50 protein-coding genes, 1 tRNA gene and 2 pseudogenes are annotated in these 55667 nt (G+C 41.3%); 23 read left to right on the forward strand and 30 right to left on the reverse strand.

All coding sequences use genetic code 11. The annotated features are described in order from the left end of the window. The 3 genes from nadC to HWQ40_RS13980 all read left to right on the forward strand — a co-directional run. On the forward strand, positions 1-832 hold an 832-nt coding region (nadC, locus tag HWQ40_RS13970), incomplete at its 5' end, for a carboxylating nicotinate-nucleotide diphosphorylase (protein ID WP_292778668.1). 207 nt (positions 833-1039) lie between these two features. Further along, positions 1040-1216, forward strand: a complete 177-nt coding sequence (locus HWQ40_RS13975; RefSeq protein WP_292778670.1) for a hypothetical protein — start codon at positions 1040-1042, stop codon at positions 1214-1216. Beyond that, positions 1197-2015, forward strand: a complete 819-nt coding sequence (locus HWQ40_RS13980; RefSeq protein WP_292778672.1) for a hypothetical protein — start codon at positions 1197-1199, stop codon at positions 2013-2015. Before HWQ40_RS13975 ends, HWQ40_RS13980 begins: the two co-directional genes overlap by 20 nt. A gap of 36 nt (positions 2016-2051) precedes the next feature. On the opposite strand, the gene HWQ40_RS13985 is transcribed toward HWQ40_RS13980, so the two are convergent. Further along, positions 2052-2555 (reverse strand): GNAT family N-acetyltransferase, encoded by a 504-nt coding sequence (locus tag HWQ40_RS13985; protein ID WP_292778673.1) that lies wholly within the window; start codon positions 2553-2555, stop codon positions 2052-2054. An 802-nt stretch (positions 2556-3357) separates the two neighbouring features. On the opposite strand from HWQ40_RS13985, the gene HWQ40_RS13990 reads away from it, so the two are divergent. Further along, positions 3358-4302, forward strand: a complete 945-nt coding sequence (locus HWQ40_RS13990) for a hypothetical protein (RefSeq protein WP_292778675.1) — start codon at positions 3358-3360, stop codon at positions 4300-4302. Between the two features lie 143 nt (positions 4303-4445). Here the strand turns inward: HWQ40_RS13990 and HWQ40_RS13995 are convergent, their stop codons facing one another. Further along, positions 4446-6116: an ABC transporter ATP-binding protein gene (locus tag HWQ40_RS13995; protein WP_292778677.1), complete on the reverse strand. Its 1671-nt coding sequence runs from the start codon at positions 6114-6116 to the stop codon at positions 4446-4448. 225 nt (positions 6117-6341) lie between these two features. Here HWQ40_RS13995 and HWQ40_RS14000 point away from each other — a divergent pair, with 225 nt between their 5' ends. Next, positions 6342-6665 carry a hypothetical protein gene (locus HWQ40_RS14000; RefSeq protein ID WP_334984017.1) on the forward strand — a complete coding sequence of 108 codons (324 nt, stop codon included), beginning with the start codon at positions 6342-6344 and terminating at the stop codon, positions 6663-6665. Positions 6666-6679: 14 nt separating this feature from the next. Here the strand turns inward: HWQ40_RS14000 and HWQ40_RS14005 are convergent, their stop codons facing one another. Further along, positions 6680-7462, reverse strand: a complete 783-nt coding sequence (locus tag HWQ40_RS14005) for an RNA methyltransferase (protein ID WP_292778679.1) — start codon at positions 7460-7462, stop codon at positions 6680-6682. Positions 7463-7548: 86 nt separating this feature from the next. After that, positions 7549-7630: transfer RNA gene (locus HWQ40_RS14010), tRNA-Leu, on the reverse strand. A gap of 407 nt (positions 7631-8037) precedes the next feature. Here HWQ40_RS14010 and murA point away from each other — a divergent pair. Continuing rightward, positions 8038-9405, forward strand: a complete 1368-nt coding sequence (murA, locus tag HWQ40_RS14015) for a UDP-N-acetylglucosamine 1-carboxyvinyltransferase (RefSeq protein WP_292778746.1) — start codon at positions 8038-8040, stop codon at positions 9403-9405. Between the two features lie 460 nt (positions 9406-9865). Then, a complete protein-coding gene (locus HWQ40_RS14020; RefSeq protein WP_292778681.1) occupies positions 9866-10351 on the forward strand; it encodes a hypothetical protein in 486 nt (161 codons plus the stop codon). Between the two features lie 20 nt (positions 10352-10371). Here the strand turns inward: HWQ40_RS14020 and HWQ40_RS14025 are convergent, their stop codons facing one another. Further along, a complete protein-coding gene (locus tag HWQ40_RS14025; protein ID WP_292778682.1) occupies positions 10372-10992 on the reverse strand; it encodes a hypothetical protein in 621 nt (206 codons plus the stop codon). A gap of 252 nt (positions 10993-11244) precedes the next feature. Between HWQ40_RS14025 and HWQ40_RS14030 the strand changes: the two genes are divergently transcribed. Continuing rightward, positions 11245-11964: a rhomboid family intramembrane serine protease gene (locus HWQ40_RS14030; protein WP_292778684.1), complete on the forward strand. Its 720-nt coding sequence runs from the start codon at positions 11245-11247 to the stop codon at positions 11962-11964. 126 nt (positions 11965-12090) lie between these two features. After that, positions 12091-12762: a rhomboid family intramembrane serine protease gene (locus tag HWQ40_RS14035; protein ID WP_292778686.1), complete on the forward strand. Its 672-nt coding sequence runs from the start codon at positions 12091-12093 to the stop codon at positions 12760-12762. 162 nt (positions 12763-12924) lie between these two features. Here HWQ40_RS14035 and HWQ40_RS14040 read toward each other — a convergent pair whose 3' ends face one another. The 5 genes from HWQ40_RS14040 to HWQ40_RS14060 all read right to left on the reverse strand — a co-directional run bounded on the left by HWQ40_RS14040 (position 12925) and on the right by HWQ40_RS14060 (position 20106). Continuing rightward, on the reverse strand, positions 12925-15099 hold the full coding sequence (locus HWQ40_RS14040; protein ID WP_292778688.1) for a polysaccharide biosynthesis tyrosine autokinase: 2175 nt from the start codon (positions 15097-15099) through the stop codon (positions 12925-12927). A gap of 226 nt (positions 15100-15325) precedes the next feature. Then, entirely contained in the window at positions 15326-16678 is a 1353-nt protein-coding gene (locus HWQ40_RS14045) for a polysaccharide biosynthesis/export family protein (protein ID WP_292778689.1), read from the reverse strand. Between the two features lie 232 nt (positions 16679-16910). Beyond that, positions 16911-17633, reverse strand: a complete 723-nt coding sequence (locus tag HWQ40_RS14050; RefSeq protein WP_292778691.1) for a cyanoexosortase B system-associated protein — start codon at positions 17631-17633, stop codon at positions 16911-16913. A gap of 202 nt (positions 17634-17835) precedes the next feature. Next, a complete protein-coding gene (gene crtB / locus HWQ40_RS14055; protein ID WP_292778693.1) occupies positions 17836-18729 on the reverse strand; it encodes a cyanoexosortase B in 894 nt (297 codons plus the stop codon). 183 nt (positions 18730-18912) lie between these two features. Further along, entirely contained in the window at positions 18913-20106 is a 1194-nt protein-coding gene (locus tag HWQ40_RS14060) for a DegT/DnrJ/EryC1/StrS aminotransferase family protein (protein WP_292778695.1), read from the reverse strand. A 740-nt stretch (positions 20107-20846) separates the two neighbouring features. Here HWQ40_RS14060 and HWQ40_RS14065 point away from each other — a divergent pair. Both HWQ40_RS14065 and HWQ40_RS14070 read left to right on the forward strand, forming a co-directional pair. Further along, positions 20847-22400 (forward strand): GAF domain-containing sensor histidine kinase, encoded by a 1554-nt coding sequence (locus HWQ40_RS14065; RefSeq protein WP_292778748.1) that lies wholly within the window; start codon positions 20847-20849, stop codon positions 22398-22400. Between the two features lie 459 nt (positions 22401-22859). Then, positions 22860-24278 carry an IctB family putative bicarbonate transporter gene (locus tag HWQ40_RS14070; RefSeq protein WP_292778697.1) on the forward strand — a complete coding sequence of 473 codons (1419 nt, stop codon included), beginning with the start codon at positions 22860-22862 and terminating at the stop codon, positions 24276-24278. Between the two features lie 62 nt (positions 24279-24340). Here HWQ40_RS14070 and HWQ40_RS14075 read toward each other — a convergent pair whose 3' ends face one another. Both HWQ40_RS14075 and smpB read right to left on the reverse strand, forming a co-directional pair. Further along, the gene (locus HWQ40_RS14075) at positions 24341-24628 is read right to left on the reverse strand and encodes a WGxxGxxG family protein (protein ID WP_292778699.1); all 288 of its coding nucleotides are present in this window, start codon (positions 24626-24628) and stop codon (positions 24341-24343) included. A gap of 190 nt (positions 24629-24818) precedes the next feature. After that, positions 24819-25286 carry an SsrA-binding protein SmpB gene (gene smpB / locus HWQ40_RS14080; RefSeq protein ID WP_094349892.1) on the reverse strand — a complete coding sequence of 156 codons (468 nt, stop codon included), beginning with the start codon at positions 25284-25286 and terminating at the stop codon, positions 24819-24821. A gap of 790 nt (positions 25287-26076) precedes the next feature. Between smpB and HWQ40_RS14085 the strand changes: the two genes are divergently transcribed. Continuing rightward, positions 26077-26760 (forward strand): response regulator transcription factor, encoded by a 684-nt coding sequence (locus HWQ40_RS14085; RefSeq protein ID WP_292778701.1) that lies wholly within the window; start codon positions 26077-26079, stop codon positions 26758-26760. 70 nt (positions 26761-26830) lie between these two features. Here HWQ40_RS14085 and HWQ40_RS14090 read toward each other — a convergent pair whose 3' ends face one another. The 4 genes from HWQ40_RS14090 to murC all read right to left on the reverse strand — a co-directional run bounded on the left by HWQ40_RS14090 (position 26831) and on the right by murC (position 30640). Next, complete coding sequence (locus tag HWQ40_RS14090; RefSeq protein ID WP_292778703.1) at positions 26831-27310, reverse strand: low molecular weight protein-tyrosine-phosphatase; 480 nt, start codon at positions 27308-27310, stop codon at positions 26831-26833. Positions 27311-27393: 83 nt separating this feature from the next. Next, entirely contained in the window at positions 27394-27741 is a 348-nt protein-coding gene (locus tag HWQ40_RS14095; RefSeq protein WP_099100025.1) for a YbaB/EbfC family nucleoid-associated protein, read from the reverse strand. Positions 27742-28053: 312 nt separating this feature from the next. Then, entirely contained in the window at positions 28054-29052 is a 999-nt protein-coding gene (gene murB / locus HWQ40_RS14100) for a UDP-N-acetylmuramate dehydrogenase (protein WP_292778705.1), read from the reverse strand. 124 nt (positions 29053-29176) lie between these two features. After that, positions 29177-30640: a UDP-N-acetylmuramate--L-alanine ligase gene (gene murC / locus HWQ40_RS14105; RefSeq protein WP_292778707.1), complete on the reverse strand. Its 1464-nt coding sequence runs from the start codon at positions 30638-30640 to the stop codon at positions 29177-29179. 403 nt (positions 30641-31043) lie between these two features. On the opposite strand from murC, the gene nadD reads away from it, so the two are divergent. Then, positions 31044-31670 (forward strand): nicotinate (nicotinamide) nucleotide adenylyltransferase, encoded by a 627-nt coding sequence (nadD, locus tag HWQ40_RS14110; protein WP_292778708.1) that lies wholly within the window; start codon positions 31044-31046, stop codon positions 31668-31670. A gap of 116 nt (positions 31671-31786) precedes the next feature. Beyond that, positions 31787-32800 (forward strand): type I glyceraldehyde-3-phosphate dehydrogenase, encoded by a 1014-nt coding sequence (locus tag HWQ40_RS14115; protein WP_292778710.1) that lies wholly within the window; start codon positions 31787-31789, stop codon positions 32798-32800. A 103-nt stretch (positions 32801-32903) separates the two neighbouring features. Here the strand turns inward: HWQ40_RS14115 and thiL are convergent, their stop codons facing one another. Beyond that, positions 32904-33926 (reverse strand): thiamine-phosphate kinase, encoded by a 1023-nt coding sequence (gene thiL, locus HWQ40_RS14120; RefSeq protein ID WP_292778712.1) that lies wholly within the window; start codon positions 33924-33926, stop codon positions 32904-32906. 89 nt (positions 33927-34015) lie between these two features. On the opposite strand from thiL, the gene HWQ40_RS14125 reads away from it, so the two are divergent. Then, positions 34016-34588 carry a Uma2 family endonuclease gene (locus HWQ40_RS14125; protein ID WP_292778714.1) on the forward strand — a complete coding sequence of 191 codons (573 nt, stop codon included), beginning with the start codon at positions 34016-34018 and terminating at the stop codon, positions 34586-34588. 329 nt (positions 34589-34917) lie between these two features. On the opposite strand, the gene HWQ40_RS14130 is transcribed toward HWQ40_RS14125, so the two are convergent. Further along, positions 34918-35871, reverse strand: a complete 954-nt coding sequence (locus HWQ40_RS14130; protein ID WP_292778716.1) for a LysR family transcriptional regulator — start codon at positions 35869-35871, stop codon at positions 34918-34920. A 104-nt stretch (positions 35872-35975) separates the two neighbouring features. Here HWQ40_RS14130 and HWQ40_RS14135 point away from each other — a divergent pair, with 104 nt between their 5' ends. Next, positions 35976-36869 carry an aspartoacylase gene (locus tag HWQ40_RS14135; RefSeq protein ID WP_292778750.1) on the forward strand — a complete coding sequence of 298 codons (894 nt, stop codon included), beginning with the start codon at positions 35976-35978 and terminating at the stop codon, positions 36867-36869. A 120-nt stretch (positions 36870-36989) separates the two neighbouring features. After that, positions 36990-37832 (forward strand): hypothetical protein, encoded by an 843-nt coding sequence (locus HWQ40_RS14140; RefSeq protein ID WP_292778718.1) that lies wholly within the window; start codon positions 36990-36992, stop codon positions 37830-37832. Between the two features lie 305 nt (positions 37833-38137). Here the strand turns inward: HWQ40_RS14140 and HWQ40_RS14145 are convergent, their stop codons facing one another. Next, entirely contained in the window at positions 38138-39244 is a 1107-nt protein-coding gene (locus HWQ40_RS14145; RefSeq protein WP_292778720.1) for a peptidylprolyl isomerase, read from the reverse strand. 202 nt (positions 39245-39446) lie between these two features. Here HWQ40_RS14145 and efp point away from each other — a divergent pair, with 202 nt between their 5' ends. From efp to HWQ40_RS14160, 3 genes are all read left to right on the forward strand, one after another. Continuing rightward, on the forward strand, positions 39447-40004 hold the full coding sequence (gene efp, locus HWQ40_RS14150; protein WP_094349903.1) for an elongation factor P: 558 nt from the start codon (positions 39447-39449) through the stop codon (positions 40002-40004). A gap of 109 nt (positions 40005-40113) precedes the next feature. Further along, positions 40114-40671: an acetyl-CoA carboxylase biotin carboxyl carrier protein gene (gene accB / locus HWQ40_RS14155; protein ID WP_292778722.1), complete on the forward strand. Its 558-nt coding sequence runs from the start codon at positions 40114-40116 to the stop codon at positions 40669-40671. Positions 40672-40733: 62 nt separating this feature from the next. Further along, on the forward strand, positions 40734-41081 hold the full coding sequence (locus HWQ40_RS14160) for a metalloregulator ArsR/SmtB family transcription factor (RefSeq protein ID WP_094349905.1): 348 nt from the start codon (positions 40734-40736) through the stop codon (positions 41079-41081). 96 nt (positions 41082-41177) lie between these two features. Here HWQ40_RS14160 and HWQ40_RS14165 read toward each other — a convergent pair whose 3' ends face one another. Together HWQ40_RS14165 and HWQ40_RS14170 are read right to left on the reverse strand one after the other, a co-directional pair. Next, positions 41178-41789, reverse strand: a complete 612-nt coding sequence (locus HWQ40_RS14165; protein WP_292778724.1) for a GerMN domain-containing protein — start codon at positions 41787-41789, stop codon at positions 41178-41180. Between the two features lie 313 nt (positions 41790-42102). Continuing rightward, positions 42103-43947 (reverse strand): proline--tRNA ligase, encoded by a 1845-nt coding sequence (locus HWQ40_RS14170; protein ID WP_292778726.1) that lies wholly within the window; start codon positions 43945-43947, stop codon positions 42103-42105. Between the two features lie 572 nt (positions 43948-44519). Here HWQ40_RS14170 and HWQ40_RS14175 point away from each other — a divergent pair. The 3 genes and pseudogenes from HWQ40_RS14175 to HWQ40_RS14185 all read left to right on the forward strand — a co-directional run bounded on the left by HWQ40_RS14175 (position 44520) and on the right by HWQ40_RS14185 (position 48205). Next, positions 44520-45088, forward strand: a pseudogene (locus HWQ40_RS14175) (Uma2 family endonuclease). A 278-nt stretch (positions 45089-45366) separates the two neighbouring features. Beyond that, the gene (locus HWQ40_RS14180; RefSeq protein ID WP_292778728.1) at positions 45367-46749 is read left to right on the forward strand and encodes a 1-acyl-sn-glycerol-3-phosphate acyltransferase; all 1383 of its coding nucleotides are present in this window, start codon (positions 45367-45369) and stop codon (positions 46747-46749) included. A gap of 526 nt (positions 46750-47275) precedes the next feature. After that, complete coding sequence (locus HWQ40_RS14185) at positions 47276-48205, forward strand: XDD3 family exosortase-dependent surface protein (RefSeq protein WP_292778730.1); 930 nt, start codon at positions 47276-47278, stop codon at positions 48203-48205. 339 nt (positions 48206-48544) lie between these two features. Here the strand turns inward: HWQ40_RS14185 and HWQ40_RS14190 are convergent. The 9 genes and pseudogenes from HWQ40_RS14190 to cysE all read right to left on the reverse strand — a co-directional run bounded on the left by HWQ40_RS14190 (position 48545) and on the right by cysE (position 54877). Continuing rightward, positions 48545-49120 (reverse strand): annotated as a pseudogene (locus tag HWQ40_RS14190) (Uma2 family endonuclease). A gap of 51 nt (positions 49121-49171) precedes the next feature. Further along, a complete protein-coding gene (locus HWQ40_RS14195) occupies positions 49172-50368 on the reverse strand; it encodes a PD-(D/E)XK nuclease family protein (protein WP_292778732.1) in 1197 nt (398 codons plus the stop codon). A 246-nt stretch (positions 50369-50614) separates the two neighbouring features. Beyond that, positions 50615-51163 (reverse strand): (2Fe-2S) ferredoxin domain-containing protein, encoded by a 549-nt coding sequence (locus HWQ40_RS14200; protein WP_292778734.1) that lies wholly within the window; start codon positions 51161-51163, stop codon positions 50615-50617. A gap of 158 nt (positions 51164-51321) precedes the next feature. Then, complete coding sequence (gene nifT, locus HWQ40_RS14205; RefSeq protein ID WP_114083693.1) at positions 51322-51525, reverse strand: putative nitrogen fixation protein NifT; 204 nt, start codon at positions 51523-51525, stop codon at positions 51322-51324. Beyond that, on the reverse strand, positions 51500-51787 hold the full coding sequence (locus HWQ40_RS14210) for a nitrogen fixation protein NifZ (RefSeq protein ID WP_094349913.1): 288 nt from the start codon (positions 51785-51787) through the stop codon (positions 51500-51502). Before HWQ40_RS14210 ends, nifT begins: the two co-directional genes overlap by 26 nt. Then, positions 51774-52907, reverse strand: a complete 1134-nt coding sequence (gene nifV, locus HWQ40_RS14215) for a homocitrate synthase (protein WP_292778736.1) — start codon at positions 52905-52907, stop codon at positions 51774-51776. Before nifV ends, HWQ40_RS14210 begins: the two co-directional genes overlap by 14 nt. A gap of 371 nt (positions 52908-53278) precedes the next feature. After that, positions 53279-53476 (reverse strand): DUF2949 domain-containing protein, encoded by a 198-nt coding sequence (locus HWQ40_RS14220; protein ID WP_292778738.1) that lies wholly within the window; start codon positions 53474-53476, stop codon positions 53279-53281. Between the two features lie 306 nt (positions 53477-53782). Next, entirely contained in the window at positions 53783-54052 is a 270-nt protein-coding gene (locus HWQ40_RS14225) for an Asr1405/Asl0597 family protein (protein WP_292778740.1), read from the reverse strand. A 75-nt stretch (positions 54053-54127) separates the two neighbouring features. After that, positions 54128-54877 carry a serine O-acetyltransferase gene (cysE, locus tag HWQ40_RS14230; protein WP_292778742.1) on the reverse strand — a complete coding sequence of 250 codons (750 nt, stop codon included), beginning with the start codon at positions 54875-54877 and terminating at the stop codon, positions 54128-54130. Positions 54878-55667: the final 790 nt, after the last annotated feature.

The raw sequence follows: 55667 nt of genomic DNA on the forward strand, positions 1-55667 counted from the left end.
TTTAGATCCTCTGTTGCGTGCCTGGTTGTTGGAGGATATTGGTAGGGGCGATCGCACTACAAATACGCTTTTAGTAGAAGATGTGACGCTAGGCTCTGCTAAATGGATCGCTAAAGGCTCAGGGATAATTGCTGGCTTACCAGTTGCAGCTAGGGTGTTTCAGATTTTGAATGAGAAGGTCAGCTTTGTGGCGGTTGCGGCTGAAGGTGCATGGTGTGAGCCGGGACAGGTAGTAGCTGAAATTCATGGTTCGCTGGATGCCCTGCTAATGGGGGAACGGGTGGCGCTCAATTTGGCTATGCGGTTGAGTGGGATTGCTACGTTGACTAATATTTATGTAGAGAAAATTGCTGATTTACCTACTCAGTTAGTGGATACGCGCAAAACTACACCAGGGCTGAGACTGTTGGAAAAGTACGCGACTGCTTTGGGTGGGGCAATTAATCACCGCATGGGGTTGGATGATGCGGTGATGATTAAGGATAATCACATTGCGGCGGCTGGGGGAATTGGAGAAGCTGTTAGGCGTATTCGTTCTCAGATTCCTTATCCCTTGACTATAGAGGTTGAGACGGAAAGTTTAGAGCAGGTGAAGGAAGCTTTGCAGCACAAGGCTGACATTATTATGTTGGACAATATGCCTTTGGATATGATGGCTCAGGCGGTACAGTTAATTCGCCAGCAGGATAGCCGGGTGAAAATTGAAGCTTCGGGGAATGTGACTTTGGAAACGATTCGCGCTGTGGCAAAAACGGGTGTTGACTATATTTCTAGCAGTGCGCCGATTACTCAATCGAAATGGTTGGATTTGAGTATGAGGATTGTACTTTAAAGATTATGAGGTGAATTACCCTATTGCAAAGTCGGTGTAATGTCGCATTTCTGGAGGAGCTTTATTTATGTTGGGTATCACTTTACTTTACCTTATCTAGTGATGATATAGATTGCTCTCGTCTCAACGATGAATTAAAATTTATACAACTGAGTTAAGTAGAGACACTACAATTCAATCGCATTTTGAATAAAGGAAAATAATTATATGTCTAGTAGTAGCTCTAGTGAAAAGATTGCATCACAGATTGCACTATCATCATCGAAAATGGCTTTGACGGCTTTTGAGCGTCACATAGAGGAAAAGCTGAATGAGAAGACAGAAAAGCAGGAAACTGCGAACTCGAAGCCCAAGGTTAACATCAATGGAACCAAATCCTTCTAAAATCCTGCGGTTGTTTGCTGAATTGCAAGATCGTTTATACGACGGTGAGACTGTAAAGAAGGCAATTAGTCAAATATGCAGACATACAAAAGACCAAAGTATTATTAAAACTTGTCAAGCTATTGCTGAAATTCTAGAGATAGAGTTTGATAGTAATTTTGATACGGTTAACACTGATTCGCATTTCCAAGCAGTTCACAGATTGCAAAAACATCAAAACTGGGTAATAGAGAAATACCAAGAAATCCAAAAGTGTGTCAATGATTATAACTCGAAGTGGTCAGACCCTTTGCTGAAAATTATAGATACCCAATTAGCACGACTTTCACAGCTAATAATACTTCTGGATAGAGAGCCTGATATTTCTGACAAGAAAGGCAATGTAATACGTCCCAATGATTTAGTTGTGTACCTGTGTAAGGATGAGAATGATAGAGATTACGAACACTATGGGGTTGTTAGAGCAACCCCAAATGGTTACAGGGTTGCACACTTTTTCACAGGTGAGACGGTGAGGCCAGAAGGTAAAATTGTCAGGGTGGGAATCGGATATGTTCATTTAGCTTGCTACACACCAGACTGGCTGTTTAAAGAACGCCCTGAAAAAGAACATCCTGAAAAAGCTTCAGACATTCAAATTGAGGCGCGTATTCAAAAGTCGAGAGAAAAAATCCTCAGTGCAAAAGATCCTCTCTGGAATTTACTGAGTTACAACTGCGAACATTGGGCTAGAGAAATGGTGTACGATGAAGCTATAGCTACTCAGTATGAAGAGATGAGAACTAGGAAACAACTCTAAAAATTAGCCGTAGCAGACAAAAAATGTGCGATCGCCTTAAACAACAGGTTTACTAATTCGCAGTCCCATGATCACTAAGTCCCGTTCAACACTGTCAAGTTCGGCAATGTTAGGCAAATGTCCCCAGCGTTCAAAACCAAACGTTTCAAAGAGTTTTAAGCTGGGCTGATTGTGGGCAAAAATGAAGCATACTAGGCTCTTTAAACCCAAAGTAGGACTTTCGCTAATTGCTTGTGCTAAGAGTTGCCGTCCCAAGCCACACCGATGAAAGCTAGGGGCGATGTAAATACTAATTTCCGCAGTCTTACTATATGCGGGTCGCCCATAAAAGGATTGGAAACTAAGCCATCCAGCAATTACTCCGTCGACTTCGATTACCCAAAGTGGGCGTTGTGAAGGCGATCGCCCCTTAAACCAAGCAAGGCGACTTTCCACAGATACTGGTTCTAAGTCAGCAGTTGCCATGCGGCTAGGAATTGCAGTATTGTAAATTGCCACAATTGCAGGCAAGTCAGTTTCAGTCGCATGGCGAATAGTCATTGATACCGTCTCGGAAAAAATCTTCAGAAAATATTCAAAAATAATACAGTGTTAACAATAGCAATTCTACGGTTTCTAACGTAATTGTCACAGATACTTTGTCGGTAGAGATATTGTACCTTACATAAGATGATCGCTAACCCTACTAGCAAGTATGTGATGTGCCACTATAAAAGACACCACGGTTGCTATAACTAGAGGAAAATTACAAGGCACTACCTACTGTATTTGGTGTAATAGAGAAACTTTATAACTCCTTACTTTTAAAGTATAAGTTTTTATTCCTAACGCATCATTCAGTATTCATCCTAGAGAAATAGATAGTTTGATGTGTCAGAAAAAATTAAGTTTTTCCTCAGAATATTTATCTACTAGTCTGTCAAGAACTAATTGACGGATAATTTTCCTGTAGAGACGGCGATTTATCGCGTCTTTCTAACCGTCAAAATGAATTTGACAGACTACTACCACTTTTGTCAAATTGAGATAATTGAATTTTTAATTCAGTGAATATAAATATTGTAGCAACGTTTTTACTGTAAGCTTATATCGTCTAATAAAAATCAAATGCTTTAGCAGCAATACTTACAGGTAATTTAATTATATTTGTAGATATATATAATTTAGGATTATATCTAACACTAGATTGCATTTTGCAGTCATATTTACAATAACTTATTTTAAATTTGTATTAATTAGTACAAGTTATATATATAGCTAAAGACAGAGGTTTATATCATATATTAGTCCTTAAAATTAATATAAGTATCAACTCTATGGATGAAGATTAAGTAAAATTATTATGTTTATTAATTGTTTGAAAAATAATTATAAATTTACTGGTAATCCAGATAGTAATATTTTAAATGTTGTTGATATAGCACTTTTTATAGATCAGATAAAAAGTAATATTTGGCTTTTTGGTATTCCATCTTGGCTTTTCGGAATAACTGATAGAAGCGTAGCCGCATTTGCCGATGGTTATTTATCTCCTATAGAAATATTTCAGCTATTTACAGCCTCTTTCTTTTTTCTAAGTTGGCTATATCTAAAGCCGGAAGAAAGCTTTAATAGCAATGATTTCGACGCCAGGCAATATCAAGAATATCTTGATCGTACTCAAGCTAACAAGCTTCAATTAAAAAAGCTACACATGATTAGCCAGGAGTATATTTTACCTTTTCCCTATATTTGCCAAATATATCATCTATTAAACTTAAAACATTTGGAAACAGTTCATAAGTTTAGTCTAAATAATCTTAAAATTCTTAGTATTAGCAAATTTCAAACTACAAACGTCGGTGGTAAAATTACATTTCAAACTATATTAGATTCGCCAGCGAATCCTCTAAGAATTTGGCGACAACCGACTGTAGAGGTGGATTTAATATTACATACACCCTACACTGTGGAACTGAGTATTCCAGTCTACAATAAGAAAAGGATAATTGTTATATTTCATGCTTTCCCTTTGAATGACTCAGAACATCAGTTGTTTATAGATATTTATAGTGACCTAGAGTGGCCAAAGCCATTATTACAAATAATATTGCATTTTGCTTCTTGTTTGACACTCTTTGAAGATTTGCCGTATCTAAGAGCTTTAGCTGAGAAAAACATAGAGCGTTTATTCAATTTAAGTAAGACTTCAAATCACGAGAGTGCGTTGCTGTTTAAAAGGTTCGTTGAGCTATATGGTTCGAGTGGAGAAACAACTAAATTACTTGAGGGAAGGGAAGATAGTTAGGAGTTAGGAGTTTAAAACTTCTAACTTATGATTTTATTTAGGGACTTGCAAAAAATAAATTATCCCAAATTATTTGTAGATTTGTAAGGGCGCAAAGCCTTCCGCCCCTACGATGGAGTGTTTTTTAACTGAAAGTCTTTTAGTTAAGCGCGTGCTAGTAAGGGAGCAGCAGCTAGTAAGGTTTTGGTATAAGGGTGCTGAGGATTGGCAAAAATCTTTTTTGTAAGACCAAGTTCGACAATTTTACCGCTATTCATTACAGCAATACGATCGCACAAAAATCGAGCTAACCAAAGATCGTGAGTGATGAATAGATAAGTTAACTCAAACTCTTCCTTTAATTGCAACATCAAATCTAGCACTTGCGACTGAACACTGGCGTCTAACATACTCACTGGTTCATCGCAGATTAAGAGTTTAGGGTGAGTAATCAAAGCACGAGCGATCGCTACTCGTTGCTGTTGTCCACCAGACAAATCCGATGGATAACGCTCATAATACACTTCTGGCGGTGTTAACCCAACTTTATTTAGCATCCACAAAACCTGTTCTTTTGCCTTGGCAGGATTGGCTAAATTGTGGATAAATAAAGGATCTGCAATACTTTGTCCCACTGTCATAGCTGGATTGAGACAAGCATGAGGATCTTGAAAGACCATTTGTATTTGTCGCCGCGAGGAACGAATTTCTTGACGCGATAGTTTAGTTAAATCCTGTCCTAAGAACTCAACTTTGCCACTAGTAGGACGAATTAGTTGCAATATTGTTCGTGATAGTGTGCTTTTACCACAACCAGATTCCCCGACTAAGCCAAGAATTTCTCCTGAATAAATGTCCAGGTTGATCCCATCTACTGCTTTAATTGTCTGCGCTTGGGTGTTAAGCAGTCGTTCGATAAAGTTAGGTTCGATGGTGTAGTGTTGCTTAAGTTCTGTAACGCTCAAAATTGGAGATTGCTGATTCATAATCGGTAATTGCTTTTCTCCGTCATTGGCAATTATCAATTCTCCACTATCAGTTACTGCTTGAATGTGTAAAGCTGCTTTTAAAAGCGATCGCGTGTATTCATGTTGAGGTTGCTTAAATACGGTTTCTGTAGCACCCATTTCGACCATCTTACCGTTGTACATGACGCCAATGCGATCACAATACTCAGCCACCATTGCTAAATCGTGAGATATCAACAACAATCCCATGTTTTCTTCACCGCACAGGCGAGTTAATTCTTGCAATATCTGTGCGGAAACGGTGACATCTAAACTGGTGGTGGGTTCATCAGCAACAATTAACTTGGGGTTGAGAAGTAAAGCTAAAGCGATCGCTACTCGTTGTCGCATTCCACCGCTAAACTCATGGGGATACTGATTCCAGCGACTAGCGGGAATATTCACCTTTGCCAACGTAGCAAGTGCTTTTTCTTTAGCTTCCCGCGTTGATAATTGTGGTGAGTGCGCCTGAAGGGTTTCGATGCAATGCTTACCAATTGTCATCAACGGATCGAGGCGTGTCATGGGATCTTGAAAAATTAAGGCGATCGCCTCTCCCCGAAATTTCCGCAGGTGGTTAGGTGTCAAGTCAAACACCGACTGTCCTTGAAATATCACCCGTCCCTCAATACGGCTAGAGGTTGGTAGTAAACGCATTACTGCCCGTCCGATAGTTGATTTACCACAACCTGACTCTCCCACTAATCCCATTCTTTCACCTGGTTTCAAGGTGAAAGATACATCATCAACTGCCCAGCTTGCTTCTTCTCCACTCCGCCCAGGATAGGCAACTCGCAGATTTTCGATACAGAATAAGGCTTCACTCATAGTTAGTTATCAGCCCTGAGCTACCAGCTTTTATAATTTCAAATTTAGGATAGTCTATCAAATTAAGTATTAGACCTGTTTTATAAAACTTACCTAAACCTAGCCAAACTTAATTTAGTGTACCCGTAGCCATCGTGAAAAATCTCCAATCCTAGCAATTGGAGACAGCTATCGATATTCTTGATAACCACTGCTAAAGTTGATACAGCACACAACTATGATGTTATGAGTGCAAAATTTAAATCTGTAGGAACTAGAATCAAAATTAAGTCAGTAAATCAGGATTTTCAAGTTAATATTATGGAGCAAAATCAGCCAGAACAGCGGCGTGCTGCCGATCAAGTGTTTCAAGAATCCCTCGAACAGTTGGAGGATATCTTACAAGAAAGTTCGACTGAGGAAGAAGAGATCCCCCAACTGCATACTAGTACTTTCACTGAAGTCGAACTCGATCAAGACTTGATAGATATTGATTTAGCGGCTCTTGAGGACGCAGTTGCTGATATTGAACAATATCTTGAAGAAATAACAAAAACCCAATTGGGGTAAAAAGTTAAAATTTATTACTGACAAATTAGTTGCCGTTGAGCTTCGTACAACATTAAAGCGGCTGCGATTGCCACATTCAAAGATTCCACCCCAGGACTCAAAGGAATTCTGACTTGCTGATCTGCGATCGCTGCTAAATCTGCTGACAATCCAGCCCCTTCATTTCCCAGTAAAATCATACTGGGTTTTCGCCAGTCCACTTCCCAATAAGTTAAAGTCGCATCGGGTAAGGTTGCCACTACCTGCATTCCTGCCTGCTGACTTTGTTGGACTGTCGCTTTTAAATCTTCGGTTATGGCTGTTGCTAGACGAAACCATTGCCCTGCGGAAGCACGTAGAACTTTAGGACTATCTAAATCTACACTATCTCCACTGACCCACAACCCTGATGCTCCAGCGGCGGCGGCGGTGCGAATCATCGTACCCAGGTTGCCGGGATCTTGTACCGTTTCTAAAGCTAGCACTAAACCAGTCAATGGTAGTTGAGTTTGGGGTTTGCTTCGTTTTGCCGTTGCCACCACACCATCCGGTTGGACTGTGGTAGCGAGCGCATCCAAGACTTCTTGACTGACAATTTCGGCGCGATCGCATCGCCTACAAGCTTCTTTCCACAGCGAAGGATGGGCCACTTGCCAATCTGGGGTAGAACACACTGTTTCTAGTGGGTAATTGACCGCACAAGCTTCTTCTAACAGGTGTGTACCTTCTAGTAAAAATAACTGCTGCTTGTGCCTCTCCTTGGTGGAGTGTAGCTTGCGAATTTGTTTGACTAGGGAATTTTGTAAACTGGTCAACATTAAAAAGTTAGGAGTTAGGAATTAAGAGTTAAGAGTTAATTTAGTTTTCTTAAACTCATAACTCTTAATTCCTAACTTAGATAGTATGCGGAACCCGGGACTTGAACCCGGAAGCCTTGCGGCACTAGAACCTGAATCTAGCGCGTCTGCCAATTCCGCCAGTTCCGCTGATATTTATGCTTATCGACAATTTCTTATTATTGCGTTATGTTTTACCTTTGTCAAGTAAAAGCATAATACCTCGTTAAAAGTTTCTAACTGAAAACGAGTTTTTTCGGTACGAGGTCGAATCAAAATATTAACTGAACAGTACAGCAATGATTTTTAGAGAACACTTAAGTTATTTTACTGAGTATTTAATTTTGCTTAAAACTACTACTTCTTCATTCTTTTTTTTAATTTTTTAAAAAGCTCAAAAAGCCTGCTATTGCTTCTTTCTAGCCTAGTTATTCACCCAAAAAACAATTTTTTTATACAAAAACAGTGCTTTAAAACGTGGACATTTTGAATCTTTAATGTAGAATCAAAACCAACTTCAAACATATAAAATACGTATTACTTTTGGAGGTAGGCTTATTAATCCTTCTACCAGCTTACCAGATGCCAAAATTGCTCCAGAAGCAGACTCCTCAGTCTTGCAAATTTGGGGTGGGCATCCTTTGCGGGGTCATGTGAAAATTAGTGGGGCAAAAAATTCAGCACTGGTAATTATGGCTGGAGCCTTGCTGTGTCCGGGCGATTGTCGTATTCGCAATGTCCCTTTGTTAGCGGACGTAGAGCGGATGGGTCAGGTGTTATCAGCTTTAGGTGTACAATTAACACGCAAAGGTGATATTTTAGACATCAATGCTAGCGAGATTAAAACATCAAAAGCTCCCTACGAATTAGTTACCCAGTTGAGAGCGAGTTTTTTCGCCATTGGAGCCATTCTGGCAAGACTGGGAGTAGCACAGATGCCCTTACCAGGCGGTTGTGCGATTGGGGCAAGACCAGTTGACTTGCATGTTCGAGGACTGCAAGCAATGGGAGCGGAAGTACAAATTGAGCATGGCATTTGTAATGCCTACGTCCCTGGCAGCAGCCGGAGATTAAAAGGTGCGAAGATTTACTTAGACATTGCCAGCGTTGGAGCGACGGAAAACTTAATGATGGCCGCTACCCTAGCAGAGGGCGAAACGATCATCGAAAATGCTGCCAGAGAACCGGAAGTAGTCGATCTAGCTAACTTCTGTAACGCGATGGGAGCGAAGATTAAGGGCGCGGGGACTAGTAGGATTATTATCGAAGGAGTCCCCAAGTTGCATTCTGTTGACTACAGCATTATTCCCGATCGCATTGAGGCTGGGACGTTTTTGCTGGCAGCAGCAATTACCCGCTCAGAACTTATTCTCTCGCCAGTGGCTCCAGAACATCTCATCCCAGTAATTGCCAAGCTGCGGGATATTGGAGTGACAATAATTGATGAAAAGCCTGACCACTTACACATTCTGCCAGCGGAAACCCTTAAGGCAACGGATATTGAAACTCAATACCATCCAGGTTTTCCCACAGATATGCAAGCGCCATTCATGGCTTTGCTGGCAGTGGCAGAAGGCGACAGCGTAATTAACGAATCCGTTTTTGAAAATCGCTTGCGTCATGCCTCAGAGTTGAATCGCTTGGGGGCAGATATTCGTGTCAAAGGCAATGCTGCTTTCGTTCGGGGAGTACCAAAATTATCTGGCGCACCAGTATTAGGTACAGACTTACGAGCATCGGCAGCGTTAGTCATCGCCGGACTAGCAGCAGAAGGACAAACCACAATTCAGGGTTTACAGCACCTCGATCGCGGCTACGATCGACTTGATGTGAAGTTGCAGCAATTGGGGGCTAAAATCCTCCGCGTAGGCGAAACATCAACAGATGCAGAAATCGCTCCCAGCATCAGTAGCCTGTCAAGTTGAAATTGATCGGTTGAGACTGATGCGGGGATAAGAAGAATAAGGGAGACAAGGTAAAATTTTCTCCCTTGTCTGCCTTTATCTCTCCTATATATACCTTGCGATTTGCTGAATTATCCTGAGAGATAGAGGCTTTTAAGCTTTGCCCATATCTTTTTTTGATGAATATTCTGGAAAAATCTGTGTTGGCTGTTACAATATTGTTAAGAAAAGTTGCCCCTTGCATTTTGGGAATGCGCAATTGGGTTTTAACTCTCTTGAGAAGACAACGCAAAAACATTTTTTAGACCAGCTGTGGGAGGCTGGTCTTTTTGTATTTAAAGTCCTCATACATTATACTTATCGCTTTGGGTGTAATATTCATACTGTTTTATTAATTATTCTTATTGGTTTGTAATATACTTCTTTTTATCGTACTTTCTTGGATGAGATTGCAAGTTTGCGAGTATTGAATAAACTCAGTGTGCCAGACCCGAAAGCTAAGATAACTCTGAGAAGACATATTTATGTTGGTGTAATAGCGTGTCTCGAAACTTACTTGTCTGATGCGTTTATAAATACGGTGTTGTCGAACAAAGATTATTTAAGTTCCTTTTTTACCTCATTCAAAGACTTCAAAGAGCAAAAACTTGGCATGAACGAACTTCTTGACGTTGCTATTAAAGCAGAAGAAATAGCAAATAAGGCAATGTTAGAAGTCCTTTACCATAACTTACCTAAAGTTAATAAGATGTACGAGTCAACACTTAATATTGTATTTCCAAATTTTTATGAAATTCAAAAAGCTGTATCAATAAGGCACGATTTAGTACATAGGAATGGAAAGACAAAAGAGGGCAAAGAGATTATTATTGATGACATGATGGTTGATGATATTATCTCTAAAGTTGAAAGCTTCATTAGTGAAATCGATCAAAGATTGAACGAAAAAGATAACCTGAATGCTTAATTTATTTACTATTGAGCAAATCAAACCCACCCTCGCAATTTTTTATGTACCTGCGCTAGATACCACATATAATCATCAATTTTGTAATTATCAGCAGCTTTCACTATATACTCCTGAGCTAAATCAAGATTATTTTGAACTTCGTAATATAATCCCAAGTAAAGATGACTATAAAAATTTCCCTTTATCCCTTCTGACTGACCAACAATTAAAACATCATCTGGTGTACAATTTTCTCCATACAAATTATATATGTGCTGCATAATACGTCGAGGGTCATTTTTTACAGTTAGTAAAGAATTACACGCCTCTTCAACACCTAACGAACGAGCTATGCAGAGATATCGCCATACTGTTTCTTCTACATCTTGAGCATTCACTGTCAAATCTATTTCAAATTGTTCAGCGCCCTCAACAAATCTTTCTGCATAATAGTACGATAATCCCCGTTGCCAGAGGTAGGGTTTGATACGGGCATCCAATTGCTCTGCTATATCAAAATCTTGAATAGATTCATTAATCTTGCCCAGTTGAAAGTTAACCATGCCTCGACGAATGTAAGCATTGAAATTTTTCGGCTGATTGCGAATGCTTTCGTTCCACCGTTGGAGTTGATTTTCCAGAGAATTTGAAAAAAACATGAGTAACCAAGCCTATGTGAGAATTAACTAGCATATATCATCCTATGGAACATCTTAGATGAACAAAATCAGCACTATAGTCAAGCTGTTTTCTTCTCTAACTGGAAAATTATGGCATGATGCTTATTGTTTCAAGGTAAGTCTTACAATAAATCTCAAATATGAAACTGAGATCCATCCACGAGGTAGAAGAAACTACTTACAAAATTCCGTATTGTAGAATTGCTGTCTTAAAATCAGGAAAAAACGCTCGTGGTTCCCATTAGAGATAATAATCCGACAAAAATCACGCCTTATGTAACTTATGGGCTGATTGCTGTTAATGTCCTCGCTTTTCTTTATGAAGCAAATCTTCCCCCACAAGCATTAAATGGATTTTTACACCTTGCGGCTGTAGTTCCACGAGAACTCACCTTAAGCTTTGGCGGCATCTCTGTACATCAACCAGTTCCAGAATGGGCAACTTTGATTACTTCCCAATTTCTGCACGGTGGTTTCTTGCACTTAGCTGGTAATATGTTGTTTCTCTGGATTTTTGGTAACAACGTTGAAGATAAGTTAGGTCATGCCAAGTATTTGCTGTTTTACTTATCTTGCGGTGTTTTGGCATCCTTGACTCAGTGGTTCTTCGCTCAAGATTCTAGCATTCCTTCTTTGGGTGCAAGTGGTGCGATCGCAGGTGTCATGGGTGCATACATTCTCCGCTTTCCCAACGCCGAAGTTCTTGGCGTTATACCTTTAGGGTTTTTCTTCCCAACTTTCCGTGTCCCCGCATATTTCTTTTTAGGATTTTGGTTTCTCGAACAAGCCTTCTACGGACTTACCAGCCTCGAAGCACGTACCAATATCGGTATGGAAAGTGGTGGTATTGCCTACTGGGCCCATGCAGGCGGGTTTCTCTTTGGGGCAATTCTCGGCCCACTGTTGGGTTTATTTAGCGATAAATCCCAGGAAGAATCTTGGTACAAGTAATTTTTCATAGTATCTTTGTTACCCCCAATTATCCTGATTGATTTAATAGGTGAAATTGCTTAACCTTCGCAACTGCTAGGCTTACAAGCTATATTGCAGTTAGTCAATAATTTAGGAAAAACACCTGTGTTTCCCCTCTACGATGAAAATCCGACGCGAATCACCCCGTATTTCACCTACGGGTTAATTGGCATGAATATTTTAGTTTTTATTCACGAGGTGAGCCTGTCACATACACAATTGAGTCAGTTTTTAGGTGAGTATGCGGTAGTGCCTCAACAGTTAACCACCAATTTGAATGGAGAGTGGATAACGTTATTTACGTCACAATTCTTACACGGTGGTTGGTGGCACTTAATCTCAAATATGGTCTTTCTCTGGGTTTTTGGCAACAATATTGAAGATCGATTAGGTCATGCCAAATATCTGATTTTTTATTTGGCGTGTGGTGCTTTAGCTGCCTTGTGCCAATGGTTTATTGGGATGAATTCTGAGATTCCTTCCTTGGGGGCAAGTGGTGCAATTTCTGGGGTTTTGGGTGCGTACATTATCCGCTTTCCCCACGCTCAAGTCATGACTTTAATATTTTTGGGGTTTTTCATCACCACAATCAGAGTTCCAGCACTAGTCATAATTGGAATTTTTGTTGTGCAAAATGTGATATCCGGTCTTGCTACCCTACAAACAGCCGCTAATATGACCGTGCAAACTGGTGGAGTTGCATATTGGGCGCATATCGGTGGTTTTGTATTTGGGGTAATCCTTGCTCCCCTATTTGGCTTGTTTCGGCGCGACTAAATACAGCATTTCCTGAAACTTGTAGCAAAAAAATTGCTACCTTTCAATCCTCTGCGCTAACCTTCTCTACGAGACACTGCGCGTAGCTTGCTTCCCCGTAGGGGTACACTAACGCCAACGCAAATGCGATACTCTGCGTTAAAATTTCCACATTTGAAACTATTAGTTTTTGTTGGCACTCGCTGAAACTTCTTCTGACTGTTCTACCTCAGATGTAAATGTTGATGATTTTGCAACTTCTTCAGGTACAGAAACGATGATATCAGCACCATTGATAATTGCTCCCAATAACCCCAGTTCAGATTCAACCAATTGATCGATAGCTTCACCTAGCATGTTCTCTTGTGTATAGTGTGGTCGTGCCACTAGTACGATTCCATCGCTGTAGGGTTGAATTAATAAAGGATCATTGGATATGCTGAGGGGACTAGTATCTAAAATGACTAAATCAAAACGTTCGCGGACATCTTCTATCAGCCGCCGCATTTCGCTAGATTCAAGAATAGCAGCGGATTGCCGCACTGGTCCAGGGCTGGGAAGAATATATAAATTTTCAACATCAGGAACTAAACGAATACATTCACTCAAATTAGCGTAATAACGTAGGGGTTCAATAGTGGCTTCAGGGTCAGGAATTACTTTCAAGGATGCACAACGGGAAGGCGATCGCAAATCTGTTTCGATAATCAAGGTTCTTTTACCAGCACGGGCGGAAGCGACACCCAAATTATAAGCACTTGCCGTTTTACCCTCTAGGCTACTGGTGCTAGTAATCAATACTACCTTTAAGTTTTTACCACCAATCCGGCGCATATTACTACGGAATTTCTCATAAAATTCTAAATAAGGAGAATCTTGGGAAAATACTACCGGTACAGCATCTTGCTCCAAATCATCAACTGGCATTAAAGGCAATTCTCCCAACAGTACCACTTCTCGTTGCTTGAGGCTCTCGCGGATATCCTCCCTGGTTTTGAAAGTGCCTTCCAGCGCTCCCAACAAAAATATCACCCCGCCACCAATCACTACACCTAAGAAACCACCCACAGCAAGGGTAATAGGCACACTCTTCGGAGGTTTGGGATCGAGAGTGACTGCGGGGCGTCTGGCAATGCTGAGGCTGCTAGTAGTTTCTGCCTCTGCGGTTTTCGCATCGGTCAGTTTCGCCTGCATTTGGTCATAGATGGCTTTTTTGAGTCCAACCTCCTGTTCTAAACGCGATCGCTCTAATTGCTTATTGGGTATCAGAGAATACTCTCGCCGGAGTCGCGCTTCTAGTTGGATTTCTTGAGCTAGTTGTTGTTGCAGTGTCTCCCGTTGGGTTTGTAAAGCCACCATTTGGTTTGCCAATTGCTGGCGTGTTGGATCTAAGCTGCTTTGAGTGCGAATACCTGCAACGCTACCCTGAAGCGGAGCCGCCGTTCCATCACCACCTAAAACCTCAGCAGCACGTTGTTGTAGTAATTCCTCAGCAGCTTGTTTCTGACGCATTAACTGCACCATCGTTGGATGTTCCGGCCGCAAATCTTTTCTGAGTACAGCGATTTGCGATTCACTTTGATAAATTTGTGATCGTAAGTTACCAATAATTGGATCGGCACTCAAAGCAGAAGAAACATAAGCTTGTCCGACTGTTAAGCCTAACTTATTTTGTAAACTGCGAGCTTGACCATCAACCCCAGAAATAGTTAATTGAATTTGTCGTTGTAGATTTTGGCTGGCAGTAATGGCGCTTAACAAGCTGCCATTCTCTGCTGCTAATATTGCGGTTCGTTCGACGCGATCGTACTGTTCCAGCTTCTTTTCAGCAATTTGCAATTCCCGTTTAGCTTGTGGTGTGCGATCGTTAATCTTTTGAATAATTGCTTGTAATCTCCCGGTATTGATGTCACTACTCAACTTGATCATTGCTTGCATCAATTCCGTCAAGACCTGTATAGCTCGTTTGGCGTCACTATCTACATATTTCAGTTCAAAGAGAGGAGATTCTAATTCTCCACTTTTAACATTTTTTTTAGGTAGAGAAAGGGCAAGACTTGCACCGAGTTGTTTCGGTTTGACACCGACTTTCTCTGCCACACCTGCAATTATCTGGTTTGATAGTAAAACATCCTCATTCAGTTCCTTTCCTTGCTGTTGGATTTCATTACCAGTTGTAGAGAAAGAAACTGGTGGCCCACTATAACTAAGTGCGCCAGATGCTATATAGCTAGTAGGTGGCTCTGGTTGCATAGCTACCACAGTTGACCCGACGATAACTAAACCAAAACTAGCTAGTCCAATCCACTTATATTTATCAAAAGCAATAAGATAGCGCTTAACAATTGGTGGGGTCATGGTCGCTTCGCTCCAATTCAAAATTTAAAATGCAAAATTCAAAATTTAGGAAGCACCAAACTAAAGATAGTGGCTTTGATACAAGAACGCTATCAACTTCCTACTGTATATATCAGTTGATATCTTTAAGATTTTTCCATTAATGAATTCAAAAATAAGTTAGAGATATGGCTTCCTACACTCCAAACTATTTCCAGATTGTATCCTTCTTTTAAAGTTACTAATTTTATCTACCACCGACGTTGTCAAAAAATCGGAGAAAGGATTGAACATTGAAGAAAGGTTGGGTAATAGTAGTCAGGAAATTAGTAATTCTACCAATGAGGTTTCGACCAACAACAATCACATCATTATCTTGAAGTGCCACATTTTGAGACGCATCACCGCCTAGAGCTTTTTTAGCATCAAGTTTTTGGGTAACAGCTTTGCCTCGTTCTGAATCAAAGCGAACCAGAGCGATATCTCTCAGATTAGCAGTGTCTAGATTTACACCTCCCAAAGCATCTACAAATGTACTGCCATTAGGCAGTGCTTGAATGGAAAGACCACCCGCAGCGTAGTTTAAAACTCGGACTCTAATCTGTGGTGTGGCCAAAGATGAACGTGCTACCAAATTGCGGTCATAACTATCCTCATTACCGACTTCACGACGGGGCACGAGTATGGCATCTCCGTCTTGTAAGCGTAAATTCGGGATTGAACCGCCATTTTGCAGTGCTGCATATAAGTCAATAGTTTGTGAAATCACAGAACCATCGATTAACTTCCGGCGTACTTGTATCTGTCGCAGGTCTGCATTCAACGTTGAACCACCAGATGTTAGCAAAGCATCAGCAACGCGGGGTGTTGGTGAATTAATTGGATAAATTCCTGGTCGAAATATTTCCCCACTAATCGTTATTTGAACTGGTCGCGTTCCTGCTAAGGATACTACCACGATTGGATCTGGGAAAAAGCGACTCAAGCCCAGGCGAATTTTTTCTTGAGCTTCTTCCAAGGTCAAACCTTTTAATGACACCGTTCCCACTTGCGGCACAATGATGTTGCCTTCTGGACTAATTACTGCTTGAAAACTGAGGTCTGGACGCTGCGCTGCTAATGCTAAAACTATTATTGGATCGACTACATAACGATTTAAACCCAAGCGAATTTTTTCTTGAGCTTCTTGCAAAGTTAAACCTTGTAAAGAAACTGTTCCCAATAACGGCACCGCAATATTACCTTCTGGGTTGATTAAAGCTTGAAAGCTCAAATCTGGAAAGCGCTGAACCGAAACGCTAATTCCATCTCCTATACCTAAACGGTATGGCCCAGGAGGACGCTGAAGCACAACACCAATTGCATCTCCTGGTCCCAAGAGGTAGCGGCTGAGTTGCGGGGAAATTTCGTCATTTGCACCTGGAGGTACAACCTCAGTACCTGGCAAAGGTGAGGGGAATTGCTCTGGTGATAGTCCTTGAGATGGAAAAGGCTGGGCAACAACAAGCTGGATAGGTGTTGTTAAGAAAACTCCTACTTGAAGACTGACAAAACACAGGGCGCTGAATCCACGCATATAATAACTGGTATCTATGAACATCGGTGCAGAAAATATTGATATAGAAATTAGTCGCGCCGAGTGGTTATTTTACTCTAAGAATGCCTTCAATGTCTCTTTTATCTACAAGTATTTACTAAAAGAAAGAGAAGAATTTTGCTAAATTTAATTTCTAACTTCATATTGTTAACATCTTTTAAGTGAGTTTTAGCCTGAACACAATTTATAGAGATACTTTTGATGAATCTCTGCACAAGAGAATCTATAACAGACTCTACAAAGGGCCTGCCATTAATCCAGCTTGCACTGTTTCCCCAATAGACTGGGCTAAAGACCAAGATGTTTCTACCTGCCCCAAAGGTTCCATTGGAATCAGAATGCTCACGCCAACCCAAGGAGTGCGTTGCTTGCGCCACTGTGCCACTTGATCTGCCAAGAACCAGTGAAAAGGTGATGGATTTCCGCCGTCTGGCATCGCATACCATTGCAAAACAGCGAAGGTTTGCTGTGGTGTTGAGGCGCGAAAAAACCTAGCTTCTACTTTAGTTTCGACATTAGAAGCCAACTTTGCAGATGGTTTCACAGTAAATTCTGCAGAACGGGATTGAGCTACATCCCACTTTCCCCAGCGTGACCTTCCCCAGCCATTAACGTCTGTCCACTCTACCTCTGGTTGATCCATAGGCCCATTTTGCGGCAACAAAAGCAGGATTGCTTGGGATTCGGAACCTTCTTTTTTAATTACCTGCAATGACCAATTATGTTCGCCAATTTGCTGTTCTGCTTGTTCAATGGTTTGCCAACCAGGAAGGGTTAACCCAGTCTTGCGGATCTGTTTTAATTCGTGGAGGGTAGGAACAGGGGGCGGCTGTTTCCATTGCCAGTGTCCTGTCAGATATCCGGGAACCCCTGCCATTGCTAGCAGCAGTAGCAATAACAGAAGTGCTGCTACCTGAGTCAATTGGTTTTCCTTGAAAAATTTAGAGAAGGAAATCATCAGTAAAATTTGCAATACTTAGGCAAAATTTTACTTTATAAAATCACATTGTGAGTTCAGTAATATTTAGGACTTACGTATAAGTGATGAAAAATTAAGGGAGTTGGAAGAGACGCGATTAATCGCGTCTCTTTTAGGGAAATGAGGGAGATGAGGGGGATAAAGAGAATAACCAATGCCCCATGCCCAATGCCCAATGGTTCTAACTTTCTGCCTCTTGCTCAGTTTCTAGAGATGCTGAAAAATAGGTATTAATCCAATTTAGTAAGGGCACTAGTGACACCAGCATACAAGCAGAGTAAAGATCGCCACCCCAACCTTCATGCAGCCATTTAAAAGCCGCTTCTTGACCCGTACCGTGAAAGAAAGTCAGTAAAGTATTACGAATGATATTGGCACTAATACTAACGATCGCAGCAAGAGATAAAAACGATATAGTTGTCCGCCGTGAAGACAAAGCATCTGTCCAATAAAGCAGCATCAAGCCCACGTAGACAGTAGTAAACAACATTTTCAGCCCTGCACAATAGGGAGCAACTTCTACAATCCGTCCTCCCACGTAAAGATTTATCTCATCTACGGTTACTTCCATACCAAATTGATTCAGTATGAAACCTGCTGTGCCAGCGATGAAGCTTTGCAGAGGCATGGTATAGGGAGCAATGAGATAGGGTAATGCTGTTGGGGTTGCTAAAAATACTAGTAGTAGAGGGAATCCTTGTAATTGCAAACCTGCTATTCCCTTAAACCACAAGCATAATCCTACTAATATAACGGGCAAGGAAAGGTTAACCCACTCTGTAACACCGCTAAGATAAAAAATTGCCCCTAATAACAATAAAACAGCGCCCAAAGGATTAATGGTATCTGGTAAACGTCTCCACTTTTTCCGGTTCATCCAGCCCAGATAAGCCGCAAATGGTAGACCAATAATCCCGTGGCTGAAATATTCGTGTTCTGTACTGATATTTTTGTGCAGCCAACCATCCAACCAGTGTAGCAATATCGGAGCATAAAGCAGCAGCAAAACGCCTAAAATAGCTAGATTTAACAAGCCTGATGCGTTTATATTTTTAACCTGTTGCTGGAGTGCCATGATTTTCAGTATTAGTCATTGGTCATTGGTCATTGTCATTAGTCGCTTGTACTGAGCGTAGTCGTTCGCGCAGCGTCTCGTAGACAAGTGCAGCCTCTCCAAGAGTTGTATTGGTCATTAGTTTTAAACAAAGGACAAATGACAGTCCTAACAATTTAGAGGCAGATTAGGGATGAATTAACTTCAAGCTACTACGCTGCCAAGGTCAGCAGGAGATAGGTTATCTGCCTTATAACTTGTTGAGACTGCATTGGCGATCGCTGCTACAACTTCTTTAACTTGGCTACTACTCAAACCAGGATACATCGGTAATGATAATATTTGCTTTGACAACTTTTCTGCTTGGGGAAAATCTCCCGGTTGATAGCCTAAGTTAGTGAATGCTGGCTGAAGATGACAAGGAATTGGGTAGTGAATACCAGTTTGAATTCCCGCCGCTGTGAGTTTTTCCTGGAGTTGCTGGCGTTCTATTGGGCAAGAATCATCTACTTTAATCACATAAAGATGATAAACGTGTCCTGTATCACTTTGATTTTCTATAGGGATAATCCCGGCACTTGCCAAGGGCGCTAGTTCATTATCATACTGCTGGGCAATAGTCAGGCGATCGCGATTCCACTGGGGCAAATATGGGAGTTTTTTGTGCAAAATTGCTGCTTGTAAAGTATCCAAGCGGCTATTCGTACCTGGTTCAGTATGAAAATACTTTTGCGATGCACCATAATTTCGCAAGCGCACCATCTTCTGGGCTACATCTGAATCTCGTGTCAGCAGCATTCCCCCATCCCCAAATGCTCCCAAATTTTTGCTGGGATAGAAACTAAAAGCTGCTGCTATTCCTATTGAACCAGCGTAATATCCGTCTCTTTGGGCGAGATGTGCTTGGGCGGCATCTTCAAAAATTAGGAGTTTGTAGGTATCGGCAAAGTTTACTAGATCGCGTGGTGATACCATCTGACCATAGAGATGCACAGGGATGATTGCTTTGGTTTGAGGCGTAATTGCCTTTGCTGCTTCTCTTAAATCAATTAAAGCAGTTTGGCGATCGCAATCTACCAAAATGGGCTTGGCGCCAGCACGTAGCACCCCAATTAAGGTGGCGATAAAAGTATTTGCAGGTAAAATCACTTCATCGCCAGTACCAATATTACACGCTTGTAATCCCAGAGCGATCGCATCTGTTCCTGATGCCACACCAACTCCATAAGCTGTACCAGATACTGCGGCAAATGCTGCTTCAAAATCTGAGAGTGCTTGCCCTAAAATAAAATCTCCCTGTTCCAATACAGATTGGATTGCATCTTGCAACTGCGTTTGAATTGGTTCATGTTGTAACTTCAGGTCTACAAAAGGAACTCTAATAGTCATTTTATTCATTACCAGTTGTCCTCAAAAAATGTTTCCTCACATGGAAAAAATAGAAAACCTCGTACAATTTTCAGCGTAAAATTGTAATAAATTTAATCTATTGGATAAAGACTTAGATCAACTATTTAGTCGCTTATGGGTAATTCAAAATCACGCCATCTTAATTTGAGCGCCCAAAGTTGCCATCAGACTTCTCTGAAGCCGCCACTCCAACTTCTCTCAAAATTCAAAAAGTTCAGAAACTGAGCTTTTCAATAATTTGGTAGCTTGCTAATCCGTAGGGATATGGTTGGTCTATTTAGGTCATCCTGCACTAGGATTATCATCTCTGGGTGCTAGCTGTTATCAGTAAAATGTCTATATTTAATTACACTAACATCTATTTTTTTAAGTAAATTTACTTTGAATGTTCCAGTAAAAATTTTCCCTTATATACATAAACAATGACAGCCCCTTTGTATTGTATCCTTAGCATTAGCTTACCCTGGCTGAATCCAAATCTAACGCAGTCTGATTGTAAAATCTCAAGCAATAAAGACTACATCAGTGCTAAATAAAGAACATTCAGCACCAGTAACTAGTAACTACCAGACAGCACATCTTGGCTTAATGGAAGGGAGAAAAAATTTTTGCCCTAAATTTGTTTGTCAGAGGCAAAATTAGGGAATGCTTAAAAATAGCAATTGATAACCTAGAAATAGGACTTGGATCAATTACACGATCAAGAAATTATTAAGGTAGCAGTGGCAATGATAGAGCCTGAAAACAAATTATTTGCCCTAAAGGATGGTTGGGATTCTCATGAATCAAGAGAACAGCAACGCCTCAAAGCTTTGTCCGATTTAGGTTTGCGGCAACCAGAAACAATTCCGGTTTTTGAAGAAGCCACACAGACTGCTGCCCACTTTTTGGAAGCACCAATTTCCATATTGGGATTTGTGGATCAGGAACGCCATTGGTTCAAATCGGCAGTAGGCTTATCTAGACTGGGACTAATGAATCATTTGGCACAAAGCCGCCAACTACTACGCCGGGAATCATTTTGCACTCAGGTAGTAGAGAGCTTTCAAGTATTTGTAATTAATGATACGCATAAACTTACTGATCCAGTACTTGCTGGCAGCAAGTTAGTGCAAGATTATGGTATTCGTGCTTACTTAGGAGCGCCATTAATTGATGCTGATGGACATTGTTTAGGTGCATTAGCGGTGATGGATTTAGTCCCGCGCAATTTTACAACCCGAGACATTGAGTTTTTACAAATCATTGCTCGTTGGAGCATGAGTGAATTTGAACGTAACCGACTCCTGCAAGGGAAACTCGAATCAAGTACTCTCAAGAACGTTCCGATATTTTCACTTAATGAGGAACGTAACACTGAGATTAAAATCACTGCATCCACTCAAGATAGCGATTCTGTTTCTACTAAGCAACTGAAGCTAGAACTTTTGAGTCAGCTAACTCAGGAGTTACGCACGCCCTTAACATCTGTACTCGGTATGGCTAGTGTTTTAGGACGTGAGATTTATGGGCCTTTGACGACTAAGCAGAGAGAATATTTGGAAATTATCCAACACAGTGGTCGCTACTTACTTTCCCTAGTAAACGAAATTACCGAACTAGGAGCTATGGATGAAAACTCAACTGTGCTAAATCTAGCTCCTGTGGATATTGAAATGTTATGCCAACAAGCTATCAATACCCTAGAAGAAGTAGCTAATCGCCGTGAGCAAGATATTCGCCTGTCTATAGAACCGGGACGCAATCGCATTTGGCCTTTAGATAAAGACAAGGTGCGACAAATGCTTTATCATCTGGTTTTCAGTGTGATTCAACTTTCGGCTACAGGTAGCATTGTTCGTATTCATGTTTCTTACAAAGAAGATACGCTCAACATTACTATTTGGGTTTCCCATCCCTGGTTAGGGGATGGCATAACAGAGGTCGATCCTTACTTCCGTCTCAATTCTTTGTCGCTGCTGGAGCTTACAGGTGAGGTAGCAACTTACAATACTCATACAGAAAGACAAGAACAACTAGATACTTCATCAGTAGCAGTGGAAAATTCCAAAAACTTGAGTGATTCCCACTCAAATTTCTTTGCTACTAGTTCAGGTATAAATTTAGCTAAATTACATGGAACCTTTTCTCGTGAAAGCTTAGGTCTATTACTAAGTTGTCAACTGGCAGAATTGCATGGTGGACATATTTTGATTCAAGGTTCACCAGAATCAGGATATCGTTATGTGCTTTCTTTGCCACTGCAACTAGCGACTTCCTCACAAGCAATTAGCGATGTCTAATCGTGGGGATTGGGGACTTGTACTGAGCGACTTGCCCTGAGCGCAGTCGAAGGGAGCCGAAGTATTGGAGATTGGGAAAGACGTATTTTCTATCTATATTTTATTAGTTCGTAGCAAATTCTCTGTGTGCTTCTGCGCTTACCTATACCTTTAAATTTCAACCCTCAATTCGCCACCATTTTACGTCAATAGGACTCCGATTTGATTGTTGAAAACATACTGAGACTCAAAAGCCTGTTTTATCAGGGTTTGATCTGAAATCTTGTTCAGAAATCAGATATGAGTCCTAAAGCTGTACTAAGTATATGAAGAACTATCTTAACTTCCTATTGGCTGATGGCTAGGAATAAGAGCGCCATCACGCGATGTGCAATTTCTGTTATTACCTTTTTATAGCTATAGGCATTATGATCAATTCCAAGTTCTGCGTCGGCAGGCTAATTGATCGCAATGTTTTTTATGAATTTAGTCTGGCAACGATTTACTCTATCAACTTTACCGCTCAAAGAATATCTTGCTACCAGTTATGTACACCGCTCTCTGGTGGGGTTGCTAAGTTCTTGGCGGCAAACTAGCGTCTTGCTCCAGTGGGGAGATGCGATCGCAGCGGCTTTACTCAGCTTAATATATGCTCTAGCACCTTTTGCTTCCAGTACGTTGGTGGGTTTTTTGCTGGTGGCTTGTGTCGGATTTTGGCTGTTGTTGACTATATCTGATGAAGTAACACCAGCAAATGTCTCGTCAGTCACTCCCATTCACTTGCTGGTACTGCTGTATTGGGGAGTTGCCGCAGTCGCAACAGCATTATCACCAGTGAAAAAGGCGGCACTTAACGACTTGGGAACGTTGACCTTGTATTTGCTACTATTTACCCTTTGTGCCAGGGTATTAAGGTCGTCTCGCCTCCGTTCTTGGATTATCATCCTTTATCTGCACGTATCGTTAATTGTTAGTGTATACGGGTTGCGGCAATGGTTTTTTGGAGCCACAGCACTGGCAACTTGGGTTGATCCAGAATCTCCTATGTCTAAGACTACAAGAGTCTACAGTTATTTAGGCAATCCAAACTTATTGGCTGGATACCTATTACCAGCGGTAATTTTTAGCTTAGTGGCAATTTTTGCATGGCAAAGCTGGCCTAAGAAAGCCCTTGCATTAACGATGCTAATTGTCAATAGTTCTTGCCTGATTCTGACTTTTAGTCGTGGTGGTTGGATTGGACTAGTGGTGGCAGTTTTAGCTGTGATGGCATTGCTAGTTTATTGGAAAAGCGTGGAAATGCCTCGTTTTTGGCGTACTTGGTCAATACCGATTGTTTTAGGAGGTTTGATCGGCGTATTGGTGCTAGCAGTGATATTTGTAGAGCCAGTGCGGCTGCGAGTGTTCAGTATTTTTGCCGACCGTAAGGATAGCAGTAATAATTTTCGCCGAAATGTGTGGGATGCTGTTTTTGAAATGATTCGCGATCGCCCGATTTTCGGCATTGGGCCTGGTCACAACTCTTTTAATAAAGTTTATCCCCTCTATCAACGCCCTCGTTACACTGCTTTAAGCGCCTATTCGATATTGTTTGAAGTGACTGTAGAAACTGGCTTTGTTGGTTTAACCTGCTTTCTCTGGCTACTAATTGTCACATTTAATACGGCACTTTTGCAAGTGCGACGATTGCGACAAATTAGAAGTGTAGAGGGATTTTGGTTAATCGGAGCGATCGCTATTTTGTTGGGTATGCTAGCTCACGGTACCGTAGATACTGTCTGGTATCGTCCTGAAGTCAATACCCTCTGGTGGCTCATCGTTGCCTTAATTGCTAGTTACTGGACACCTTTAGCTCAGAACCAGACAAATTCAACTAACTTAGAACCAGCAACAAACTAATATAAATAAGTCGTCAGTTGTTTTCTTACCAAACAACTGACAACTTCTGAATTTTGAATAGTCTAATCTCTGTAGGTAGTAGCACTTGGGGCATTAGGGTCGCGATAAGCTACAGGTTCGTTAGCGCGCTTTTTGCCAGTCAACCCAGCTAGACCGAATAAACCAAGCAATCCTAGCCAACCCCAATCAAAATCGTTGCGATCGTCAGTGGTCGTTGTTGGAGCAGTAGTGGTAGTAGTGGCTCCGGAGTCATTAGTTGTCTGAGCTTGTGCAGATAGAGTTAAAGGTAAAATTCCCATACTCAAGCTGAGAACGCCAGCGCCAACAGCTGTAATGAAATTACTTTTCATAAGTTGTAAAAGTTCCTAGTTCCTGATGCTATCCGAAGTCACTCACCACTGTATCGGTTCTCAACCTTAACAAAATCAATCTGCGGCTATAAACTAGGCATTTTCATAACTCACGCTGTAGACATACAACATGGTTTTCACAGCAGTCTGTTTCTCATTCTTGCTGTGGTAGTTTAGCAACACTGAATCCTCAATAACTTTTCATTGCCCGTTGAATGTCACGCTGGTCTTGGCGTCGTTTCAGGTCTTCTCGTTTATCGTGGAGCTTTTTACCTTTGCCAAGGGCTATACTCACTTTTAGCCAGCCTCGTTTGAGATACATTTTCAAAGGGATTAAAGTTAAACCCTGCTGTTCGACTTTGCCAATTAGCTTACGGAGTTCTTGACGATGCAATAGTAGCTTGCGTGTACGCCGTGGTTCATGATTAAAATATTGTCCACTAGCGTTGTAAGGCGAGATATGCACATTGATCAACCATGCTTCGCCATTGCGAAGCAAAGCATAGCCATCTTGGAGATTGACTTTACCCGCACGAATCGACTTCACCTCTGTTCCTGTCAACTCAATTCCAGCTTCGTAAGTTTCTAGAATTTCATACAAATAACGGGCTTGACGGTTGTCGCAAATAACTTTGTAACCTTCGTTCTTGTCGCTCATTGATAATTTTGTGTGCTTTAAATGTACCTAAAAAATTATTTGGATTGGCTTGTAAATTATAGGGTGTATCTTAGAACCGCTATAAATGGTGAACTGTATATCACTAATTTAGCTTTTCTAAGTTCACAATTAAGGTTTTCTGGCAACTTTAAGTTATCTGATACCGATTACCTCTAAGGTTTCATAGAACAAGTTGCTTGAGCAACTTGTCTCAGCAAGCCTGATTTTGTGCAGTTTCACAAATAGGACTTATACCAATTCTGTATAAAGATGCGCCAAATTATATAAGGAACGAACCGCAAAGGGCGCATTCGCGCAGCGTCTTGTAAGAGTTGGACACAAAGCAAGAAAGAAAATTTGGCGCAGCCTCACAAAGAAATGGTATTACACATCAAGTAGGGGCAATACCCTGTGGGAAGACGCTTCTCTACGAAAGACTCCGCGTAACTTGCTTCTTTGCGTTTACATAAATTGCCCTTACAGAAAATCAAGATTTTCACTCCCTTTTTGCATAAGTCCTGACAAAGAATTGGTATGACGCTAATGATGATGAGTTGTTACAAATTACAAAGCTCTCTATCCCTCCTAAGCACAGGGAGTCTAAGGTGGTTACACTTCGTTAACCTTCCTAATGATTTAAGATTTTCTTTATAAATAAACCCTGAGAGCAGTCATTAGCTGGTAATCCTGTCATAGTATGAAACATAAGAACACTATTATTGTCTGTGTTCACTAACGGAGTACATAGAAGCAAATTTCTGAGTAAAAAAATGCTAGGGGTGTATTATCCATGCCCTTGACGATCCTTGTAGTGGATGATGATTTGGGCACTCGTCTGTCTGTTAGCGACTATCTTGAACTGTCTGGCTACTCAGTGATCACGGCTAATGACGGTCAAGAGGCTTTGTTTATGGTGGATGAGTATCATCCTGATTTGATTGTCACGGATATTGTTATGCCACAGATGAATGGCTATGAACTGGTGCGCCGAGTGCGTCAACAACCAGTGTTTCGTTTATTGCCTGTAATTTTATTAACGGCACGCATTAAGACCCAAGAAAGAATTCTGGGCTACCAGTCTGGGTGCGATTTATATTTACCCAAGCCTTTTGAACTGGAAGAGTTAGCAGCAGCAATCCGCAATCTTTTGGAGCGATCGCAAATTATCCAATCAGAATATCGTTTTTCTCATAAAGACAGTTTGGGCATTTCCGACTTGACAAAAGCGGAGGATGCCCATAATTCTCTGTCGACTCAAACTCAGAAATCCCATCTGCACTCAGCCCTAACTCATAGAGAACAGGAAGTCTTAGAGTTATTGACTCATGGTCTTTCTAATGCCGAAATGGGTCATCAGCTACACCTGAGTCCTAGAACCGTGGAAAAGTACGTTAGCAGTTTATTGAGAAAAACCTCAACCAGCAACCGCGCAGAATTAGTCCGTTTTGCGATGAAGCATGGTTTAGTGGAATAAAAGTTAGGAGGAGAGACGCGATTAATCGCGTCTGTATAGGAGTGAGGAATTAAAACTCCTAACTCCTAACTCATAACTCTTCACTTTTAACTTTTGTGAGCAGACCTTCACAAGCATCGATCAGTAAATCAATAACCTGATTAAATCCCTCTTGACCACCGTAATAGGGATCTGGAACTTCCTTTAGAGTGTGTCGAGAACAAAACTCGCACATCAAACGCACTTTATGCTGATATTGCTCAGTGCGATCAAGAGTGAGGATGTTCTCATAATTTTCTCGATCCATAGCCAAAATCAAATCAAAGTCTTGAAAGTCTGACTTTTGAAACTGGCGTGCTCGACCACGCAGTTTAATTCCTAACTTTGTAGCAGCCGCAGCACTCATGCGTCTGTCAGGTGGGCTACCAATGTGATAACTAGATGTACCAGCAGAGTCACAAAGGATGTGTTCGCTCAAGCCAGCCTGCTCAATTAGATGATTCATGATGTTTTCTGCCGAGGGCGATCGGCAGATGTTACCTAAGCAGACAAATAGCAACTTGTAAGGCATAGATATACTTTGTCAATAGTCAATAGTCATTTGTCATTTGTCCTTTGTCCAATGACTAATGACCAATGACTAATGACCAATGACTAAAATCCAGGTAACTCCAACCCACTGGTTAATTCTTCCATACGTTCCCGCATTGTTGCTGTGGACTTGTTGTAGGCTTCTTTCATTGCCACTGTCACGAGATCGGAAAGTACTTCTGCACCTTCTGCTAAAGCATCTGGAGAAATTTCCACCCGCTTGGGTTCTTGGTTTCCACTGACAATCACCTTCACCAGACCACCGCCAGATTCTCCTTGGATCTCCATTTGCTCCAATTCTTCTTGGAGTCGCTTTGCGCCTTCTTGAACTTGCTGTGCTTTCTTAAAAGCTTCGGCTAATTCTTTCATTTTTCCTAAGCCAAAGCCGAATCCCTGTCCTTTTCCTGTCATAATTATTTGTACGCGTGTGCGTTGAATAACAAATCAAATTCAATTATAGATGCGGTAAGCAATTTGCCTCTTTTTTTACCAATAATTAATGCTTCATAAAATGGGGCATGGGGCATGGGGTATGGGGCAAAACAGTTCTGTTAGCGGAAAGCTAGGGTTTAGCCCGTTCCGAGTTCCGAGTAAATAAGTGAGATTCACAACTTAGCACTCACTCAGCACTCAGCACTTCTGAAGGGCATTGGACACAAGAGGCAGAGGTGCAAAGGGGAAAGACTTACTGCAACTGCTCCCCCTACTGCTTGAATTGAAATTTCAACAAGCACCTTGAAACTCTCCGAGCATTTTGACTTCTGGCTCTAAATTAATAGACCAACGTTGTTGTACTTGATGTTGGATGTGGCGAATGAGACAGAAGATATCACTAGCTTTTGCCCCGCCACGGTTAACGATAAAATTAGCATGGAGTAGTGCTACTTGTGCGCCACCAATTTGGTATCCTTTCAGACCCGTTTGTTCAATTAACCAGCCAGCACTGTAAGGTTTGGGATTGCGAAACACACTGCCACAACTGGGAAAGTTGTATGGTTGAGTGCTTAAGCGATGCTTTTTATGTTCTTTGGTGATCGCCACAACTTTTGCTGGGTCTGCACCTGGCGCGAGTTGTAAAGTGGCTTGGGTGACTATGCGATCGCCACCTTGCAATAATGAAGTCCGATAGCTATAACCTAACTGTTCTGGGGTAAGAGTTTCCAGCGTACCATCGGGTGAAAGTACCTGGGCACTAACTAACATATCTGCGATACAACTATTATGTGCCCCTGCATTCATCACCACGGCCCCTCCGGCTGTTCCGGGGATACCAACAGCCCACTCCAATCCTTGCCACCCTAATTCTGCTGCCGCCCATGCCAAGCTAGGAATTGATTCTCCCGCAGCAACGGTTAATTGACCGGTTTGGGGGTCAAAGTGGTTGAAGCGGAGATGACGAGTAGCAATGACTAAGCCTGATATACCACCATCACTCACCAGCAAATTAGAACCTGCTCCCAGTGTTGTCACTTTTAAATTACGTTCTTTTGCGTATTTAAGACTTGCTTGCAGTGCTTCTAAGTTTCGGGGGGCAACGTATAAATCAGCTGCTCCCCCAACTCTATAGGAAGTAAACGCTGACAAAGAAGCCTGGGACTTGATCGCACAATCAGTACTGGGTAAGTAGATTACTTCACTGTCCACCGAATTAGCTGTTTGGTGTTTCTTTGTATTCAAAGCAGAAACTGTGCAGACGTTTCCAGCTGCCTGGGAAATGGTCATCTTTACTTTGTTTTGGTAAAATTTTTACATTAATTTACCGCAAAGATACGGTAATCGAATTCACAGATGAAACCGTTGCTATAGGGGCGCTTTGCTCGGAAATAAAACTTTGCAAAGTCTCCACTTAGGATGTGGCTTTAGCCGGCTCACAAAGTGCCGTAATTACTTCAGGAATCACCTGGTTTAAGTTTCCAGCCCCCAAAAACAGCGCCAAGTCTCCTGGGCGTAGTGTTTGTAGCAAGTACTCACACACTGCGGGTAAAGTTGGTTGATAAACTACCTGCGAATGCTGTTTAGCAATTTCCGCCGTTAGACGTTCACCACTAATTTGCCCTAAATTAGGTTCGCCTGCACTGTAAATATCAGTCAGCACGACCAAATCAGCATGGGTAAATGACTCGGCAAATTCTTCTAAAAAGGTCAGTGTACGACTATAGCGATGGGGTTGGAAGATGGCAACCACTCTTTGCCCTGGTCTTGCCTGTAACCGGGCTGCGGCGAGAGTAACGCGAATCTCGCTAGGGTGATGAGCATAGTCATCAATGAAGGTAATGCCATTGACTTCACCTCGGAACTCAAAGCGTCGTCTTGCTCCTTCAAAGGTGGCGATACCTTTGGCAATTGCTCCAAATTCTAAGCCCAAAGCACGACCAACAGCTACTGCAGCTAGGGCATTGCTGAGATTGTGCCGACTGAGCAAACGCAACGTCAACACGCCCAAAGCTTTGCCTCTTTCCCAAACCAAAGCCGTAGTACCATCAGCACGATAATCAATATTAGTGACGGTGTAATCAGCGTCGGTATCTGAGTGTAAGCTGTAGCTGATTGTGGGTTGCAAGCGATCGCGCACTGTCGCACAGTCAATGCTACCTATTAACGTTTTACAACCCTTAGCAAATGTCTGGAAGGTGTCAATGACTTCTTCTAATGTATCGTAGTGGTCAGGGTGATCGAGTTCAATATTGGTGATGATACCAATTTCGGGAGCGTGTTTTACCAGAGAACCATCTGATTCATCTGCTTCGGCTACCAAATATTGGCTTTGTCCCAATCGAGCATTACCTTCCCAAGCATTGACTTCGCCACCGACTAAAATCGTTGGGTCTAGACCTGCTTCCAGAAGCATATAGCCAATCATACTACTGGTTGTAGTTTTGCCGTGTGTTCCTGCCACTGCAATACTGTAGTAATCGGCAATTAAAGCTGCTAGTACATCTGAACGATGTAAAACTGGACAACCTAATTCCAGCGCTGCTTTGTATTCTAAATTATTAGTGTTAATTGCTGTTGAACAAATGACTTGAGGCAGTTTTGACTTAGTATCAGCAGGTAATTGTTCTGGTGAATTTAATACTACTGGATTAGCCAATACCTGAGGGTGAAAGAATTCGAGATTGCTTGCCTCTTGTTTACCAAAAATATGAGCACCGATAGATTCCAACTTGTGCGTAATGTGGTTAGGACGAAGATCCGAACCTGATACTGGAAATTGACGCTTTGCAAGAACGTATGCCAGAGCAGACATACCTATGCCACCGATGCCAATAAAATGAAATGGTCTACCACTAAAATCTACAGAATTAGTCATTTATTGCTCCTCTTACACCACACCACACCATAATCACAAATGACACGCGTATCATAACAGGAATTTGATTTTTACCGTAACTACTCCTGTATCATGTTTATGTTTGATGCCCAAATGATGTTTCTGCTCTGGTTTTGCTGGTTGAGAATGATTTTACCTTGTGTGGAGGTTTTTGCTATTTCTGAACTGTTCTTAAGATTATTCTGAAAATTTTGGCCGCATCGGGAAAGAAATTCTTGTAATGTCAAATACATATTTTTGGCTACCTTACTGGAATTGGCTACATAATACATTGTTTAGTGAAACTAATTTGAAATTGCATCAAGTCTAGGCGTGAATTGAGTACAATAGTACATTGGTAATGAAACTATTTTTCAATTGCATAAAACCCAGGCTTATCTGGATGCAGCAATTAGCAATTTTTGGTGGCACATTCGATCCAATTCATTGGGGACACCTGCTCGTAGCCGAGACAGCTTTGCATCAAGTATCCCTTGAAAAGGTAATTTGGGTGCCATCCCTAAATCCTCCTCACAAAGAAGCAGCTTTGTTTGAGCATCGTCGGCAAATGCTGCAATTGGCCATCAAAGATAACCCAGCATTTACTGTCTCACTAGTGGAGACTAATCGCTCTGGGACTTCTTATGCCATTAACACCCTGATTGACTTATCTGCTTGTTACCCAAATACTCACTGGTACTGGATTGTGGGCTTGGATACTTTCCAAACCTTACCCAGTTGGTACCGGGGACACGAATTAGCACAAATGTGTGATTGGTTAATCGCACCCCGACAGCTAGGTGGTGAGACTATAACTCAAAGCAAATTAATCTGCAAGCAAGTGGAGCACCAACTCCAGGAGCAATCTCTGATCATTCACTGGCAACTCTTGAATATACCTTTAGTAGGTGTTTCGTCAAGTCTAATTCGCAAATTTTGCCGCGAACGCCAGTCAATTCGTTATTTAGTCCCGGAATCGGTCAGATCATATATCACTAACAACAATCTCTACTCTTACAAATCTGAATAAATTATGTGTTTTTTTATTGATCTAACACTTTATGGTTAAAAGTGCCCCCCCCCTTTGCGATATGATTGGGGTCAACCATATCAACATATAAGCATAAATACAGAGGGCAAGACACTGTGATTAGAGTTGCAATCAACGGTTTCGGGCGGATTGGACGTAACTTTGCGCGTTGCTGGGTGGGTAGAGAGAATAGTAAAATCGATCTTGTCGCTATTAATGACACATCAGACCCTAGAACTAATGCTCACCTGCTAAAGTATGACTCAATGCTAGGGAAGATCAAGGGTGCTGAGATTAGTGCCGATGATAACTCTATCATCGTTAACGGTAAGACCATTAAGTGCGTATCCGATCGCAACCCAGAAAAGTTGCCCTGGAGAGATTGGGGAATTGACCTAATTATCGAAGCAACAGGGGTATTTACTAGCAAAGAAGGAGCGCTCAGGCACGTAAATGCTGGAGCCAAGAAAGTTCTGATTACCGCTCCTGGTAAAAACGAGGATGGCACTTTTGTGGTTGGTGTGAATCATCATGACTATGACCACAACAAACACCACATTATCAGTAATGCTAGCTGTACTACCAACTGCTTGGCACCAATTGCCAAGGTGTTGAACGATAAGTTTGGCATCATCAAAGGTACGATGACCACCACCCACAGCTATACAGGCGATCAGCGCTTGCTAGACGCTTCTCACCGGGATTTGCGACGGGCGAGGGCAGCAGCAATAAACATTGTACCCACTTCTACTGGTGCAGCAAAAGCAGTGGCGCTGGTTATCCCAGACCTTAAAGGCAAGCTAAATGGCGTTGCCTTGCGCGTACCAACCCCGAACGTCTCAATGGTAGATTTCGTAGTTCAGGTTGAGAAGCGTACTATTACTGAAGAAGTTAACCAAGCTCTCAAAGATGCTGCCGAAGGTCCACTTAAAGGTATTTTAGACTACAGCGAACTAGAACTAGTATCTTCTGATTATCAAGGTAGTGATGCTTCTTCGATTGTTGATGCAAACTTGACTTTGGTCTTGGGTAATGACTTAGTAAAAGTTATGGCGTGGTATGACAACGAGTGGGGTTACAGCCAACGAGTCTTGGATTTGGCAGAATTAGTAGCTGAAAAGTGGCAATAAAATAATTAGTCATTGGTCATTGGTCATTGGTCATTAGAAAAATGACATAGACGCGCTAGCGGCTACTCTACGAGTTCTCCAACGGAGTACCCGCACGGTAGGACTATTGACCAAAATGTTGAAATCCCTGGCTAAGATTCAGAACTTGGTCAGGGAATTTTTTTTGCTCGTCGTGCAATATTACTGTCGATCCGGCTGTAATCCTGCCTGCGATCGCAGCTCCTTCTCCAAGATGTTGCACTAAGGCTGATGCTAACTCTTGTGGTAAGCACAGTACTAATTCAAAGTCTTCGCCACCATATAGAGCATATTTTAGCGCTTGGTCTGGTGTCAGCCAATGGTTAAAAGTTTTTGCTACAGGAATTTGTCTGTGTTCTAAGACAGCGCCAACGCCACTGCCGCGGCAAATTTGAATAATCGCATCTGCTAAACCATCGCTGCTATCCATACCAGCAATGGAGAGTTGGGAGTTAGGAGTTAAGATTTTCCAGAGGATTGGTAAGACATCTAATCGTGGCTGTGGGCGTTGGTGTGCGCGGATTAGAGCCGTGCATTCTGCATCTTTAAGGTCTTGTCCTAATTCGGGATGCAAGAGGAGTTCTAAGCCTGCTCTTGAGGCTCCATGAACGCCTGTAACGACGATCGCATCCCCAACAACAGCAGCAGAACGGCGGATAATTTGACTAGGGTTAACTTGACCAAAAGCGGTAATTGCCAGAGTAGTAACAGGCGATCGCACGACATCACCTCCAACAATCGGGGTATTGTATTTTTGCAGGCATTCTGTCATTCCCTGGTACAATCGCTCAACCCAACTTACCCTAAGTTCAGCGGGTAGTCCCAACCCGACAGTGATTCCCAATGGAGAAGCACCCATTGCTGCTAAATCTGATAAATTGGCAGCAGCAGCTCGCCAACCAGCATCTTCTGGGGAAGTGGTGAGGTTGCTAAAATGCACGCCATCAACCAGTACATCTGTAGTCACTACCAAAGATTGCCCTGATGCAGTCTCAAGTACTGCGGCATCATCGCCGATAATTTCTGGAGGACAGAAGCGCTGTAATCTTTCTAAAAGACCTTGTTCGCCAATGTCTTTTACTTGTTGAGAAGATAAATCACTGTTCACAATCGGTTTTCCATGTTGCAAAATTACGAAGAAAACTGATGATTTGTTTTAGTGTTTAAGATAAGGGTATCGTCTAGGAGTCAGTTGGAATGGTAATAACACCAGTAACCAGCATCACATTTGAGGATTACTTAACCTATGATGATGGCACTGATTTTCATTATGAACTGGTGGATGGCAAGCTAGAGCTAATGAATCCACCTACTATTGAACATTTCCTGATTGTCGATTTTTTGGATACTGCCTTGAAAGCAGAAATAAAACGTTGTAATTTTACTTGGCTGTGTTTTCGGGAAAGTGGGGTGAGAACGGGTAGAAATAAATCTAGGCTGACTGATCTGTGTGTAGTGACACTGGAACAAGCCAGAGAATTATTGAATGCCTCAGCAGTATTTGAATCACCACCGTTACTAATTGTCGAGGTGGTCAGTCCAGAGTCTGTGAAATGGGACTATCGTTATAAACGCTCGGAATATGCGGCCTTAGAGGTTCCTGAATATTGGATTGTAGACCCACTGAAAGCAAAAATTTCGGTGTTACTACTGGAAGATGGATTTTACGAAGAAACAGTTTTTACAGCTACTCAGCAAATTGTATCACGGACTTTTCCAGAATTGAATATTGCAGTTGAAGAGGTATTGAATGCAGGTAATCTGGGCTAGTAGACTATGCATAGTAGTCGTCTTTTAACTAATTCTGTGGGTTTAAGTTTCATAGCAACTAACAAGGATCAAGTTTTGTGGCTCTTTCTAAATAACCGTTACAAAACTTAATTACGAATTATTTGAATCGTGATTAGAGGATGTTTGAAAAGTTGTAAAATATACTCAAAACCCCACTTCCATTCTTCTCCCCGAAAGGTCGAGAGGCTTTGAAACCCCCATTATGTTGTAGTTTGGGAGGCTTAGATGTTACCAAAAATACTTTTCAAACATCCTCTTAGACTAAAAATTCCTTAGCGATGCTGAGTTGAAAAATATTAAAGATAAATTCATGCTAAATTCCTAATCACTTCAAGGAAATTCTTCAAAATTATAGATCCATTATCACTTCGCCAAACAGCAACGATTTCTAATACTGGTGATTGTCCTTGTATAGAACGATAGACTACACCACATCGTTGAAGATTTTGTACGTTTGCCGGAAGTAGTGAAATCCCCATTCCACCTGCAACTAAACTCAGAACAGTTGATATCCATGCTGCTTCTTGTCTGACTTTTGGCTGAAAACCTGCATCCACGCAAAGCCTATTAATTTGATCGCGTAAGTTATATAACAAGTTATGTGGTGGTAAGATAAATTGCTCATTTGCCAGTGTTGCAAGTGAAATGCTAGTTAGCCTTACGAAACGATGGTTTTCCGGTAAAACAATGACCAGCGATTCTTGAAGAATAGGCATAGAAGTCAAAACATCATCATTATTGCTTTTGATATTTTGCAAATTATGCAGATGAAAGAAACCTAAATCCAGTTGTTGGTTTCGCAACTTCTCAATTTGGTCATAGGAAGCTATTTCCTGTAACACCAATTCTACTTCTGGAAACTTCTGATGAAATGCTCGGAGGATATCGGGTAGTTTGCTGTTGGCGATGGATGTATTGATTCCTATAGTTAATCGTCCTTTCTCACCACGACTTAACTGTTGACCTGATTCAATTGCTCGTTCAACCTGACTGAGAATTTGACAGGCTTCTTGCAAAAACTCATTTCCCGCATCTGTTAATTTTAACGGGCGCTGGTTGCGATCAAATAGTTGAAATCCAATTTTTTTCTCCAGCCGCTTGATTTGTCTACTCAGAAATCCCTGATCGATTTCCAGATATGCAGCAGCGTTGGTAAATCCTTGCTTCTGGGTTACAGCGATCGCATACTTCAGGTGACGCAGTTCTAGTTCATCCCAATTTGACCATTTGTGAGAGGCTAAAGATTCTTGTTTTTTCAGCATTATGACGTTTTAGTCATCGAATGTTGCATAAACAAGGTGATTATATCATGGTTTCCCAAGATATCTTCAGAGCAATACAACCACTTGCAATTAGGGAACCAGAAATGAAATTTAAGAGCCAAATCAATCGAGTATTGATTGGAGGTGGAACTCATGGGAACGAGTTTACTGGAGCATACTTGATCAAACTTTTTGAGCAATTTCCTGAGCTAATTCGTAAATCCAATTTTGAAACACTGACATTGTTGGCTAATCCTAAAGCATTTGCAGCAGGAACACGATACATTGACAAAGATTTAAATCGGTGCTTCCTGCGTCAAAATTTAGAGGATTCAACACTTTCTGGTTATGAGGATTTACTAGCTCAAGAGATTGACCATCTGTTTGGTCAAAATGGTAAAACTCCTGTTGATTTTATTTTGGATTTACATAGTACAACCGCCAACATGGGTGTAACCATCATTGTCGATAATGATCAACCCTTCAATCTGCAATTAGCCGCCTATCTCAGTTATGTTAATCCTTCAGTCAAGGTTTATAGTTCTGGAAACTCTGGTCGAGGTGATAATTCGCTGCGATCGCTTGGCAAATTTAGCGTTGCTATTGAGGTTGGCTCTGTTCCTCAAGGTGTTTTGAATCCAGATATTTTTCTGAAAACTGAAGCCATAATTTACACAATTTTAGATTATTTAGAACTGTACAACCAGGGAAAAGTACCAGCGTTCCCAAATACTCTTATCTTCTACAGATATATAGAAGCAATTGATTATCCCAGAAACGAACACGGAGAAATTCAAGCCATGATCCATCCTCGGCTTCAGTTTAAAGATTATGAGGTTTTAAATCCTGGCGATCCTATGTTCTTAACATTTGACGGTCAAACAATTCCCTACGAAGCCAACTCAACTACCTATCCTGTTTTTATTAATGAAGCAGCTTATTACGAGAAAGGTATTGCCATGTGTTTTACCGAAAAACAAATGATTACTGTTGAATAAGCCAAAATTAGGACTTACACAAAGAACTTTCAAGCACTCATCCACTTCCTCTGTCGTTCATTCTATTACCTGTATGTTAGTCTTGACAATTTAACTTTTAACACTTTAAAGGAGTTACTAATGAACACTCAACAGATAGAGCTTTATCAAAATATTCAAAGATTTTCTCTAGATGATGCTGATGCAGTTTTATCATTTACTCATCGATTAGCAAAAGACAACGGTTGGACAACTAAATACACCCAACGTGTTATTAACGAATACAAAAAGTTTGCCTTTCTTGCCGTTATCGCTGGGCATCCTGTTAGTCCTTCTGCTCAAGTGGATCAAGTTTGGCATTTGCACTTAACCTACACTCACTCATACTGGGATGAGTTTTGTGGTAAAATATTACATAAATCATTGCATCATCATCCTAGTAGTGGCGGTTATAGCGAGCAGGAAAAGCATCGCAGGTGGTATTACGAAACGCTGATTAGCTATGAAAAAATATTTAATGAGCGCCCACCGATTGATATTTGGCAGTCATCAAATATCCAATTCGATAATAATATTCAGTTCACACGAGTAAACACTCGTTGCTACTGGATTGTACCCAAACCATCCTTTACTTTTCTTCGATTGCCTGCGTTGAAATCGATGCTAATTGCGCTGTTATCATTTATGCTAGTTCTAGCAATGAGTAGCTTTTTCCCACTGATTGCTAATACTCATAACTATTCAAATAATTTGAATAGCTCTGAACTTGTGATGTCTCAGGTGGCTGAAAATACTCCACGTCCTGGCAATACACCAACATCTACCTTTGAGAATAATCACACTACCTCGGACAAAGCTTCAGAGTGGTCTTGGTGGTGGCTTTTGTGGTTGCCAATATTAATTTTTTGTTTCTTGAGCCGTGGCGGTAACAGTAATGGCGGTGACAATAATAATAATTGCAATAGTTGTGCCGGCTGTCTGTGATGAATCTGTTAGTAATGACTCCAATTTATAATAGGAATATGGCTATGCCAAATTTATGGAGTATTGATTCGTTCCAAATTTCCCCACCTTGAAAAGGCTGGAATCTAGGACTTACGCATTGACAGGAAAGACCAAATATGTATCGATGATTTGAAAAACCACATCTATCGTAGGGGCAATTCATGAATTGCTCCTACAGCGTGGGTCTATTTACCATCAAAGAATGATTAATAAAAACCTGAAACGATGTATTTACGTTGATACACAACATGATTCTTTTGTACAGTACGTAAGTCCTTAATCTATTAGGCAGCTTGCGGCTCAACTAAATTTTCTATTCCCTGAACGACTGTTGCCGATTCAATTTTGTCACCCGCCTTCAGTTTATCCAAAACTTCTCTGCCTTCAGTGAGATAGCCAAAAACGGCATAACGACCATCCAATAGGTTGCGTCCGGCGGGGGTAAGTTCTGGTTCAAACAAAAAGAAGAAAAATTGTGATGAGCCACCATTTACTTCACTTTCGGGACGAGCCATCACTACTGCACCAAAGGCAGAAAAAGGTAGAACTGGCATATCAACGTAACGACCAGCTTCTTCTAGAGTAATGCCATAAGTAGGTGCTTTATCTCCTTGAACTAAGATTTCTAAGGGAATAGCACGATATTTGCCAGTTTTTGGGTCAATGAAACCCACATCTTTTCCAGCAGGATCTCCAGTTTGGAGAAAGTAAGACTCTTCAGAACGGGTAAATTCTAAACCATTATAAAAACCCCTGTGTACCAAATCTACAAAATTACCAGCAGTTACAGGGGCGCTATAACCGTCTACGACAAGAGCTAAATCGCCTTTGTTGGTTTTAATTTCTACAGTGGCACGACCTTTAAGTTGTGGCAGGTTGCTATACTCAGCAGGCACTTTAAAGGGAAATTGTTTCACCATTGAATCTTCTAGCTGAGTAACGAGATTTAGTAGTTTAGTTCTCTCTTGCAGTATTTGTTCTTTATCTTTACTGTTCGCCAATTCTTGCAATTTACCCACCCCAGCTTTCAACTCGGTAATCCAAGCTTCGGCTTGGGGTTGGCGTTCTGCGGGAACGCTTGTTAAGATTTGGGAAGGTTTATCGAGAATGCGGGATGCTTGGCTGATGTCTTTGGAAATAGCACCCCAACGTCGATTCGCCCGCAGTTGGGCAGAGATGTCCTCTAAACTGCCTTGTAGTTGCCGCACAGGTTTGTTATCTATCGGGAGTGCATACCGCAACAAAGCCTTACCGTCGGTAATTGCATTACCTGCTGGGAGTGCGGCGCTACTGGAGGGAGTCCACCCAGCTGTAGTTATGCCTAAAAATATTGTTATCAGCAGTATTGCCATTAGGCTCTTCTTCAGCCAGGATTTTAATAAGTTAAGCATGGGATAACTCAAATGCAGCAGTGAATTGTTGACTGGACGTAACCCATAAATAATCTTCCCACGTTAGGTGATGAGTGGAGCAGAGGTCTAGGGCAGAGGAAAAATAACTAATGACAATAACACTAAACTAATGACAAATGCCCAATGACGACCCTAGAAGGGTACAATAAATGCCGATTGTCTTCCAAAATTTGAAAGTTTCATGATCTCCAGTAACGACTTTCGACCCGGTGTTTCAATTGTATTGGATGGGTCTGTATGGCGAGTGCTTGAATTCTTGCACGTCAAACCAGGCAAAGGTTCCGCCTTTGTACGAACTAAGCTAAAAAATGTCCAGAGTGGGAGCGTGATGGAAAAAACGTTCCGCGCCGGGGAAACAGTGCCGCAAGCCACTCTAGAAAAAAGTACGATGCAGCATACCTATAAAGAAGGCGATGAGTTTGTCTTTATGGATATGGAAACCTACGAAGAAGGCAGATTGACTCGCGAACAAATTGGCGATCGCGTCAAGTACCTCAAGGAAGGTATGGAAGCTGAAGTGATTCGGTGGGGCGAACAGGTATTGGGAGTAGAGTTACCTAAGTCTGTGGTTCTGGAAATTGTCCAAACAGATCCAGGTTTAAAAGGTGACACCGCCACAGGTGGCTCAAAACCAGCAACTCTAGAAACTGGTGCAGTTGTGATGGTTCCTTTGTTTATTTCCCAAGGAGAACGCATCAAAGTTGATACCCAGGAAGATAAATATATCAGCAGGGAATAACTTTCATCTCTACGGAGATGCTTGCTCTCGATTGAAATCCCTACATAGGGATTAATTCCCTGCCACACTTAAAATGCTAATTTACGGATAGGTCGAGGTAATAAAAACTGTGCCATTGGACTTTAATGAAATCCGCCAACTATTGGCAACTATCGCACAAACAGATATTGCAGAAGTCATACTCAAAAGCGATGATTTTGAGCTAACAGTCCGTAAGGCTGTGAGCGTTAGCAATCAGATGTTGTCGGTAGGTCAAGGGACTTTAGGCGGTGTGGTAGGTTCAGGCTTGACATCGGGTTCATCTGGGGGAAACCAGGTGAGCGGAAGTCAGCTAACAGAGGTGTCCACATCTCGTGTATTTGAGAATACTGGAACTAGCACACAAATGCAGTTATCAGTAAATCCTCCCTCAACCATTGACCAGAGATTAGTAGAAGTGCCTTCCCCAATGGTAGGAACGTTTTATCGTGCTCCTGCGCCTGGGGAAGTGGCATTTGTGGAAGTGGGCGATCGCGTCCGCAAGGGTCAAACAGTCTGTATCATTGAAGCCATGAAGCTGATGAATGAAATCGAAGCCGACGTCTCTGGACAGGTGATGGAAATTCTCCTTGAAAATGGCGACGCTGTAGAATATGGTCAACCTTTGATGCGAATTAACCCTGATTAAGTATTAATGTATATATGATGTGAGTCATTGTTAAAACTTTCAGTCCTTGCGGGTCAACCCTGATGAAACAAACGTTGCCTTTACCACCAGAAGTGGTGCAACAAGTAGCTGAATACTTCAGCCTGTTAAGTGAGCCAATGCGCCTACGACTGCTACACTTATTACGGGATGAAGAAAAATGCGTGCAAGAGTTGGTAGAGGCAACACAGACTTCTCAGGCAAATGTATCAAAACACCTGAAGGTAATGTGGCAAGCAGGTATTCTTAGCCGCCGCAGTGAAGGAACTTGCGCCTATTACCGGGTGGAGGATCAAATGATTTTTGAGTTGTGTAATCGGGTTTGCGATCGCCTCGCCACAAGGTTAGAGCAGCAAGCCCGTAATTTTCGTGTGTTAAATAGCAAACGGTAAGTGTAAGAGAGTTATGAATTATGAGTTATGAGTTATAAATTAAAACTCCTCACTCCTGCACAGACGCGATTAATCGCGTCTCTACTCCTAACTTTTTTAAAGGGGATAATTTTTCTGAAACTGTTCACGAGTTAGCGGTTGTTGTAACTCTACACCCTCACCGCCTAAAACATCCAACGGTTTGCCATTCACGTCAATGTACACTTTGGCTTTGGGATTTAAAGTTGTTGCAGTGTAAACAACTTGTCCCACACGACCCATCATTGAGGTGCTACCACCACCGCTGGTAAAATCTTCAGATAAATTAACGTGAACCTCATCATTTTCTGACTTCAGCCCCAATAGCTTGGTTCCTTTGGGGATAGTTGTCGAATCTGTCCCTTCTGTTGGACCTGCTAACAAACTTTGGAAAGCTGCTTCTAAAGCCTGGTTAGGTAGTACAGAAGCTACTCTAACAGGCTGGGGAACCAAAGTAACATTTTTATTGTTTGGTCTTAGCCAGTAAACGTTGGGGGTGTTCTCATTACCTGGCTGCCTAGTTGATGGCTGTACTGGCTGTTCAATACGCCCAGAGGGGTTTGACGGTGTAGGAGTATTGCTGGATTGTGTGGTAAACCAAGCTACACCGCCACCCACCGCTACAACCGCTGCTGACACAGCTGCAATTACGCCTGAAGAAATACGATTAGATCCTTGTTGGTCCTTCATGTTCAAAACCTTCCTAACTGAGGGCTGATATGGTAGTTATGTGAGGAGCAGCCTGGTTAAAGACGATACTTATAGGTAGAGAGTTTCCCGCAATCTAGAGGAGACTTAATGCCTCTTAATTCTGTAAGTCCCCAATTCAATTTTAGAATTTTTATTTCTAATCCGTCACCTACCAAATTATCTAAATTTTGGGGAGTGGGGAGTGAAAAGTTAAGAGTTAGGAGTTAGGAGTTAGAAGTTGGGGACAAACGGACAAGGGAGATAAGGGGGAATTATTGAACAAGTCTCTCCTTTGTCTCCCCTTCTTCCTTGTCTACCTTGTCTCTTCTCCATGCCCCATGCCCCATGCCCTATGCCCTATTGCTTCCGTAATCCACTGTTTGAGTGTTGTTGTCACTTCATCAATGACTATTTCTTGAGATTTACGGGTGGCTCTTTCTACAACTTCAACTTTGCCATTAGCGATCGCTCGTCCGGTTACAATTCTATAAGGTATGCCAATCAAGTCCGCATCTTTAAATTTCACTCCCGCCCGTTCGTCGCGGTCATCTAGTAGGGTTTCAATTCCCGCTTGATTGAGTTCTGTGTAAAGTTTTTGGGCGATTTCGATTTGTTGAGCATCCTTGATGTTAGGAATTGTGACGATCGCGTGGTAGGGTGCGATCGCAACTGGCCAAATAATCCCATCTTTATCGTAAGATTGCTCGACGGCAGCTTGTGCTAGTCGTGATACACCTACACCAAAACAACCCATAAATAGCGGCTTTTCTTCACCCTGTTCATTGGTATAAGTTGCACCCATCGCTTGGGAATATTTAGTACCTAATTGGAAGATGTGACCTGCTTCAATTCCACGGGCGCTTTGTAGGCTTTGTTCTGGGTTGTGGATGGCGCGATCGCCTGGTCTTGCCTTACGTATATCTACTACTGTACTTGGCAATGTAAATTGCTCACCCCAATTAGCACCAACGACGTGATAGCCAGTTTCATTCGCGCCTGTAACAAAGTTTTTTAAATCAACGGCTGTTTGATCTACCAAGCGCAAAAATTTAGGATGAATCTGTTTATTAGCGGTAATATATTCATCTGTGATGTCTGGCGCAATGTACCCTAAAGGTAGAGATTTAGCTGTCCATGCTTGCTGGGCTTCTACATTTGGTACATTCAAACTAATAATAGTTTTAGCGCCATATTCAGAAGCTAGTTTGGTCAATTCATTTTGCAACTTGACTTCATTAACTTCCTGATCGCCTCGGATGCTTACCAGAACCAACACTGTTATACCATTATCATAAACTGTTTGATAAAGGACATTTTTCACTAATTGAGTGGGAGAAGAGTTGAGGAGTTGACACACCTTTTCAATCGTCTCTGTTCCAGGTGTATCGCGTTTCTCGTAGGTTGTAAACCGTGAAGTTTCGGCGTCAATTGGTAAAGAAACAGCCTTTTCTACGTTAGCGGCGTATTTACCATCATCAGTGTAGAGAACTTCGTCTTCGCCAGCTTCCGCCAAAATCATAAATTCTGTGGAACCAGAACCGCCAATTGCACCAGAATCAGCTTCCACTGCCCGAAAAGCTAAACCAGAACGCCGCAGGATATTACTGTAGGCTTTATACATATCCTGGTAAGTTTCTTTGAGGCTGGCTTCATCAGCGTGGAAAGAGTAGCCGTCCTTCATGATAAATTCACGTCCACGCATTAAACCAAAGCGGGGACGAATTTCGTCGCGGAATTTGGTTTGAATTTGGTAGAGATGTAGCGGTAGCTGGCGATAAGAGCGAATCATATCACGAGCGATCGCTGTGATTACTTCTTCATGAGTTGGGCCTAATCCTAATTGTTGCTCACGGCGGTCAATTAGAGAAAACATAATCCCCTCAGCTTTGGTGTAAGTGTCCCAGCGTCCCGATTCTTTCCATAAATCAGCAGGTTGTAATTGTGGTAAGAGACATTCTTGTGCGCCTGTAGCGTTCATTTCTTCCCGCACAATCTGGGAAACTTTTTGCAGTACCCGCCACATTAGCGGCAAATAAGCATAGATACCACTACCGATGCGACGAATGTAACCTGCACGGAGTAATAATTTATGGCTGGGAATCTCAGCATCAGCCGGATCATCCCGCAGTGTAACAAATAACATTTGTGAAAGTCGCATCGTTTAATCCCTTTCCAGAATCTCTAATTTGTTTATAAACCACCTGGCGATTATAAATCGCGGCCACACAAACTCTTGTCCGCCTGAGTGCATTAAGAAGCCAATACGGTTCGGTTAAGATCCCCCCGCCGGCAGCGACCCCCTTAAAAAGGGGGTAAAAGAGGGTTAAAAGCCCCCCTTTTGAAGGACAAGGCTGTTTCATTCCCTAAAGAGCTTTAAAAATCAAGGGTTATAGCAATTTAAAATTGGTTATTTTGTTACCAGCGTGTCGATAAAATGAACTATTTTACTGATATTTAAGTGCTTAAATGTTCATCTCATCGTCACCCTTACTTACAATTTTCTCGCTAACCATCTTGACAAATCCTGTTTGAAATGGAATGAAACAGCCCTGCCTTTTGAAGGGGGGTTGGGGGATCTTCAAAATATTAGAACGTTAACCGAACCGTATTAAAAGGTATTCTAGTTTTTGAACCTGCGAGGTACGCAAAGTGCAAGCGAGATCGGCATCTTACAGCCGTTAAGATATGGCATGATATAATCTTTGCAACTATTTAATCTAGGTCTAGGTTATGAGTCCTTTGACATTAAAACTAGACACTGTTAATTTAAGTGACAAACAATTTTATCACTTATGTTAAAATAACCGCGAATTGAAATTTGAACGCACTGCCAAGGGAGAATTAATCATCATGTCCCTCGTTGGAGGTGAAAGCGGGAATCGAGAAGCAGATTTAATTATTGATCTGGGAATCTGGAATCGGCAAACTGGCCTTGGTTTTACCTTCAGTTCTTCTAGTATATTCAAATTACCCAATGGTGCTCACCGTTCCCCAGATGCTGCTTGGATTCAAGGAGAACGTTGGCAAACACTTACACCTGAACAAAGACGCAAATTTCCCCCATTGCACCCGATTTTGTCATTGAATTAAGGGCAGCAACAGATGATTTGGAAATGTTACGTTCCAAAATGCAAGAATATATAGATGCAGGGGTGCAATTGGCATGGTTAATTAACCCCCAACATCAGCAAGTAGAAATTTATTGTCAAAAACAAGATACGGAAGTGCGAAATCTACCCACACAATTATCGGGTGAAGATGTATTGCCAGAATTTAGCTTGAGTCTTTCTTGTTATTAAGATTTGCAAGTGCTGCTAAACCTCCACTATCTGCCAACACTTTCCATTGCAGCAGAAAATACTTTATAAGTCTGCGTAAGTACGCTTCATTAAAATAATCTACGTAGGCAGACTAAGAAGGTATCCTAGTTTTCTAACCTGAGTCATGTGCCAAGCACAGCACAATAGGCAGGTTTTACCTTGACTTCATTACTCAGGGCATATTACAGCCGTTAGGATATCTTAAAATAAATAACCATCAGGCGATTAGAATCAGGGCATCTTTAGGAGAAACTACTTTGGCAAATGTAATTTATCAAGCACAGGCACCCTTAGAATTTATTCCTCCGGCGTTTAACCCTTTATTGCTACGAGTTGTCCATCTGTTGCTACCCAGTTGGATAAAATGGCAAACACCTATTACCCAAATTGAAGCAGACAACGTAGAGGTTCTGGTGGATCTATATCGCCAGTTTCAGGAGGGTAAGATCCGTTTTATGCTGGCATTTCGCCATCCGAAAACAGACGATCCGTTTTGTTTGGGTTACTTGCTGTCTCAACTCGTACCAAAGGTAGCGCAATCGCAGGGTACAACACTACAACTTCCCATTCACGCTCATTTTATCTACGATCGCGGCATTCCTCTATGGGCAGGTGCCCACGTTGGCTGGATTGCTTCTCATTTAGGTGGCACTCCGATTCAGCGAGGTAAAGCTGACTGGACGGGGTTACGTTCGGCGCGTGACTTGTTTGCCAATGGGAAATTCCCGATGGTGGCTGCGCCTGAAGGTGCTACCAATGGCTTATCGGAGAATATCAGCCCCCTAGAACCTGGTATTGCCCAATTAGGCTTTTGGTGTGCTGAAGATTTGCAAAAAGCTGGAAGCGACCAACAGGTTCTAATTGTACCAGTTGGGATTAAATATAGTTACGTTGATGCTCCTTGGGATGCGATCGCTAATCTTTTAACTGAATTAGAAGCGGCTAGTGGTTTACCTGTGAATCCAGCAGAAAATTCTTCTGTAGAGTCGCTTTATCCCCGGTTGTTGACTTTGGCAGAACATTTACTTTTGCTAATGGAGGAATTTTACACCCGGTTTTATCATCAAAAACTGCCAGATCCCAAGATTGTCAACGGGCAAATTCCAGATAGAAATGAAGCGTTAGCAGTTCGTTTACAAGCTTTATTGAATGCAGCACTGTTAATCTCAGAACAGTATTTTAATTTGCAGTCAAAAGGTAGTTTAAGTGACCGTTGTCGGCGAGTCGAGCAAGCAGGTTGGAATTATATATTTAGAGAAGAATTTAAGGATGTAAAAGGAGTATCTGCGGTTGAAAGAGCTTTAGGCGATCGCGTTGCTGAAGAAGCAAATGCCCGGATGTGGCACATGCGTTTAGTAGAAAGTTTTGTGGCAGTTTCTGGTAATTATATTCGTGAAAATCCAACAGTAGAAAGGTTTGCTGAGACGACTTTAATTTTATGGCAAATGATTGCTAAAATCAAAGGCGATAAAGCTGTGCAGCGTCCGCAATTGGGTAAGCAAAAAGTAAAAATTACTGTGGGTGAACCCATATCTATTTCTGAGCATTACCCAGACTATAAGGAAAACCGTTTGGGTGCTAGACAAGCTGTTGCTGATGTGACAAATGATCTGCAACATGCGTTGGAAGGTTTGATTTGATTAGAAGGGTTGCATTTTTAGTTAGGAACCAGAATAAAGCTGTCAGTCGTCAGGAGGCTTATTGATTTCGACCCCTGCCTCCTGACTCCCTTAACTAGCAAGATGCAATGTAAAAGCCTAAGTGTTTATCCGAATCGGATATTACTTTCTAAAGTAGATCGATTCAAACAAAAAACTTCTAGCGATCGCGGGTTTAGATGCTCTGTACGGAGGTGTTGGCGGGATGTGCTTTATTAAGCTTACACAAACCCAAAAGTTTTTGAAAGCTACCTAATTAAATGGGTGTAAAAAATCGCAGGCTACTAGACCTACTTGGCTTTGCTCCTATTTCACCTTTAATATAATTGGGTTATATAAAAGCACTTGTAACTAGATATATCATTTTTTATTTGAGTTTTATAAAATTACCGTTAAGTTATTCAAATTATATTTTCAGAGAAATCACGCTTTTATGTTTTTGTAATTCAAATTACAAATAGAGAAGTCCAGAAAATTGTGATTTTCTAAATCAATCAATTTATAAATAATGAAAACTCAAAACTTATTCAATTTACTGAAGGTTGGTATTGCTACTTTTGGAATCTTCTTTGTGGCTGGTCAAGGAGCGTATGCCTCAGACTTAAAGGGAACAGCATTTAGCATATCTTTGGAGTGTATGAACGACACTACCGGTCTTTTGATGGGTCAAAACTCCACTGATGCTAGCGGGTGGCAGTATGCATTTGATTCAAACAAAGATGGGATGAACGGGAATTACTGGGTTGGTGCCGCAGCAGGGAAAGTAAATCCCTACGATATCTCTGGTATGGCTATCAAAGAAACTGCTACCAGCGTGATTGTGGCAATCAACGGCAATATGAAGTTAACAGGAGAGGCTGAACAGGGTGCTACCGGTGGTCAAATTGGATATGGTGATTTGTTCTTCAATATGGCGGGCAAAACTTTTGAAAATGCTATGAGCAGCGGGGATTTGTTTGGGATTCATTTCTCCTCAGTGAATGCTTCAGGAGTACAACAACTAGGGGTTTATAGTAATGTTCAGGCAAAGACAGTTACTAATATCAAAGAAGGCTACACTGTTGGATATGGTGGTTTGGCAGGAGATGGATGGATTTCTTACGAAACTCAGGTAAAACAAGGTGGTGGTGTTGTCGGTTATGGTGATTTGACCAGTAGTTACTTTACCAATAACGGCAAAGACAAGACATTTAATCTCAATGTCATCGACTCTGGAAAATATCTGAATGGAATCTCGTTTTTAGCACAGGGTAATGTAACGCAGCAGTTGCTGACCACTGGCTACGATGCCAGCAAATTCAACGGCACACAAACCATTGCATTTGAATTCAAGAAATCTTCTATTGTCCAATCGACTCCTGAGCCTGCTAGTCTCGCTGGTTTAGGAATTGTCGGTCTGGCTTTGGCTGGTAGCAAGCTACGCAAGAAATTAGCGTAACAATTGGGTAAGGACTATTTGCAATACGGCTTGATTTCTCTTCAGTGATTATAGACAAGATAAAAGACTATTTTCTCTCAGAAAAAATGATCGCTGGAGTCATGGAATTTTGGATGAAGCTTAAGCGAAAGTATCCCAAGCCCTGTAGATTTACTCACTAAACATTAAATAGGTCAATTTCAATGCCCTTACTTTCTAGCAAGGGCATTTTTTTCTCAGATAGTTATCAAATACAAAAACTACTTTGGTAATTCTCCAAATAATCTCGGTAACGCTCATAACACCTATACTCGCTATAAGGCGTGCAGCAGCTTGTTGTCAGACATCACTCCTTACACCCTAACCTGGAAACACCTTAGATAAATCCACAACTAAATTAGGAAAACAGGGCAGATTAACTGATTCATTTTGCAGATAAATAAATTTGCGACGATAACCAAATTTACCTTGCAAGGCTTGATAAGGTTCGCTATAGCACTCCAGATAATTATCTACTAAATTAAATATCCAATAATTAGAGATATTTGCTTCTGCATAAATAGGTAGCTTTTCTTCTTGGTCATATTTTAAGGATGAATCAGCAATCTCAATTAAGAGTAAAATATCAGATGGGCTGGGATGATTCGCTAGATAGTCATCATCTCTATTTTTTGCAATTACTCTATCTGGTTCAGGCTCACTGTTGTTAGACAAAGTAATTGGTTGTTGTCCTCGTAGGGTTGCGCGATCGCCCACTAGCTTATATAATCATCGTTCTAGGCGTGTTTCACAAACAGAGTGCGGTGTACCTTTTGCTGCCATCTGGATTATTTCACCCTTAATTAGCTCAACTCGGTCATTCTCCTCAAAGAAGCCGAGTTCAGCTAGAAGGTGATATTCAGCTATAGTAAAGCGTTTAGCAGTGGTAAGGCTCATAACAACTACGAGAATGCAGAGTTATTTTTATCTTAATATAGCTGTAACTGATTAAACTTCTGCGATGGAAGATGGTGAGGTGTCTAAATCTTCTTCTTTATCAGTTTCTGTAACTGTTTCTATACTTACACCCTTCCAAGGAAAATCAAAATATTGTTCCTGAACCGTTTTTAATTCCTTTATTGACTCTTGGAAAAATAATTTAATAGCAGATACGTGGTTTTCTTCAGATAAAAAATCTTGTAAGCTTTTTCGATAAAATATACCTGACCATGCTGGCAAAACTTTTAAATTACTAGGAGTCCATAGATTAGGTTTATTGTTAATTATTTTTTGCATAGATTCAATAATTTTTGGGCGTTGTCCAAACCTATGAGAAACCTGCAAAAATATACCTAAATATGGATAATCAGTTAAATTACTTGGATTTAAATTGAAGTATCCAAGACCACACCATAAGTCCCATGTACAGGGAGAAAAGTGGGTGTAGATAATATATCTCTCGTCCCATTTCCATTGAGTCCTACTTGCTGCGCCTTTGATAACACCTCCAAAAGCTAGCTTGAATTCGTGCTGTATTTCATCACTGAGAGTTGATTCCATGAGATTGAGAGTTTTGTTAAAATTCACCATTGTCAATAAGTCAACTGATGAAAATTGATTAGTGTGAGACATTCTGTTATTCCTCATAAAAATTAATATTTCTTGAGCTAAGATATCAGATGCGCGTTCTTTCAAGAAGCTATAAAACTGATACCACCTCAGTTGGAAGAAATTTATCTTGGGTGATAACTCAAGGCAATACTCTTTGATTGCTGGTTTTGGATCATAATCATATTGTTTGAGTTCATCTTTTGGGTCATAATCACGGGTGATATAAATTAAAATTCGATGTCTGACATTTGGTAAATTACTCAAAATATCAGCATATTTTCTTAAAGCATTATTTCCATCCTTAGCGCCAATTTTGGATTCAATAAATATTACATCTGTGCTTATGCCATTTGATAATTCAACCACAATATCAAATCTACTATCCTCAGTATGACCCGCCAGTGCTTGATGTTCTTGTTGAGTTGAAATCTTGATGCTGGAATAATTATCATCACTAATGATTGAGTGATGTTTTAGCCAATCAAGCAAAATACCATTATTCAGGGACAGAAAATAAGCAACAATCTCAGTAAAAAAATCTTCACGCGGTTTGCTTCCTGAATGCAGATTGAGTAAATTAGTAAACAAAGACATTTATTTTTAAGTATTTAAGGTAATTCAAAAAAAGTTATATACAAGAACCAAGCTTGTAGTCCTTCTGGAACAAGAGTACTGGAAATTTTTATAAGTTATGTTTGTATTAAATATTACTAGCGTTACAGCAGTTATAACTTAGCCGATTGCAGTTTGACAAGGGTGCTAGACTATACCAATAAAAAATAGGAGTAAAATTTTTACCCCTACAAAGTCGTGTATTATTTTAAGAATAGCTAGAGAAGTTTATTGCTCTGAAGTTAAGTGATTTTCTAGCAAAGATGCGATCGCTTCAGGATGAATATTCTTGTATTTCTTTTTACCAAGCTGTAAAACACAGTTGGGAGCGCTGCCACAGCATTTTTGGCAACTAGTATGTTCAATGGTAACTTTGTCTAATAAACCGCGATCGCACAAAGTTTTTTCTAAATCTGATAATAATCCTTTACCACCACGTTTCAGGCAACCGCCCTTTTGACATACCATAATCCTCGCTTTGGGTTGAGGTGGTAAATCTTGCTTTGGACACACATCAATTGGTGTCACCCGATAGGCTTTGATTTTAATTTTACTTGTGCGCGAGTCTACCTTACTATGACCACAAATGCGAATTTGCTGACCAGGAACTAAGGATGAACTTAGTAATCGGCGTAACTCTTTAGGCAGTTTAATGTCTACATTTCCAGATGGAACTGCCAATTGCAAGTATTTATATTTTCCTGGTTCACCACCAACAAAACCTAGTAACTGTCCCTCAAGGTTCAATTCTGATAACGTCAAATACTTGTTACCCATGATTGATAAAAAGTTAGGAGTGGGGAGTTAAAGCGAAGAGTTAGGAGTGAGGAGTTAGGAGTGAGGAGTTAAAAATGAGGAGGTAAGAGTTAATAATTCATAACTCTTAACTCATAACTCTTAACTTCCAACTCATAACTCTTAACTCCTAACTATTTTTAAGCTAGGCGTTTAGCTTCTACAGTTTGAGGTAAATTTGCTGTGTCTGGCAAATCACGAAATTCTAATTCCCAACCATTTGCTAGGGTGAGAATCTTGCCATCATTTCCATCGGTTTGTTTGACGACTTCTTCTTCCAGGTCTTTTTTAGCAACGTAGACTACTAAAGTGCCGGCATCATTCATCCGTAGCATTACTTTCATGAGATTCCTCAACAGATTCTAGTTCTTTTTTCATACAGCCGACGACGAACCCTGTTTCTAAGAAATGCACAGCATATATATAGGAAGTCTGCAAATATGTACCTATACTCGCTATGTAACCGATATCTCCTTTGTTTACTAAAACTTGGCCGACTTCCTTACCAGGAAAGGTACCATCATTTTTTAGCAGTTTACGAACTCTGACTTTTTCACCAATTTCAAAAGCAGGTGGCAAGTTTAGTTCTAATTCATCGCGTTGCATGAGAGTACCTCTGTTCTCTGACCAAATTCAATAGTTCTTCTGTCGTCAAACTGCGTTTTTTCTGTACCGATTGATGGCGCACTGCGTCTAAAACAGATTGGGTTTCTTGGGGGTTCAAGAAAATTCCATGCTGTTCTAGTAAGTTAGCAACCAAATGCCGTCCAGAATGTTTACCTACTACTAAACGCCGTTCCCAACCGACTTCTTCGGGTGCAAATGGTTCGTAGGTGATCGGGTTTTGCAATACCCCGTGAGCATGGATGCCAGATTCGTGAGCAAAGGTGTTTTCGCCAACGATCGCTTTCCAAGGTGGTACATCGGCTCCTGATGCGGCTGCAACTAGTTGAGACAGTTCCAGCAAACTGGGAGTGTCAATTCCCAAATCAACGTTGTAGATGCGTTTGATCGCCATGACAACTTCTTCTAATGCTGCATTTCCCGCCCTTTCACCCAATCCGTTGACTGTGGTATTCACTGATGAGGCTCCAGCTTTGATGCCCGCAAGGGCGTTGGCAGTTGCCATACCAAAATCATTATGCGTGTGGATTTCTAGGGGAATCGTCAACGCAGAAACCAGCCTTTGGACTTTGGTGTAGGTGGTGAAGGGGTCGAGAACTCCTACTGTGTCGCAGAAGCGGAAGCGGGATGCACCCCATTCTTGGGCATAAAGGGCTACATCTAAGAGGAAGTTTTCATCAGCCCTAGAAGAATCTTCGCCGCCGACTGCTACCCAAAGACCTTGATCGAGGGCGAAGTTGATTGAGTCTTTGAGTTTTTGCAAACTTACTCGCCACTGACCATGAAATTTAGTGGCAATTTGGATACCAGAGACGGGAATGGCAATATGCACCCGGTTCAAACCGCAAGCGATGGAAGCCTTGATATCTGAGATGACAGCACGGTTCCAGCCCAAGAGTTTTGCTTGTAAACCTAAGTTAGAAATTGCGGCGATCGCACGGGTTTCTTCGTCGCCCATTGCCGGTATACCCACTTCTAATTCCGGTATACCAATGGCATCGAGAAACTTAGCGATCGCTACTTTTTCTTGTAGAGTAAAGGCAACACCTGCTGCTTGTTCGCCATCACGTAATGTAGTGTCATTAATTATGATTTGATTCATTGCAAATATCCCTCTCTTGGAAGTATTCTTAATATCCTTTCCCTCTACAATCCCTCATGATGGTAAATGCTAAAAATATTACAATTCATAATGTAGGATACATGATCCTTAATTATTGCCTCATTATTAGCATCACATCTGTATGGCAGGGAACTAAAACAATGTATAAATTACTAATCGTTTTCACCGATGTCAGTTGAAATGTCTTCGAGTAGCAATGAACTAATATAACTATTAGCAAATCCCGAACAAAGTAATACACAGAATCCAGCAATTAAGGATGTAATCATCTTCGTAACCTCATCTTTTCTAGTACATTTTGGTGTAATTTAGGCAGGTAATGGTATCCAACGCTAAGGGGTACAAACTAGCTAACTGTGGTCTGCTAGCCAATCAAATATCTTTCCTAGCTGCTCCAAGTCAACGAAACCATACTGCCAGAGGAGCATCGGTAGTGGGCCATTGTCTAATTCACGGTGTCGCAGAGCTACAGCAATATCGGCATTTGAAAGTTCAAGTTCATTGTGCAAAAAATTGAGGAGTTTTATATCTCTGTTCCGAGTCGCCATAATTGATTGAACTTTCAATTTCTTAATTTGAGAAAAGATTAAAAATCAGAAATTCCAATTTATATTTAGGAATTTCGCCTTTCTAATTGTCGCTATATGTCAGGGGGATTTCAAATTTAGTAGAAGAAATAAAATCTAAACCCCGTCTAATCCATCTCAGTCTGCAACAAATTCTGCTAGCGGACAGTAGCTTCAAACTCTAAACCTATTTGAGCTTTGTGCATCTATGAACAAAAAGGATAAAGTCCAGTACTTGCGTCATGAATTCAAGATTAATCGTCTCTGAATTAGGTCTTTTTGAAATAATCATGACTCATCACTGTAATGCCAGCAACGCTCTAGCCACTCTAATAATTCGTGACGAGAAGCAAGAAATTGCATAACTGTACTACGAATTAGAATTACTTCGAGCAAATTGTTCACTTGCACTCGTAAAGAACCATCAGGGGGACAGTAGCTCTTAATTTTTAACTCTTGCAATCGGTGATAGATTCGCCAGCGATCGCTCAAAGGAATCTGCAAAACTTGATCGCCTAAAGGGCCGGAATTAAGTTGTGAGGCGTTTAATTTTCTCATTTTGGCAGTGGGGGAGTGGGGTATATGAGGGAGATGAGGGGGATGGGGGAGATGAGGGAGAATAATTACTAACTTTTAACTCCTAACTCCTAACTCTTGTCTTAAAGTTTGCAGTTGTTTTTCGAGTTGCTCGATGCGCGAGAGCAAAGAACGAATCACGGTTGCTTCCACATCGGGTAGCTTTCCATGTTCTAAAGGAGAAAGGCTGGCGCTTTCGTTCCGAGAAATAATTCTGCCGGGAACTCCCACAACTGTGCAGTCGTTGGGGACATTCTGTAAGACAACCGAACCAGCACCAATACGGACGCGATCGCCAATTTGCAGATTACCTAAAACTTTCGCACCCGCCCCAATCACTGCATTTTTGCCGACTGTGGGATGACGCTTACCAGTTTCTTTACCAGTTCCGCCAAGGGTGACGCCCTGATAAATCAGTGTATAGTCGCCGACGATCGCAGTTTCGCCAATGACTACACCCATTCCGTGGTCGATGAACACGCCCTGACCAATCTTTGCACCTGGGTGAATTTCAATTCCGGTCAAAAATCGCCCCAAATGAGAAATTAAGCGGGGGATAAAACCGACTCCTCGACCATGTAACCAGTGAGCAAGACGATGCAAACATAGCGCGTGCAATCCAGGGTAGCAAAACACCACTTCTAGCCAATTACGTGCTGCTGGATCGCGCTCAAAAATAATGCGAAAATCACTCAATAATGGCTCAAAAAAAACGCCAGAGAGGAGATTTTTCAGCATGGATGTGCGGGCAGAATCCTGCGTTTTGGTAGTTTGGCGATCGCTAGTACTGTCTAAAGACTGTTGCATCGGTAATGTCTATCTGGTAAATGAGTCATCTGCTATTTTTATGCTTATATCAGGTGACTTCCAACTCGATACAAAACCCAATGCTGATTGGATTTATTGGATTGATTGAGGTTGTACTCAAACGCCAAAACCCCGACTCAAGATAAACTTAAAATTTGTCTTGGGATAGGGGTGCTAGTATTTAATGATGGGGGTACTAGTATTTTTGGGGCGGGGGTTAAGAATTTCTGTTCTCGCTACAAGAAACTTTACCTGTAAGTCTTTGCTAAGATTTCGTCAACATATTTTGCAATATATTAAGCTGTACTCAGATGTACTCAAATATGAATTTGATCAGGCTACAAATCTATTTTTTGTATATCCTATTACTATTAGTATCTTATTATTGGGTTAGAGAAAAGACAGGTTTCTTTATTTTCTTTTAGGATTTGCTGTCTGTATGTATGTATACGTTTCAAAATATAGTTATCGCTCATCGTAACTGTTTTCTTATTATATAGATGTGTGGGAATAGCCAACACAAAATCTTAGAGTGGCATAATAGGTAGATATTCTCATAGCAGTTAAATAATTGCTTATTGCTGTAGCGGCGTAAAGCTATGCTACTCTAGCCACGAAACTTGTAGAGACTTACTAATGGAGTTCAAAGGCTCATTAATGGAGTTCAAATACTCATTAATGGAGTTTAAATACTAGACATCTCCAAAATAGTATATTTTGTGATAAAAGAACATCATGAGAAGTTTTTTAACACGAAAATATGAGTGACATACTGAATCACATTGAGGAG

It is taken from the genome of Nostoc sp. NMS9 (assembly GCF_017114995.1).
Lineage (GTDB): Bacteria > Cyanobacteriota > Cyanobacteriia > Cyanobacteriales > Nostocaceae > Nostoc.

Excerpts from the sequence above, each read along its gene's own strand:
- HWQ40_RS13975 (WP_292778670.1), top strand. The coding sequence starts at position 1,040 with ATGTCTAGTAGTAGCTCTAGTGAAAAGATTGCATCACAGATTGCACTA.
- HWQ40_RS13980 (WP_292778672.1), top strand. The coding sequence starts at position 1,197 with ATGGAACCAAATCCTTCTAAAATCCTGCGGTTGTTTGCTGAATTGCAA.
- HWQ40_RS13985 (WP_292778673.1), bottom strand. The coding sequence starts at position 2,555 with ATGACTATTCGCCATGCGACTGAAACTGACTTGCCTGCAATTGTGGCA.
- HWQ40_RS13990 (WP_292778675.1), top strand. The coding sequence starts at position 3,358 with ATGTTTATTAATTGTTTGAAAAATAATTATAAATTTACTGGTAATCCA.
- HWQ40_RS13995 (WP_292778677.1), bottom strand. The coding sequence starts at position 6,116 with ATGAGTGAAGCCTTATTCTGTATCGAAAATCTGCGAGTTGCCTATCCT.
- HWQ40_RS14000 (WP_334984017.1), top strand. The coding sequence starts at position 6,342 with ATGAGTGCAAAATTTAAATCTGTAGGAACTAGAATCAAAATTAAGTCA.
- HWQ40_RS14005 (WP_292778679.1), bottom strand. The coding sequence starts at position 7,462 with ATGTTGACCAGTTTACAAAATTCCCTAGTCAAACAAATTCGCAAGCTA.
- HWQ40_RS14025 (WP_292778682.1), bottom strand. The coding sequence starts at position 10,992 with ATGTTTTTTTCAAATTCTCTGGAAAATCAACTCCAACGGTGGAACGAA.
- HWQ40_RS14040 (WP_292778688.1), bottom strand. The coding sequence starts at position 15,099 with ATGACCCCACCAATTGTTAAGCGCTATCTTATTGCTTTTGATAAATAT.
- HWQ40_RS14045 (WP_292778689.1), bottom strand. The coding sequence starts at position 16,678 with ATGTTCATAGATACCAGTTATTATATGCGTGGATTCAGCGCCCTGTGT.
- HWQ40_RS14050 (WP_292778691.1), bottom strand. The coding sequence starts at position 17,633 with ATGATTTCCTTCTCTAAATTTTTCAAGGAAAACCAATTGACTCAGGTA.
- crtB (WP_292778693.1), bottom strand. The coding sequence starts at position 18,729 with ATGGCACTCCAGCAACAGGTTAAAAATATAAACGCATCAGGCTTGTTA.
- HWQ40_RS14060 (WP_292778695.1), bottom strand. The coding sequence starts at position 20,106 with ATGAATAAAATGACTATTAGAGTTCCTTTTGTAGACCTGAAGTTACAA.
- HWQ40_RS14065 (WP_292778748.1), top strand. The coding sequence starts at position 20,847 with ATGATAGAGCCTGAAAACAAATTATTTGCCCTAAAGGATGGTTGGGAT.
- HWQ40_RS14070 (WP_292778697.1), top strand. The coding sequence starts at position 22,860 with ATGAATTTAGTCTGGCAACGATTTACTCTATCAACTTTACCGCTCAAA.
- HWQ40_RS14075 (WP_292778699.1), bottom strand. The coding sequence starts at position 24,628 with ATGAAAAGTAATTTCATTACAGCTGTTGGCGCTGGCGTTCTCAGCTTG.
- smpB (WP_094349892.1), bottom strand. The coding sequence starts at position 25,286 with ATGAGCGACAAGAACGAAGGTTACAAAGTTATTTGCGACAACCGTCAA.
- HWQ40_RS14085 (WP_292778701.1), top strand. The coding sequence starts at position 26,077 with ATGCCCTTGACGATCCTTGTAGTGGATGATGATTTGGGCACTCGTCTG.
- HWQ40_RS14090 (WP_292778703.1), bottom strand. The coding sequence starts at position 27,310 with ATGCCTTACAAGTTGCTATTTGTCTGCTTAGGTAACATCTGCCGATCG.
- HWQ40_RS14095 (WP_099100025.1), bottom strand. The coding sequence starts at position 27,741 with ATGACAGGAAAAGGACAGGGATTCGGCTTTGGCTTAGGAAAAATGAAA.
- murB (WP_292778705.1), bottom strand. The coding sequence starts at position 29,052 with ATGACCATTTCCCAGGCAGCTGGAAACGTCTGCACAGTTTCTGCTTTG.
- murC (WP_292778707.1), bottom strand. The coding sequence starts at position 30,640 with ATGACTAATTCTGTAGATTTTAGTGGTAGACCATTTCATTTTATTGGC.
- nadD (WP_292778708.1), top strand. The coding sequence starts at position 31,044 with ATGCAGCAATTAGCAATTTTTGGTGGCACATTCGATCCAATTCATTGG.
- HWQ40_RS14125 (WP_292778714.1), top strand. The coding sequence starts at position 34,016 with ATGGTAATAACACCAGTAACCAGCATCACATTTGAGGATTACTTAACC.
- HWQ40_RS14130 (WP_292778716.1), bottom strand. The coding sequence starts at position 35,871 with ATGCTGAAAAAACAAGAATCTTTAGCCTCTCACAAATGGTCAAATTGG.
- HWQ40_RS14135 (WP_292778750.1), top strand. The coding sequence starts at position 35,976 with ATGAAATTTAAGAGCCAAATCAATCGAGTATTGATTGGAGGTGGAACT.
- HWQ40_RS14140 (WP_292778718.1), top strand. The coding sequence starts at position 36,990 with ATGAACACTCAACAGATAGAGCTTTATCAAAATATTCAAAGATTTTCT.
- HWQ40_RS14145 (WP_292778720.1), bottom strand. The coding sequence starts at position 39,244 with ATGCTTAACTTATTAAAATCCTGGCTGAAGAAGAGCCTAATGGCAATA.
- efp (WP_094349903.1), top strand. The coding sequence starts at position 39,447 with ATGATCTCCAGTAACGACTTTCGACCCGGTGTTTCAATTGTATTGGAT.
- HWQ40_RS14160 (WP_094349905.1), top strand. The coding sequence starts at position 40,734 with ATGAAACAAACGTTGCCTTTACCACCAGAAGTGGTGCAACAAGTAGCT.
- HWQ40_RS14165 (WP_292778724.1), bottom strand. The coding sequence starts at position 41,789 with ATGAAGGACCAACAAGGATCTAATCGTATTTCTTCAGGCGTAATTGCA.
- HWQ40_RS14170 (WP_292778726.1), bottom strand. The coding sequence starts at position 43,947 with ATGCGACTTTCACAAATGTTATTTGTTACACTGCGGGATGATCCGGCT.
- HWQ40_RS14185 (WP_292778730.1), top strand. The coding sequence starts at position 47,276 with ATGAAAACTCAAAACTTATTCAATTTACTGAAGGTTGGTATTGCTACT.
- HWQ40_RS14195 (WP_292778732.1), bottom strand. The coding sequence starts at position 50,368 with ATGTCTTTGTTTACTAATTTACTCAATCTGCATTCAGGAAGCAAACCG.
- HWQ40_RS14200 (WP_292778734.1), bottom strand. The coding sequence starts at position 51,163 with ATGGGTAACAAGTATTTGACGTTATCAGAATTGAACCTTGAGGGACAG.
- nifT (WP_114083693.1), bottom strand. The coding sequence starts at position 51,525 with ATGAAAGTAATGCTACGGATGAATGATGCCGGCACTTTAGTAGTCTAC.
- HWQ40_RS14210 (WP_094349913.1), bottom strand. The coding sequence starts at position 51,787 with ATGCAACGCGATGAATTAGAACTAAACTTGCCACCTGCTTTTGAAATT.
- nifV (WP_292778736.1), bottom strand. The coding sequence starts at position 52,907 with ATGAATCAAATCATAATTAATGACACTACATTACGTGATGGCGAACAA.
- HWQ40_RS14220 (WP_292778738.1), bottom strand. The coding sequence starts at position 53,476 with ATGGCGACTCGGAACAGAGATATAAAACTCCTCAATTTTTTGCACAAT.
- HWQ40_RS14225 (WP_292778740.1), bottom strand. The coding sequence starts at position 54,052 with ATGAGAAAATTAAACGCCTCACAACTTAATTCCGGCCCTTTAGGCGAT.
- cysE (WP_292778742.1), bottom strand. The coding sequence starts at position 54,877 with ATGCAACAGTCTTTAGACAGTACTAGCGATCGCCAAACTACCAAAACG.